This window comes from Halomonas marinisediminis (genome assembly GCF_004347715.1).
Classification (GTDB): Bacteria; Pseudomonadota; Gammaproteobacteria; order Pseudomonadales; family Halomonadaceae; genus Halomonas; species Halomonas icarae.
This window is the reverse complement of record NZ_SLTR01000019.1, coordinates 1-55,133: the sequence shown is the minus strand read 5'-3', so window position 1 is coordinate 55,133 and position 55,133 is coordinate 1. Positions and strand designations below refer to the sequence as shown.

Genomic DNA, 55,133 nt, shown 5'->3' with positions numbered 1-55,133 from the left:
GAAGCGGTAGCCGATGCTGGCGGAGATCAGGTCGATCTCGAAGTCTTCGCCATCTTCGCTGATATCGTAGCGTTCGAACTCGGCGCGCATCAGGATGCGCTCGGCTTCATATTCAGCGCCGATGCCGTAATAGGGATCGGAGCCGTCTTCGCTGGCGGATTCACGATAAACGTCTCCGCCGATGGTGGCATCCAAGTCCACGTCAGCATCCCATGCGACCATGCCGAGCTTGCCGAAGACACTGAAACCATTCTGGATGGGCAGTTTTCCAACCAAAGCAGCAGTAAAGCCTTCCATTCCAAGCTTCAGGCGGGCACTGTCAGTACCATCCGCTCCACTAGCTTTGAAGTCACCAAAGTCTACGTAGCCCGCTTCAACAGCGAAGTTGGGGTTGAACTGATAGCCTACAAACAGTTTATAGCCGGTATCGCTGTCATCGGTGCTCGCGCCAACATCCCCGAGCCAGTCGAGGGTGTCATTATCCAGTTTCGAGTACCCCAGGCCCGCACCAATATACGGTCCCTCATTAGGGTTGTACTGATAGCTCTGTGCGAAGGCGGGGCTGGCAACCAGGGTGGCCAGTGCGGCGGTGGCGATAAGACGCTTCATCATGCTCTCCTTTGCATGGTGATCGGAGCAGGCGGGGCCTGTCCTGGGGTGGGCAAGCGGCGAAAGCCGCCTATCCTGATGTAAGATCCCGTGAGAGGATGTAACCTTAGCGATTCTAAGACCTCATGATGACTAACACCATACTCGATTCGCTACAGGCGAGCGCCGGGTGGTGACGACGCAGCATAGATGGCAGGGAGCACGGGGAGTGCAAGCGATGAGCAAGCGGATCATGATCTTCTTTACACTGGCGCTGGTGGCGCTGGTGGCAACCTCTCCGGCGGTCGCCCAGGAGCAGCGCGTGGGGGTTCAGCCGAGTGGCGGGGCGATGATTGCCGATGCGGTAATCGCACGACCGCTGCTGGCGGCGGCCACGGTGGGCGGTACCGCCGTGTTTCTGGTGACACTGCCCTTTACCGCCCTGGGTGGCGGGGTGGACAGCGCGGCCGAGACGCTGATCAAGACCCCGGCCGAGGCGGCCTTTCGCCGTTGCCTCGGGTGCACGGTCAGCAAGCGGGCCGACGAGCTATAGCCAAAGATGATGGTCCCACACAACGCGAAACGCCCCGCACTTGGCGGGGCGTTTCGTGATGCAGAGTCGTCCTTGCTTGCCAGGCTTGCCAATCATCAGGCCGCGGTGATGCGCTCATATTTGGCCATCAATTCCTCGCGGCTCTCCTCGCGCTCCGGGTCCAGGGGAATACAGTCCACCGGGCACACCTGCTGGCACTGGGGCTCGTCATAGTGACCGACACACTCGGTGCACAGCGCCGGGTCGATGATATAGATCTCTTCGCCTGGCGAGATGGCCCCGTTGGGGCATTCCGGCTCGCAGACGTCGCAGTTGATGCACTCATCGGTGATCATCAGGGCCATGGGGTACCTCACGGAAGTCGCTGGCCGCGGTCATCGGGATCTGCTCGGCACAATCCCGAGCCTTGTGGTCAGGTATTGTAATGGCTCTTCAGCCTCGCGGCGACCTCGGGATGCACATGCTGCGAGACATCGCCGCCCAGCTTGGCAATTTCGCGCACCAGGGTGGAGGAGATATAGGAGTTCTCCACCGCCGGGGTCAGGAAGACGGTCTCCAGCTCCGGCATCTGGGCGCGATTCATGTTGGCCAGCTGCAGCTCGTACTCGAAATCCGAGACCGCGCGCAGCCCCCGCAGCAGCACGCGTGCCTGCTGCTGCTTCATGAACTCGGTCATCAGACCCGAGAATCCGGTCACCTCGACGTTGTCCAGCCCAGAGACCACCTCTCGGGCCAGGGCGATTCGTGTATCGAGATCCAGCGCCGGGCCCTTGCCGGGACTGGTGGCGATGGCCACCACCACCTTGTCGAACAGCCGGGATGCGCGTTCGATCAGATCGAAGTGGCCGTTGGTGATGGGATCGAAGGTGCCGGGGTAGACCGCGATATTCATTGCCGTCACTCCTCGAGTTTACCGAAGGGGTTGTTGACCGCCAGGGAGACCGGACGGGCGTAGCCGGGGATATGGATCTCGGCGTCGCTGATCGAGAGCTCGGGGCCTTCCAGCACGCCCTCGCCGAAACGGTAGCGAGGGGAGAAGAGCCCCCGGTCGGCCTGCTGACGGTAAGCGGCGGCGGCCTCGCGAGTCGCCTCGCGGCGAACCTGCCAGGCGGCCACGGCGGCCTCGCCGTGACGCTGCACCAGCAGGCGTTCGGTAACGTCCGGGGAGAGCAGCACGCCGGTAGCGTTGTTGCCGCCGAACCCCTTGGCATTGATCAGCGCGGCGTCGGCCGCAAATGGCCGCGTCTCCCGGGAGAGTCCCAGGCGCTCGGCATGGACGTCATCGGCCACGGCGTCGAGGTTGGCGATACCCGGTAGCAGGCCGTGGGCGAAGCTGCCCAGAGCACTGGTCAGCTGGTCACCGGCGGCGCTGCCCTGGGAGTGGCCCACATAGGATTTCACCGCGACCACGGGCCAGGCGTCGATGCCATAGGCCTCGGCCACCCGGTCGAGGACGTGGGACTCGGTGACGCGGTTCTTGGGCGTGCTGGTGGCATGGGCGTGGACGAACGAGCGCTGGCGCAGGACCTGCTCACCAAGCATCTCACGCACCAGGGAGGCGGCCTTCCCCAGGGTGATGTAGTTGCCGATGCCGGGGGCGGAGATGGAGCGCTTCCAACCGTCGGCATTGACGAATACCTCCGGCACGCTGCCGAGGAGCTCGGCGCCTACCTCCATGGCCAGAGCGTCGTCCATCAGCATCACGAACTGACTGGATTCGGCGATGGTGAAACCACAGTTGCGGGCGAAGGGGCGGCAGCTTTTCTGGTAATCGGCGTCGGTCAGCAACTCCAGGGCGTCCAGGGCTCGCAGGCTGTCGTCGTCGGCCAGGGCGCCCATGGCACGGAAGCCTTCGATGATCTCGGGGGTGACCGGAGCATCGGCGGTGCCGACCATCACCACCCTGCAGCGCCCTTCACGGATGTCGTTTACGCCCAGGCGCAGGTTATAGAGAAAGCTGGCGCAGGCGCCCATGGCCGCGCCGGTGCTGCCTACGCTACCCAGCACATAGGCGTTCAGGAAATCGGCGGGCATCTGCCCGTAGCCCAGCGGCATCTGTTTGGAGGTGGCTCGCTTGCCGGAGACGAAACTCTTGAGCAGCCCGCCCCAGCCCTCTTCGTCGAGCTGGCCGATGGAGTTGCCGGCGTAGACGGCGATCTCATCGGGATCGAGGCGATCGCGCAGGGTATCCCAGTCGAGCCCGCTGTCTCCCAGGCAGTCGCTGGCGGCGAAGATCGCCATCGAGAGTCCGCGGGGGTGATGCACGCTGCGGTAGAGCTGGCTGGGTTCGAAGCCGCTCGGCAGCTGACCGGCTGAGCGCACCTGGGCGGGGCGGTGCTCGGGCAGCATGACGTCCATTTCGCCGGCGGGCACCGTGACCTCGAGAAGCTTGTGATCGAGTTCGCGTACCTGCCAGGTTGCTGGCAGGTCCTGAGGCAGCTGACGGCGGCGGACGCGGAAGGTGAGGGGGGCTTCCAGCGCCAGACTGGCCTGACGGTTGGCGGGCAGGCCTGGATCATTGAAGCGCGGGTCCTCGATGCGGCGTATCAGGGTATGGTCGAGGACCTGCTGGCGGGTCTGTTCAACGATTGTGGCGGGGTCCAGGGGGCGTCCATCTGCGTCATGCCAGCTGCCGTCTTCCTGGCCGCTGGCCAGGCGCATCATGGCGGCCAGGCCCAGCAGGGTGCGGGTCTGCTCCTCCACGGGCAGGGCGTCGAGCACGGTACGGCGAAACGCCTGGTGGCCCGAGGTTCTGCCGGCAGGGTTCACGCCGCCCATGCCGACGATCACCGGTAAGTGTGACAAGCCGGATTCCTCGTTGTGCTGTTGGTGTCTACGAGTGTGTAATGATGATGGATCATAGCACCCGGCCAGCCGCGGCGTCATGCGGTGGCAGAGAGTGGGACAAGGGTCGACTGGCGAGATCGGTGGTACGCAGGGTGTCGATAAAACGTATGTTTGAAATTGTTTTTTGGCTCGGCTAGCATGTCTCTGCTGTTTGAGTCATACGAGTGCTTACAGGGGCGCCTCTCTGCGGAGGGTGCCCTTTTTTTCGACTTATGATCGACCTGCCCGGCGGTAGGGCGCGACGCCGGCCAGCCCTTGCTCAAGCGTGATCCAAAGTGACACCCTGGGTGGAAGCAGCCCGGCACAAGCGCTAGCTTGTTCTTGATGGATACGGTTGTTTGTCACTTTTTTTCATGTTTCACAGGAGGGAAACATCATGCAGCGCACCATGACACGGAAGCTTTTCCTGGCTCTGCTGGCCGGCCTGCTGGCGCTGGGGCTTGCTGGTTGCGAGGAGGACCAGGGGCCTGCCGAGGAGGCCGGTCAGGAGATTGATCAGGCAGTTGAAGAGGCGGGTGAGGGTGTCGAGGAGATGGGTGACGCCATCGAGGATGCCAGCGAGGGTAATTGACGCCGTGAGCAGCCACGCTTAACAACGACTCTCAACAACTGTGCTCAACCACCATGCTCAACAACTACGATTAACAGCTACGCTTACCATCCATGCGTGAAACAACAGGCCGGGCTGCTGTCAGCCCGGCCTGTTGCGTTTCAGGGGCGGGGAGAGCGTTAGCCGTTCTGCTCGATGCCCTGCACATACCAGGGAGCGCCGTCGCGCAGCTCCCGCACCAGGTGCCAGGTCTCGTTGAACTCGTTGTGCTCGCCATTCTCGTCGAGGATGCCGTGGAAGATCACGCTGGCCTCGGCCTGCTGGCCCACTTCCTGAACCATGCCCAGTTCGGCGAACAGGCGAACGACCTCGGTGCGGTTATTGGCCGGATGCTGCTTGCGCTCCTCGCGCAGCAGGTTGTAGAGCTCCGGGGTGACGTACTCCTGAATGCCACTGAGGTCGTTGTTGTCCCAGGCACGCTGCAGGGTCATGAAGTGTTCCTTGGCACCACCGAGGAAGCGCTCGCGGTCGAACCATTCGGGCTCGCTGGCGAAGGCGCCACCGGCCGGAGCGGCGCTGGCCTGGAAGGACTGGGCGGCGGATTCACGGGGCTCCTGCGAGGCTGGCGAGGGGCCACCTGCCACGGCCGCCCGGCGGCGTGCCAGCAGCCGAAAGAGCAGGAAGGCGATGCCGGCCACCAGCAGGATGTCCATCAGCCGAAGTTCGTCGAAGGCGCCGCCGAAGAACAGCGCGGCGAGCAGGCCACCGGCGAGCAGGCCGCCCAGCATGCCGGGCATTTTCGACCCGGCTCGCCCCTGGGTGGCGCGGGTGCCGGAGGTCTGGTTCTGGGTGGCAGAGGGTTGCTGCTGCACGCTGCGTGATTGAGAGCCGAAGCTCTTGCCGCCGCCGAGGCGACGGGCTTCGGCGTCTTGCATGGCCGGGCCCAGGGTCAGGAGTCCTGCCACCAGCATGATCAGCAGGTGACGTATCAGAGAGGTCTGGCGGAGTGTCGAAGTCATGGCAGTATCGTCATCAGTAGTGGATTAATGGTCGGTGAGTCGTGAATGGTGAGGGGGTGAGTCGAGTTGGTTGATTCTACCGACTATGCTGGTGGGCTCCACTACCATTCCACAATGCCGGGGAGTTGAACACCATGCGCCTGAAACGTGAAGAGAGCCTGTTGCTGGTTGTCGACCTGCAGGCGGGACTGTTGCCGGTGATCGAACATGCCGACCAGGCGGTAAACGAGGCGGTCTGGCTGGGCGGCCTGGCCGCTACCCTCGAGGTGCCGGTATGGGTCACCGAGCAATATCCCGAGGGGTTGGGGGGCAGCGAGCCGCGCCTGCTGGAAGCGCTCCCGGGACATCGGTTATGGCAGAAGCTGACCTTCGATGCCTGTGCTAACCCCGAGTTCATCGCGGCACTCGAGCAGAGCGGCAGGCGTCAGGTGGTGCTGTGCGGCAGCGAGGCGCATATCTGTGTCATGCAGACCGGCCTGGGGCTACTGGCGGCGGGATACGATGTCTACTGGCTCAGCGAGGCCTGCGTCAGTCGGCGCGCCGCGGAGGCACGCCTGGCCCGGGAGCGGCTGGTGCAGGCCGGTGGTGTGGCGGTAAGCGCGGACATGGTGGCCTACGAATGGCTGCAGCGCTGCGACAACGACCGCTTCAAGCAGGCCCACCGCCGCTTCCTCAAGGCGCGCGCCTCGCGGCCGTTGGTGTTTGCATAGGGAGCACAAGAAGGCCTCCCTGCAGAAGTTGCGAGGTCTGGCAACACCACCGGAGCGCCAGGCGGCGCCAGTCGCGAGGCGGAGCCTCCCTCCTACGTTGATCGCCACTCAATGGCGGTTTCGCCACCCTGTAGGAGGCCGGGTCCCCCGGGCGATTGGAGACCGGAGGCCTCCCCGGATGACGTCTCCCATATAGGCTCAGGCGGCGCCTTCGGGGCGCGTAAAGACCAGGGTGTCACCCTCGCTCATGGCGGCGTTGAAGCGGTAGCCGGCCACGTTGAACTCCTTCAGGCCCTCCGGGTCGTCGAGGCCTTCGCGGATCATCCAGGCCGTCATCAGGCCGCGGGCCTTCTTGGCGTAGAAGCTGATGATCTTGAGCTTGCCACTCTTCTCGTCCTTGAACACCGGGGTGATCACCCGGGCCTCGAGCCGCCTGGTATCGATGGCCTTGAAGTACTCGTTGGAGGCGAGATTGATCAGTACCGGACTGCCGCTGGCCGCCACGGCACGGTCGAGCTCGGCGGTGAGGGTCTCCTTCCAGAAGGCATAGAGGTCCTTGCCCGCAGGGTTCTCGAGCCGCGTCCCCATCTCCAGGCGGTAGGGCTGGATCAGGTCCAGCGGGCGCAGAAGCCCGTAGAGCCCCGAGAGAATGCGCAGATGCTGCTGGGCGAAGGCGTTCTCGTCATCCGTGAAGGTGTCGGCCTCGAGCCCCACGTAGACGTCGCCCTGGAAGGCCTGGACCGCTGGCTTGGCGTTCTGCTCAGTAAAGGGCGTGTGCCATTCGGCGTAGCGAGCGGCATTGAGGGCGGCCAGCTTGTCGCTGATGCCCATCAGCTCGGAGAGCCGTTGTGGCGAGTAGTCGCGCAGGATCTCGATCAACTCCTGGCTCTGTTCCAGGAAGTCCGGCTGGGTGTGGTGGGCCGTGGTGGCCGGGGTCTCGAAGTCCAGCTTCTTGGCGGGCGAGATCACGCTCAGCATGGGGCGCTCCAGATCCGATGAAGTGAGCATGGAGTATATCAAGCACGCCCAGACCCGGGGGCTATCGGGTCGATAGCCCCCGGGTGATGGGCCTCAGGGCGCGGGATTGGAGTAGCGGCGATGAACGTCCTCGATCGCCTCCAGCACCTGGCCGTCCAGACGCAGGGATTCGCTGGCCAGGTTGCTCTCCAGCTGAGTCATCGAGGTGGCGCCGATGATATTGCTGGTCAGGAAGTCTCGCGAGTTGACGAAGGCCAGTGCCATGCGAGCGGGGTCCAGGCCGGCATCCCGGGCAATCTGCACGTACTCGGCGGTGGCGGCCTGGGCCTGGGGGTTGGTATAGCGCTGGAAGCGTTCGAACAGGGTCAGCCGGGCCCCCTCGGGGCGGGCGCCATCGAGGTACTTGCCGGAGAGCATGCCGAAGGCCAGCGGCGAGTAGGCCAGCAGCCCCACCCGCTCGCGGTGAGCAATCTCGGCCAGGCCCACCTCGAAGCTGCGATTCAGCAGGTTGTAGGGGTTCTGCACCGCGGCAACCCGCGGCACGCCCTGGGTCTCGGCCAGGTGGAGGGCGCGCATCACGCCCCAGGGGGTGTCGTTGGAGAGTCCGATGGCACGCACCTTGCCGGCGTCTACCAGCTCCTTGAGAGCGGCCAGGGTCTCCTCCAGCGGGGTGGCATCCTCCTCCTCGTCGTGTGCATAACCCAGCTTGCCGAAGAAGTTGGCTCTGCGTTCCGGCCAGTGCAGCTGGTAGAGGTCGATGTAGTCGGTCTGCAGGCGGCTGAGGCTTGCGTCGATGGCCTGGTGGAGGTGGTCGCGGCTCAGCCGTGGGCCGCCGCGGATATGCTCGGGTCCGGGGCCTGTCGCCTTGGTGGCGAGGATGATGTCGTCACGGCTGCCGCGGTGCTTGAGCCAGCTGCCGATATAGGCTTCGGTGCGTCCCTGGGTCTCCGCCCTCGGTGGTACCGGGTACATCTCGGCGGTATCGATGAAGTTGATGCCGAAGGCCACCGCGCGGTCGAGCTGCTCGTGGGCCTCGGCCTCGCTGTTCTGTTCACCGAAGGTCATGGTGCCGAGGCAGAGGCGGCTGACCTCGATGCCGGTATCGCCCAGCGGTCGCGTCTGCATCCTGACGTCCTCGTGGATCGGGAAATGGAATCGGCATGGTAGCCAGGCCCTGCCAGTGCGGCAAATGACCGGGGTTGAGTCGGCGCAAAGGCGGGCGTATGCTGGCCGCCCGTTGCGCCCCGTGGACCGGGGCTGGGCAGACATCAGACGCCGCGCACAGGGCGGTGCGGAGTGTCTTTTTCTTGTGATACAGGATCCGGTAGAAGGCCATGACGCAGGCATCATCACTGTTCACCCGGCTCGAGTACCGCCTGGCGGAGCAGCTCTTCCATACCCGCTGGCTGCCTCGTTCGCCGCGCACCCAGCGCCTGACCATGCACCTCTTCCAGCGCTGTGCCGATGCCGGCCATCCGGCGGCGCTCTCCCTTTATGGGCATATGCTGTTTCACCGCGCCATGTCGCCCCAGGACAAGGCGCGCGGTGCGCGCTACGTGCTGGAAGCGGCCAATGCCGGCGACTCCCGTGCCCAGTATCAGGCGGGGCAAATCTACGAGCATGGCTGCGCGCTCTATCCACGCCGCGACGACCACGCCGTGACCTGGTATGCCCGTGCCGGCGAGGCGGGGCATCCACTGGCCGCCGAACGTCTGGCGCGCGCCTATCGCGGGGGACAGCTGGGGCTGGCGGTGGATGCCGAGCGTGCCGCCCACTGGCAGATGCTGGCCGACCACGCCGCCGGTTTCGGTGAGGGGCTGGACAGCGCGGAAACCGAAACGCGACACTAGCGAGGAGGCGCCAGCGAGCTGGCGCCCCTTCCTGTTTTCCGCCGCAAGGACTCCTGCCCACCGTGACGCTACCGGCCCTGCTCGATATCGAGGCGTCTGGATTCGGACGCGGCAGCTACCCCATCGAGGTGGGGTTGGCCCGACCGGATGGCAGCAGCTGCGCCTTCCTGATTCAGCCCCTTGCCGAATGGACCCATTGGGACCCCAAGGCCGAGCTGCTCCACGGCATCAGCCGTGCCCGGCTGCAGCGCGAGGGGTACCCCCTGCGTCAGGTCGCGCAGTGGCTCAATGACGAGCTCGGTGAGCTCAAGATCTGCTATAGCGACAGCTGGGGTTACGACAACACCTGGCTATCGCTGCTCTTCCACCACGCCGGCATGTTGCCGGCCTTCCGCCTGGAGGCGCTGCGCAAGCTGCTCAGCGAGGAGCAGCTTATGCTGTGGAAGCCCACCAAGGAGGCGCTGATCGAAGAGCTGGGCATCCTGCGACATCGGGCCGGTGAGGATGCCCGGCTGCTGCAGCTCACCTATCAGCGTACACGGGAACTGGCTGGCGAGGCCTGACTCAGCGCGGACGAGCCAGCTGTGCCTCCAGGATATCCAGCAGTTCGAGAGGGTCGGTCGCGTCGAGCACCTCGGCCCGGGTACGGGCATTGAGAAAGCCCTGTTCCACGGTATTGTCGAGGAAGCTCAGCAAGGGGGCGTAGAAGCCTTCGCTGTCGAGGACGCCGATGGGCTTGTCGTGAAGCCCCAGATAGTGCCAGGTCCAGGCCTCGAAGAACTCCTCCAGGGTGCCGATACCCCCGGGCAGCATGATAAAGGCATCGGCATGGGCCGCCATGCTGGCCTTGCGCTCGTGCATGTTGCGCACGCGAATCAGCTCGGTCAGCCCGTGGTGAGCCTGCTCGCGATCCACCAGATGGTCCGGCATGACGCCGATGACCTCGCCGCCGGCCTCCAGGGTCGAGTCGGCCAGGGCCCCCATCATGCCGATGCGAGCCCCGCCGTAGACCAGGGTGTGGCCACGCCTGGCCAGTGCGTCGCCCAGCCGCTGCGCATCGGCCAGGTACTGCGGGTCACGGCCTTCCCGTGAACCCAGAAAAACGCAGAATCTCGCCATGCTCTTCTCCTCGATGATAATGCCCATACTGGCGGGCTCGGTCTTACCCTGCAATATCTTGAAGTCTAACGAAAAAGGGCGCCGTCAGGCGCCCTTGTCAATCGCAGGAGTCTCGCTCAGCGGGCGGCGTCACGCTTCATGGCATCACGCAGCAGCTTGACGCCGGCAACGGAGATGCCGACCAGGCTGGCGACCAGGGCGAGGCTTGCTACGACATGAATATCGAAATACATCATGGGCTCCTTTGTTGAGCGGTCTAGGGTCAGGGGGCTCAGGGCAGGCAGTCGACGACGCCGTATTCGGCATCCATCCAGCGGCCGATGACGTTGTCACCGCACAGATGGTGGGCGTATTGGGTATGCAGGCAGCGCACCTGGTCCCAGTTGGCGATACCGCCGATGCCTCGCTCCGTCAGCACACCATCATAGCCCAGTTGCATTACCTCTGCCTTTTGTGGCGCGCTCATGTGCCGCCAGCGGGCGGTGACATAGTCGCGATGGCTGGCGTGGTAGGCGGCGAGCAGCTCGGGCTCTTCCTGCAGGCGCGCCTCGAGACGCTTGATGGCGCCATCGGCTTCGATGCGCGAGATGACCACCTTGAGACGCTCGCAGCTCAGCCAGTAGAGGGTCGGAAAGGGTTTGCCATCGACGATCGGTGCCATGCGCAACACCAGGGGGGTGCCTTCGCCATCGACGGCTGCCACGGCCTCGATGCCGCGAGGGGCACGGCCCAGCTGCTCGCCGATGATCGCCAGCTGGCGAGGGTCTGGCGGGTTATCGGTGCGTATCACCATCGTCGGGCTCTCGTAGAAACTTGTTGGACTCGCCAACGGCCAGGAAGAAGGCCCGATTGAGCTGCTCCGGGGTGGGCACGTAACGCCACTCCCGCTCGCAGTACTCTGCGGCCCGCGCCATCAGAACATCATGGAGTCGATTGAACGGCGCATCATAATCGTAGGGGTCGGCACCGAACAAGCGGATATGGGGGTAGTCGGCGAAGCGCTCGAGAAAGTAGTGCCGCAGCTGCGCCTCCATGGCGCGGTGGCGCTCGGTATCCTCCGGGTCCAGCCAGAGGGTGTAGCGGATGGTCATGGCGGGCTCCTGTGGGTGCATGGCCCGGGCTTGCCCGGACATGGTGGGGCGGCCAGGTGGTATCTTAGCCGCGGGCGAGCGCTGCCAGGCGTCCGCCGGTCAGCCTGAGCAGATCGGCAGGTGCCAGGCAGATCTCCAGGCCACGGCGACCACCGCTGACATGAATCGACGCCAGGACCTCGACGCTGGCGTCGAGGAAAGTCGGCAGGCGCCGCTTCTGGCCCAGGGGACTGATACCGCCCAGCACGTAGCCGGTGGCCCGCTGGGCCTCCTCGCCCTCGGCCATCCGCGCCTTGCGGGCGCCGGCGGCGCGGGCCAGGGCCTTGAGGTCGAGCTGGCTCGAGACCGGCACGATGGCTACCACCAGGCGGCCATCATCGAGCCTGGCCAGCAGCGTCTTGAAGACCTCATCGACCGAGAGCCCCAGTGCCTGGGCGGCCTCCTCGCCATAGGCGGGACTACGTGGGTCATGAGGATACTCGGCCAGCGTGAAGGCGATGCCGGCCTTCTCCAGCTGCTTGACGGCGGGGGTCATGCCTCGGCGGGCTCCTCGTGTAGATGCGCTTCCAGGGATTCACGTAGCGCGCCCTCGATGGGAATGGATTTCTTGGTAGTGTGGTCGAAATGCACCATTACGGTATGGCCCAGGTTGGTGAGCTGACCCTCCTGTCGCGCCTCCTGACTGACGGTAAAGGAACTGTTGCCGAGCCGTGAAATATAGGTGCGAATCTCGATCTCCCGGCCATACTGCAGCTCGGCGCGATAGTCGACTTCCATGCGGGCCATGATCAGTCGCCACTTGCGCGGGTCCAGGTCCGGGGTGAACAGGCGGAAGAGGTCGTTGCGCGCCAGCTCGAACCAGGCCGGCAGTCGCGTGTTGTTGATGTGACCCAGGGCGTCGGTGTCGTAGAAGGCGGGCTCGATCTTGCGGATAAACATCTGGCGTTTCCTTGTGGTTATTGCTCCAGGCCGAATAGCGTTGCGCCTGGCTGGCGCCTGGTCAAGTCCTCGCGGCTCGTCGCGCTCCCAGCCACCCCTGAAAGCGGGTCCAGGCGATGAGCCAGAGGGTGGCCACGGCGAAGCCGGCCAGGGTGCCCAGCGCCAGGCCCAGAGTGGGGTAGGTGAACGAGACGCACAATGCATAGCTGAGCAGTGAGCCGAGCCCCATCGGGTAATGCTTGATCACCGTGGCCACCGGCCCCGGGCCGTGGTTCAGATGCAGGATCACCAGGAAGGGGTACATGGTGACCGGAAAGGCAGCCATCACGCCTGCCCAGGCCGCCGGCAGTACATGGGCCAGGCCGGTGATGACGAAGATGATCACGGCGGCGAGCAGGGCGCGCACCATCAGGGCGCCCCAGGAGAAGCGCCCGGCGGGTCGCGCCACGCTCTCGGGCACATGGCGATAGAGCCAGGTAAACAGCGCAATGGCGGCCAGGGTGGTCAGGGTGCCGGTGATGCGGTCGAACTCCACACGAGTGAGCACCAGGCTTACCACCAGGAAGGCGGCCAGCCCCACGGCGGTGCCGGCCAGCACGCCGGTAAGCCCGGGGCGGCGACCGGCCAGCAGGTAGCCGCCGCCCAGCGCCAGCGTGGCCGTGAAACCGGCCAGGGTGTGCACGGCACTCTCGGCGGCGAAGCCCGGGGAGAGCTCGAGGCCGATGAAGAACAGCGCGATGGCGGTGCCCAACGGGTAGCCCGCCAGCAAGCCGGCAACGCGCGGGCTGACGCGCACGGCGATGGCGCCGAGCCCCAGCACCATGCCGATCGAGACCACCAGCTTGGCCAGCTGCCAGCTCAGGGGAACGTCCATATCGCTTTCCTTATCCGTGTGAAAGGGCAGTTGCCATTATTGTGTTGCTCAGGCCCGGATGCGTGCCGTGCGGCGCTAGACGAGGCGCAGGCCGCAGCGGTCCTGCCAGGCGGCGGGCAGGGCGTCTGCCAGCGGGTCATGCAGGTGCATCGGGAGTGCCGACTCGGCCGCCTCCAGCGAGGCGAAGTCATGATTGCGCAGCCAGCAGTAGGCCCAGGCACAGGCCTCGTCGGTGTCATGGGGAAGTGGTCGAGCTGGCATCTGCGCTAGCAGGAAGGTAGCAGTTCGTGCCGCCCACAGCGGGACCTCCTCGCCATTTGCGGCCTCGCTCCAGGCCCTCAGGGTGGTGGCATCGGGCGTGGTTTCCGGCAGGCCGATGCGCGTCACTCGGGCGGTCTCGGCGAGCAGCAGGGCCAGCCGCTCCGGTGTGTCCTGCCCCAGCTCGAGCCACTGGGCGATCAGCTGCGGCATGCCGCGGCGCATCTTGGCATAGAAGTCATCCTGGGGCATGGTCGTGGGCATGAGGCCATCCTGGTCTGCGAGTCAGAGGAGTGAGTGTGCATGGGGTTCGATTTTGCCACGCCGGTTGAGCGTCGGCACCCGTCCGGCAACTGGCCGTCACAGAAATGGCATCGTCATGGCGAGGAGGTGCTGCCCCTGTGGGTGGCCGACATGGACTTTGTCTCGCCCCCGGCGGTCATCGAGGCACTGCGTGCGCGGGTCGATCACGGTGTCTATGGCTATGGTCTGGTGCCGGACTCGCTGCGTGAGACGCTGTGCGCCTGGAGCGCGGCCCACTATGGCTGGACCATCGCGCCGGAGTGGCAGCACTGGCTGCCCGGGGTGGTGCCGGCGCTGCATCTTGCCAGCCTGGCATTGACCGAGCCGGGCGACGGGGTGCTGACGGTCACACCGATCTATCCGCCCTTCCTCAAGGTGGCGGAGCATACCGGGCGTCTGCCTCAGCAGGCCGCCATGCGCGAGCCGTCCTCTCCGGATGAGCCCTGGCGCCTCGATCTCGAGGCGCTGGAGGCGGCGATTACCCCCCGAACTCGCTTGCTGCTGTGGTGTCATCCCCATAATCCGACCGGGCGGGTGTGGCGCCATGAAGAGTTGGCCGGCCTGGCCGAACTGGTGGAGCGCCATGATCTTTATGTGGTCTCCGACGAGCTGCACTGTGATCTGCTGCTGGAGGCTGGCGCCTGCCATCAACCGCTGGCCGCGGCCTTTCCGGTACTGGCGGCTCGCACCATCACGCTCTGGGCGCCCTCCAAGACCTTCAATCTGGCCGGACTGACAGCCGCCTGCGCGGTGATTCCCGATACGCGGCTGCGCCAGCGCTTCGCCGCGGCGGCGAAGGGGATGATGCCGGATGGCAATGTGCTGGGGCTGGTGGCCGCCGAGGCCGCCTATGCTCGAGGGGAGCCCTGGCGACAGGCGTTGCTCGAGGTGCTGCGTGGTCACCGACAGATGCTGACGGAGAGGGAGAAACACTGGCCCGGGGTCGGCATGGCGCCGCCGCAGTCCACCTATCTGGCCTGGCTCGATCTGCGCCAGGCTGGGCTGGGAGAGTCACCCCAGCAAGCCTTGTTGGAGCGCACCGGGGTGGCGCTCTCCGATGGTGCCGACTTCGGCTGGCCTGGCTTTGTTCGGCTCAACTTCGGTACCACCGCCACACAGCTGGAAGCGGCGCTCTCTCGGCTGGATGGGGTGCTGAGCGAGTGAGCGCCCTTTGGGCTGGTGAGGGGTGAGCGCCGCTGCGCGTGGTGAGTGCGCTTCGCGCTTGTGAATGGCGAGTCGTTAATCGTTGCCACTCACCACTCACCACTCACCACTCACCACTCACCACTCACCACTCACCAGCTGGATCAGTAGAGCATGGTGAACAGCTTGCGGCGGTAGCTGACCGTCAGCGGATGATCGGCGCCCAGGGCATCGAAGACCCGTAGCAGGGTCTTGCGTGCGGCATCGTCGCCATAGCTGCGGTCGGCTTTCATCAAGGTCAGCAGTCCCTCGAGGCCCGTTTCGTAGTCGCCGTCGGCGACTCGGCGCATGGCGCGCAGATACTGGGCTTCGCTGTCATCGCGCTCACCGAGGGCGGCAAACTCTTCGGCGGAGGGGGCCTCCTCGCCGAACTCGATGCTGGCCCGCACGCCTCTGGCCGGGGCGGCATCGCGCTCTTCCGGCGGCAGATTGTCGAGCACACTGCGGGCCTCATCGGCGCGCCCCTCGGCCACCAGGGTTCGCGCCAGCTCGATCTGGTAGGGGATATGCTCCGGATACTGCTGGACCAGCTCCTGGTAGATGGCGCGGGCACCGGCGGCATCACCGGCGGCCAGTGCCTCGGCGGCCTGGTCTTCGGGGCTCGCCGGGACATTTTCCGGCGCCGGGAAGTAACGCCCCAGCCACTCGCGGATCTCCTTCTCGGGTAGTGCGCCCTGGAAGTGATCGACCAGGCCTCCCTGGCTGACGAGCTTGACGTCGGGCACCGAGCGCACCCCCAGCTGGGCGGCGATCTCCTGGTTCTCGTCGATATTGAGCTTGGCCAGGAGGAAGGCGCCCTGGTATTCGTGGGCCAGCTTCTCCAGCACCGGCATCAGGTTCTTGCAGGGACCACACCAGGGTGCCCAGCAGTCGAGCAGTACCGGCACCTGCATGGAGAGCTCCAGCACCTGCTGGATATTGCTGGCATCGACGTCGATGATGACCTCGGGAGCCTCGCCTGCTTCTGGCTGGGAGGGCTGTGGCTGGGCTTCCTGCGGGGCACTGGTATCGGCGGTGAGCGGCTCACCGGTACGCGGATCGACGATGGACATGGTTGGATTCCCGGAAACGAGTGTGTTTGCTCAGGATATGCGGGTGAGGACGGCCGGATTCAAGGGGAGAGGGAGAGGGAACCGATGACCTTCGGGTCATGGGCACGAAAAACGCCGACTCCTGAGGAATCGGCTTTCTCGATATTGGGTAGCGGGGACCGCTGACTCTGAAACGAGAGAGAACCGATGGCCGCCGGGCTATGAGCACGAAAAAAGCCGACTCCCTAAGGAATCGGCTTTTTCGATATTTGGTAGCGGGGACCGGATTTGAACCGATGACCTTCGGGTTATGAGCCCGACGAGCTACCAGACTGCTCCACCCCGCATCAATGTAGGACATATTCTACACGGGATTCGCCTTTAGTCAAGCCCTCCCCTCAAACGCTCGTCCCTTATGCCCTCGATGGGCCATACTGAATCCGGCTTGTCATCAAGGTGACAGCTTGAGCAAGAACAATGCGATGTCCGGCCGATGCTGTCGGATCGTAGTGTCATCATTTTCAGGGAGATTTACATGGCCAATTCATCACGCGTCGCCTGGGTCACCGGTGGTACCGGCGGCATCGGCAGTGCAATTTGCCGCTCACTGGCCGCCGAAGGCTACAAGGTAGTGGCCGGTTACCATAACCCGGAGAAGGCCAAGGCCTGGCTCGAGGAGCAGAAGGCTGCTGGCTTCGACAACATCGACATCGCCGGAGTCGACCTAGTCGACTACGACGCTTGCGTGAAGGGTGTCAAGGAGATCGAGGAGAAGCACGGCCCCATTGACGTTCTGGTCAACTGTGCCGGCATCACCCGCGACGGCACCATGAAGAAGATGAGCCCCGCGCAGTGGCACGAGGTCATAGATACCAACTTGAACAGTGTCTTCAATACCTGCCGCAGCGTGGTCGAGAGCATGCTCGAGCGGCAGTATGGCCGAATCATCAACATCTCCTCGATCAATGGCCGCAAGGGGCAGTTTGGCCAGGTCAACTACGCCGCCGCCAAGGCGGGGATGCATGGCCTGACCATGTCTCTGGCGCAGGAGACCGCTACCAAGGGCATCACCGTCAACACCGTGTCGCCGGGCTATATCGCGACCGACATGATCATGAATATCCCCGAGAAGGTGCGCGAATCGATTCGTGAGACGATCCCGGTGAAGCGCTATGGCAAGCCCGAGGAGATCGGTCGTCTGGTGGCTTACCTGGCCGACGAGGAGTCCGGCTTTATCACCGGTGCCAATATCGATATCAACGGCGGCCAGTTCATGGGTTGACGCCGGTTTCCTTCCGTCTTGTTACGGGCAGGATCACACGGGAGCGCGGGGGATACCTCGCGCTCCTGTGGCGTTCAGGGGGCGGGAAAAGCGCTCAGGGAGGGGGCAGGCTCGACAGTCGCTCCAGCATATGGTCCAGCTCGCTGACATTATGCTCCCAGAGTGCAGGGGGAACCGGCCCGATGGCGAGCAGCTCGACCAGCACGCTGCGTACCTCTTCGGCTCGGGAGGGTTCGCGGCCCAGGTTGTCATTGAGGCGCTCGACCTGAATCGCCAGACGCAGAGGCTCATCACGATGGCTGACGCTGCCCTCAGCCAGTAGCGCAAGGTGCACCCGGGTGCGTGCAAGGCGTTCTTCTACCGTATCAAGGGGGGGGCTGTCCCGGCGCGCGGCATTGCGGCGGAAGTGAGCGCTGCGCATGTCCTCGGCAAGCATCTGGCCTTCCGGCAGGGGGACATCGCCGGGTTCGTTGCCCGCCAGGTGCTCGGCATCCGCCTGCAGATGGGCATCGAGCAGCGGCCTCACCTCCTGCCAGTCGGTTACCTGTTCGATCACCGCCAGCCTCTCCAGCCGTTGGCGCCTAGCACGCACGATGCCCGACCAGCGCCGACGCATGCCCTCGCTACGGCGGCCACCGGGAAGGGGCTCCAGTGTGGCAGCCTCGGCGATGGCCTGGGTCAATATCACCTCGTCACTTGATCGGACAGGCTGCCAGCCATGCAGACGATTGATCAGGCCCTGCATGGCATTCAGTCGCTCTTCGGCACGGCGAACACGATCGTCACGGGCCGCTTCGCGGCTCGCGAAAATGGTGTCGCAGAGGCCGCGGAACTCACGCCACAAGGCCTGCTCTTCGCCCTTTGGGGCTCTGCCCAGCGCTCGCCAGCGGCGCTGGAGCTCCTTGGCTTGTTCGGCCCGCCTGGCTGCCGGTATCTCTTTTTCTTCCGATAGTTGTCGAGCCTTATCGACAAGTTCGTGCTTGGCCTCGGCGATCTCCCGGGCGCGCTGATCGATCAGCGCTTGAAGGCGGTGGCGAATGGCGCCGAAACGTCGGCCGATGGCCTCCGCCTTATCGCGTGGAACCGGTGAGGCTCGGCGCCACTGATCTCGAGCACGATCACGGATCTCACGCAGAGCGTCGGGGTCGGCCTCCTGTGCGGGGTGGTCGAGAAGCGTCTCAAGTTGTTCGCAGAGCGCGATGCGTGTCGCCAGATTATTGGCACGTTCGGACTCCAGGCGCGCTCGCCATGGCGCCAGACGCTGATGAATGCGGTCCGAAGCGGTGCGGAAGCGTGTCGACTGCTCACGATTGGCAGCGGCATCGCCCAGTGACTTCCACTCTTTCACCAGCTGACGGTGGCGTCGGTCCAGGACCGTCTCTACGCTGGTCTCGTCATCGGCTAGCGCCTCAATACTAGCAACCAGCTGTTCACGCTTGGGGCCGGCCACGAACCCGCGCCAGTCGCGCAGTTCGGCCAGCCGTGCGCCAAGTCGCTTAACGCGTGCCTCCAGGGGGCGAAGGGTGGTGGGGTCTACCTTATCGGCAAGCTGGCGAAGGTGTTGATGCAGGCGGCTGGCAGGCTTGAAGGCACCGCGCTCCAGCAGGCATTCGAGCTCATCGAGCTGTGTCTCGAAGTGTTCTAGCGAGACATCGTTGGATGGGGTGCGGTGTTCGAGGCGTTGGCGAGAGGCGCTAAGCAGTGGGGTGGGGGCCAGGCCGTCGGGCCAGTCGATTGCCGTGAGCAGCGCCTTCAGGCGCTCCTTATCACCGTCTTCGAGAGCACGCTCCAGGTCGCCGGCCCGCTGGTCGAGGCGAGCCCAGGCACTACCGATCTTCTCGATGCGCCCCAGGGCGGTGTCGTAACGCCGGCGCAGCGCTGCATCGGTGACATGCTGGTCGGCCAGTTCCTGCCAGCGGTGGGCCAGTAGGCGCTTCTGAGAGCGCAGGCTGGCGATATCCTGGGCGCCCAGTGTTTCGCTGCGCTCGAGTGCCTCGATACTCTCCTCCAGCGCTTCCACCAGGCTTGCGCTGGCCTGTTGAGCATCTTCGCGATGTTGATGGGCCGCGGCACTTGCCCGCTGCTGGGCTTCATGATCCTCGATCACCTTGCGACAGCGCAGGCAGGCGTCATGATAGCGACGCTCCAGGCCTGGGTCTGGCGTATCCTCGAGCTGTTGCCACTCGCGCATCAGGTGGCGCAGGCGGCCGGCATAAAGGGGCTCCCAGGGTGCGCTTGCATGGCGCTCCAGTGCGCTCACTAGTGTTTCGCGGCGCTCCCTGGCGGCGGCCAGCTGTGCGGCATCGGCACGCCGTCGATTGAGCCGCTCGCGGGCCTGGCGCACCACCTGGCGGTCACGCCTTGCTTCACGCACCAGGCGTGATAGACCTGCGTCACTGTCGACCCTTGCCGCTGCCGCATGGCGCACGGCAGCAATGCCGTTGTCGCACGCCTGGCGTACCAGGGCGTCCTCGTCATTAATCCGCTCGATCGCTGCCAGACGCAGTTGCTGATTGTCACCCTCCAGGGCAACGGTCTCGAGCAGCTCTGTCTCACTCAGGCGGGCGACCACGGCGACCCGTGCGGAAAGCTCGAGCCGCCCCTCCTTCCCACAAACCAGTGACGTCAGGCGTCGCTTGAGCTCCGGCGAGCGTGTCGCCTCGCCGAGCAGAGCGATTAGGGCATCGGGGTCCTCGAGCCGGGCCAGTGCCGCGGTCCGCACGCCCGGGTCGGCGTCCGCTGCCAGTCGCTCCAGAGTATGGCGCTGGTCGTGACGGGTGGGGTCGAGGCGCTCGATGGCCTGGCGGCGCACGCCGGGGTTAGGGTGCTGCCAGCGGGGAGCAAAGAAGCGGCGAAGGAGTCCGGACATTGGCTATCCTGGCGAGAGGAGCAGGTGTGTTAAAACGCATCTGCTCATATCATTGTTGGTCAATCGGGCAAGGGCTATCTAAGCATGCGGCGCCGCTGGGGAAAAGTCCGTGCCACGGGCCCCTGTGGTTATATGGCGACACTGACAGATAAGGTGTGTCGCGCGTATGATGGGAGTTGCAGGGGCAGTAGGAGTCGCTTAGCTTTGACTTTACTCCCATCACAGCGACCTGGAGTTCGGCAATGAGCCTCAAACTGGACAGGGAAAGCACGGCCTTCACCTTCAAGGGAGGCATGCTGCCGATGACGGTCATGGAGCTGACCAGTGCGGACCCCGAGCTGATCCGCGATCAGCTCGCCGGCAAGCTCAGCCAGTCGCCGGCCTTCTTTCAGCACACGCCGGTGGTGCTCAGTGTCGAGAAGCTCGACGAGCCTCACCTCGCCCTGGAGCGCATCTGCGCCGTCTGCCGGGCTCACAAGCTGCTGCCCGTGGCGGTGCGCGGGGGATCCGATCCGATCAAGCAGTCGGCCTGGGCACTGGGTCTGGGCTGGTTTCCACCCCAGGAGGCCGGCAGGGCTCGCCCTCTGGAAAGCGTTGCCGCCGATGAAGAGGCGCCGGCCGAGCTGGCGGTGCCAGCGGATAGTATCGGTGGTGGACGCATCTTTCGTGGCACGGTGCGCTCCGGGCAGCAGATCACCTCCCCCAGCGGTGATCTGGTGGTGATCGGGGCGGTCAATGCCGGCGCCGAGGTGCTCGCGGCGGGCAGCGTGCACGTTTACGGCGCTCTGCGTGGACGTGCTCTGGCCGGCATCCATGGTGATGCCCTGGCCGGCATCTTCTGCCGTGAGCTCCACGCCGAGCTGCTCTCGGTGGCCGGGAACTACAAGCGCCTCGAGGACATCGACCGGCGGTTGCTGGGCACCCCGGTACAGGTTCGCCTCGATGGGGATCAGCTGGGCATCACCTCGCTCACCTGAGCGGTATCTCCGTCGATGGCTCGCGCCATTTCAACAACACGACAGGAAGTGACTCTTGGCCAAGATCATCGTTGTGACCTCCGGCAAGGGAGGCGTCGGTAAGACAACCAGCGCGGCAGCCATTGCCACTGGCCTGGCACTGCGCGGTAACAAGACCGTGGTCATCGACTTCGACGTCGGGCTGCGTAACCTGGACCTGATCATGGGCTGCGAGCGGCGTGTGGTCTACGACCTGGTCAACGTCATTCAGGGTGAAGCGGGGCTGAGCCAGGCTCTGATCCGCGACAAGCGTGTGGAAAACCTGCACATCCTTCCCGCCTCCCAGACTCGTGACAAGGAGGCCTTGACGCGTGAAGGGATCGAGAAGGTACTCGAGACCCTGAGCAAGGACTTCGACTACATCCTCTGCGACTCGCCCGCCGGCATCGAAGGGGGAGCCCAGCTGGCCATGTACTTCGCCGATGAGGCGATCGTGGTCACCAACCCCGAGATCTCCTCGGTGCGTGACTCCGATCGCATTCTCGGCCTGCTGGCCTCCAAGACACGACGTGCCGAGCGTGGCGAGGAAGCCATCAAGGAACACCTGCTGATCACTCGCTACAACCCGCAGCGGGTCGATACCGGCGATATGCTCAACCTCGAGGATATCCGCGAGATCCTGGCGATCGACCTGATCGGCTTGATACCGGAGTCGGAGGCGGTGCTGCGTGCTTCCAACCAGGGGGTGCCGGTAACCCACGACGCCTCCAGCGATGCCGGTCAGGCCTATACCGATACCGTATCGCGGCTGATTGGCGAGGATGTGCCGCTGCGCTTTCACGAGTATCAGAAGAAGAGTCTGCTCAGTCGCATGTTTGGAGGAGGTCGTCGGTGAAGCTGCTTGAATTCCTGAAACGGGAGCGCAAGAAGTCCGCGCCAGTCGCCAAGGAGCGGCTACAGATCATCGTCGCTCACCAGCGCAGTCAGCGCGGCCAGCCGGACTACATGCCGATGCTGGAGCGGGAGCTGTTGGAGGTGATTCGCCGCTATGTGCAGGTGGATGATGACGCCATCAATATCAGCCTCGACAGTGAGGACAACTGTTCGGTGCTCGAGCTCAATGTGACCCTGCCCAAGGGGGCGCCGGGCTGAGCCGGTCTGGCTGAACCTGTCTGGCTGAGTGAGTCGTTGGGCTGTGCTAGGCTGTTGGCTCCATGCTGAATCGCCGGAGAAACCTTGATGGCGCCGCCTGACGCCCCGAAGACCTTCCTGTGGCACGACTACGAGACCTTCGGTGCCGACCCTCGTCGTGACCGTCCGTCTCAGTTCGCCGCGATCCGCACCGATGCCGAATTCAACGAGATCGGTGAGCCGGTCACCTGGTACTGCCGGCCGGCAGATGACTTCCTGCCGCATCCCCAGGCCTGTCTGGTCACCGGTATCACGCCCCAGCAGGCGCGTCGCCGCGGGCTGCCCGAGGCGCAGTTTGCCGGGCAGATCGAGGCGCTGATGAGCGTGCCGGGCACCTGCGCGGTAGGCTACAACAGCGTGCGTTTCGACGACGAGGTCAGTCGTCATCTCTTCTACCGCAACCTGCTCGACCCCTATGCCCGGGAGTGGCAGAACGGCAATTCGCGCTGGGACCTGATCGATGTGGTGCGGGCCTTTCACGCCCTGCGTCCGGAGGGGCTCGAGTGGCCGCGTCGCGAGGACGGGGCGCCCAGCTTCCGGCTCGAGGATCTCACCGCCGCCAACGGCATCGAGCATGTCGGGGCCCACGATGCCCTGGCCGACGTGCGGGCGACCATCGCCCTGGCCAGGCGTCTGCGTGAGGCCAATGCCAACCTCTTCGACTTTCTGCTCAAGCTGCGCGGCAAGCGCGCCGTGGGCAAGCTGCTTGATGTGCCTGGACGCAAGCCACTGCTGCATATCTCGCGGCGTTACCCGGCCAGTCGCGGCTGTGCCGCCCTGGTGGTGCCCCTTGCGGAGCATCCCAGCAACCCCAACGGGGTCGTCGTCTATGATCTTTCGGTGGACCCCGCGCCACTCCTCGAGCTCTCCGCCGAGCAGATACGCCAGCGGGTCTTCGTCAGCAATGACGACCTTGCCGAGGGCACCGAGCGGATCCCGCTCAAGGTGATCCATATCAACAAGTGCCCGGTGCTGTTCCCGGCCAGCGCCCTCAAGGACGTGGCGGGTCCGCGGCGCGGAGAGCATGGTGATATCGTCGAGCGCCTGGGGCTGGATATGGCGACCTGCCGCGAGCACTGGAAGCGTCTGGCTGGGCATCCGGAGGTGGCCGCCCGTGCAGCCGAGGTGTTCGCCGAGCCACCCCCGGCGGGGTCGGGTGACCCCGACCTGATGCTCTACTCGGGAGGTTTCTTCTCGCCAGCGGATCGCCGTCAGCTGCAGCAGGTTCGCGAGATGGCGGCCTGGGATCTGGTGGGTGCCAGCTTCGCCTTCCAGGATCCACGCCTGGAGGAGATGCTGTTTCGCTATCGCGCGCGCAGCTTCCCCGAGACGCTTGAAGGCGATGAGCTGGCCCAGTGGGAGGCCTATCGCTGGGCTCGCATGAATGACGCTGAGGTGGCGAGCCTGACCCTCAAGGGCTTCGCCCGAGAGATCGAACGGCTCAACCGGGTCGAGCTGAGCGACCGCGACCGTCAAATCCTCGAGGAGCTGGTGATGCATGTCGAGGCCATCCTGCCTCCCCAGGCATTCGACGCGGACTAACGCGCTGTCTTCTCCTTCGCAGCAGCTTTTGCCTGGCCTGCCATCGTCAGGGCCACATCACTTTTGATGTGGCCCTCTTCCGGCTTGTAGCTTACAGCTTATCGTTCCCGGTGCCGTTGGGGCTCACTCCTCGCCCCTCACTCTTTACCTTCGGGCAACGGCTCGAGGTCAGCCGTGAATGCCAGCACGTCGGTGGGCGCATCGCCCGGGTCATAGGCGACTCGCACCTCGGGGCTGGCAAGCAGGGCCGTCCAGGCCTCGCGCAGCTCGTCGGCGGTAATAGCCAGGACCCGCTCGGCGAGCTTGTCGCGCCGCTCGAACTCGGTATCGCCGTAGGCCAGGGTGCGCCACAGGCGATTGGTCCGGCCGGAAAGGCTGGTATCGCGCCGGGTCAGTTCGGCATGCACCGCCTGGCGGTAAGGGGCGAGTGCCTCCTCGTCCAGCGTTTCCAGGGTGGCGCCGAAGCTCTGCAGAAAACGATCCATATGGTCGGCGATCGACTCGCTATCGGTCTCCGGTGACTGCACCAGCAGGGCGAGACCCGGGGCATCCAGCATCGGCGAGTAGCCGGCGTGAACCACGTAACCGAGCTGCTGCTCGGTGCGCAGACGCTGGTAGAAGGGGGTGTCGATCAGCTGGCCGAGCAGTGCCAGGCGTGCCTGGCTATCGAGGGAGCGGTCCGGGCCCTGCAGGTAGCGCAGCAGTATCGACTCCTCGCGACCTGTCTGTGGGGTCAGGGCGGGAAGATCCGCGGAGGCAGCCAGCGGGACCAGGTCGGGAATCGCTGCCGCCGTGAGGCTCGGCGCCAGGGTATCGGCCATCTGCTGTGCAATCTCATCGGCTTGCTCGGCGCCGATATTGCCCACCGCCATGGCCTCCAGATGCAGTTCGTCGAGGAAGATGTCGCGAAATTCACGCAGGTCCCCCGGCGTCATGCCTTCGCTGGCCTCAAGCAGTGTATTGGTGGGCCACTGGGGGCGCACCAGGGTCTCGGCCAGGGTTCGGTTGGCCTGGCGGTGGAGTGGGTCCTGGGGCGCATTGCGCCACTCCCGCTGCAGGCGGTGGCGTACCCGTTCGAAGGCGTCGGCTTCGATGGCCCCCTGCTGAAGCTGCTCGACCACACGCTCCATCACCACCGTCTGACGATCGCGCCATCCGGAGAAGGCCAAGGTAATGCCGCGGGCGTGGGCGTAGGCCTCGACTCCCTGGCCGGCCAGCCGCGCGGGATAGAGTACCTCATTGAGGCTGTCCTCCAGCCAGCCGGCGAGCAGCCGGGCCAGTACCGCTTCGCGGGGCGCCTCGGCGGCACGCGGGTGTTGCAGGCTGAAGCGCCACTCCACCTTGGGCGTGTCGAAGCTGGCGTCGGCCATGTGCCAGAAGGTGAAGGTGGCTTCATCGATACGCTGTCGAGGGCGCTCGTCCTGGGCGTCGAGCAGCGCGAGATCCTCGGCGATATAGGGGTTGGGTTCGGGCAGCATCAGCCCATCGCGAGGCGTGGCATCGGCGGTGTAGGCGTCGTCGCCCCAGGGGGTGTCGAACCAGGGCGAGGTCCGCTCGCCCTCGACGTCCGGGGCGCTATAGAGTCGAATCAGGTTGTCGGGCCTTAGTGCGGCCAGGTAGTCGCGGGTCCGCCCCCGGTCGAAGCCATCCATGCGATAGTCGGCATATTGCACATCCTCCACCTGGTAGCGTGCCAGGTTCATGGCCAGGCGCATGGCGTCCTGCTGGGGCGAGCCGTGCTGCTGAAACTGGAAACTCTGTTCGGCCAGGCGCGCCTGCTCGGCGTAGCGCCACGCCTCGGGGCCGGCCTCGCGAATCGTCTCGATGGCAGCGAACAGGCTCTCCTCGATGGCATCGCGATGTTCTGCCCCCAGAGGGGTCAGGCTGATGTCGACGGTGAACAGGGCGTGGCGTCCGTCACCCCGCGAGACGCCGGCGGAGAGCCCATCGGCCCAGCCCGCCTCGCGCAGGGCCGCAAGCAGGCTACCCTCGCCCTCATGCCCGAGCAGGTGGGCAATCAGGTCGACAGGCTTGTGGCGGTACTCGGCGATGGGGTCGTTTACCGGAAAGAGAAAGCGCAGCTGGTGGCTGTCACGCAGGGACTGCACGGCGACTCGCCTGGGAAGTGTCTCCGGCAGGACCAGCGGGTCGCTGATCTCCGGTCGCACCAGGCCTCTGTCCGGCACCGTGGCGAAGCGCTCGGCGACCAGCCGCTCCAGTTCGTCGAGGGGCTGAGGGGCGACGATCGCCAGGTGCATGACGTTGGCATCGTAGTGCGACGCATAGAAGTCGATGACCCGCTCACGCAGACTCGACTCGTCGCTGGGACGGTCGGCCAGGGTCGTGCGGCTGCCGACCGAAAAGCCGGTGAAGGGGTGTTCGGGGTTCAGCAGGCGGTCGAGCACGTCGTTGACCCGCCGGCCCTCGTCGCGGATGCGCGCCATATATTCGGAGTGCACCACGTTGCGTTCGCTCTCCAGGCGGTCGGCGTTGAACAGCGGCGCGATAAAGAACTGGCTGAAGCGATCCAGGGCGCCTTCGAGGGCATCGGGCTCGATGGTGAAGAAGTAGTTGGTGTCCTGGGGCGCTGTAAAGGCGTTGTGGCTGCCGCCATGGCGGGTCAGATAGCCCTGATAGGCATCCGCCTCGGGGTAGGGCTCGGTGCCCAGGAACAGCATGTGTTCGAGGAAGTGGGCGAGACCCGACAGGTCTGCCGGGTCCTGGGCGCTGCCGACCGAGACATTGAGGGAGGCCGCGGCCTTGTCGGCATCGGGGTCGCTGACCAGCAGGGCGGTGAAGCCGTTCTCCAGGCTCAACACGCGATAGTCGCGTTCGTCGTGAGGGCTGACCCTGGGCGTGGTGCTTGCCTCGACGGCCTCGGTGGGGGCGGTCGCCGTCTGGGTGGCCAGGGCCTGGGAGGCCAGGCTCTGTGAGGCCAGGCCCAGCAGGACAAGCAGCGGGGGCAGCAGTCGCCCGCAGCGGGCGACGGACAGGATAGGCAACATTCTCACTCCTTGTGCAGGGATGCCGGCTCAGGCCTCGTGGCGCAGCATGGGGCCGACCGGGTGGGCGCAGGCCGCGTCCTGGTTCGCCGGATTGTTCACACGTCTTGATACCGGAAAAGCGCCCAACAGTTCCCTGGGCGCCGGCGCCAGCATGGCCTGGGCCGCCTCGCTTGGTGTCTGCGGATCGAGCCAGCGCCGTGCCTCGGCAGGTGGTATTGCCGCCGGGAGGCGATCGCTGAGCGCTGCCAGCAGGCCGTTGGTCGGCACGGTGATCAGTGCCATGGAGTCGGTGTGTTCGGCCAGGCTGGTATGGAAGCGGCACCAGAGCGCGGCCAGCAGCAGCGGGCCGCGGTCCACTCGTGTGACCAGGAAGGGCTGCTTGAAGCGTGGCTGGGGCTTCCATACATAGACGCCGGTGGCCGGGATCAGACAGCGCCTGGCATGAAAGGCCTCGCGGAACATGCGGCGCGACGCCAGGGATTCGGCGCGGGCGCAATGGGGCGCGTGGTCCAGCACCTCCAGCCAGGGCGGCGTCAGCCCCCAGAACAGTTGTCCCAGGCGCGGCCGGCCCGCGTCCAGGCGAATGCCCGAGAGCATGCGTCGGGGGGCCAGGTTGGCACCGGTCAAGAGGGGCGTCTCCATCACCAGGTCGGGCACGAGCTGGCTGATGTCGATCGGGGCGATATGCAGTCGGCCGGCCATGGAATCTCCGAGTCTGGGGAGTGTCAGGGTAACATGGCTATCGAAAACAGTGTTCGATGTGCGCTATCCTTGGGGACCTTCACGCAACTGCCTGCTTCGGCACGCGAGGAACTCGATGGCTCGTCCCAGACAACATGCCCCCGAGGCGCTTCATGCCCAGGTAATGGCGGCCTGTGATGCCTGGTTGCAGGGCAACTCGGTACACGGCCTGTCACTGCGTGCGCTGGCTCGCGAGGTGGGGTGCGCGCCCAGTACCCTGCTCAAGCTCTATGGCAGCTTTCACAACCTCCTGCAGCACGTCAACATCGAAACCCTTGGGCATCTGCGCGAGGTGGTCGAGCCGCTGGCCGGCCAGGCAGCACCGGAGGAGCGGTTGCGCGCCCTGGCGCGTGCCTACTGGCAGTTTGCCCAGCGCGAAGCGTATCGCTGGCAGCTGCTGTTCGACTTCCCGCTGGCCCAGGAGGGAGAGCTGGACCAGCGCCAGAACGAGATGATCGAGGCGCTCTTCCTGCGTGTCGAAGCCACTCTCAAGGAGTACCAGCCGGCCCTGGATGATCTCGAGGCGCGCCGGCTGGGGCGCACCCTCTGGGGCAGCGTGCATGGCCTGGTACAGCTGGGCCTTAACGAGCGGCTGGGCTACTGGCAGGGCCAGCAGTTGGAAGTGGGGGAGCTGCTCGACCAGCTGCTCGACACCATCCTCGCCGGCCTGAGGGCCAGATAGGTGTCGTCGTGACAGCGTTTAGCTGGTTCCTGATCGCCTGTGTGGCGCTGTGTCTCGTCTGGCGGATCATTCGGGCGCCGCGCCCGGCGGTACGCCTGCTGGTCTATCTGCTGGTTCGCCTGCTCTATCGGCTGCGCCTGACGGGGCTCGAGCACCTTCCCGAGCGTGGGGCGGCCCTGGTGGTGTGCAACCACGTCAGTTTCATGGATGCCCTGGTGCTGGGTGGCGCGAGCCCGCGACCACTGCGCTTTCTGATGGACAAGCCGATCTATGATTCACCCTGGCTCAACTGGCTGTTCCGGCTGGTGGGGGCGATTCCCGTTGAGTCGGAGCGCAGCGATCCAGGCACTCTGCGCCGGGCGATGGAGGAGGTGAGTCGGGCGCTGCGCGATGGCGAGGTGGTGATGCTGTTTCCGGAGGGGCGTCTGACAATGGATGGCGAGGTGCAGGGGTTTCGCCGTGGCCTGGAGCTGATCCTCGCCCGTGATCCGGTGCCGGTGATTCCCGCGAGCCTCTCCGGGCTCTGGGGCTCATGGACCTCTCACTGCCACGGTCGTGCGCTGAGTCAGCGACCGCGACGTTTCCGCGCCCGAGTGGTGCTGCAGCTCGGCGAGCCGCTCTCTCCCGGGGCGGCGACTCGTTGCCAGCTGGAGGCCAGAGTTCGGGAGCTCAAGTGCGTTGGGGATGCCTCGATCCAGCCGGCGGTCGAACACCAGACCCAGAGTCGCTAGAGGCATGTGCCTGGCGTCGCGCTCACCGCGGGGCCAGCCAGCAGCGTGCCGCGGTGATCAGGTTGTCACGCACCGCCTGGATCTCCATGCGCACGTCGCCCACCTGTAGCGAGGTCGGGCCCTCCGGAAACCCCTCAAGGTGTTCGAGGATCAAGCCATTGAGCGTCTTGGGGCCGTCGGTAGGCAGTTGCCAGCCCAGCGACTTGTTGATGTCGCGGATATTGGCGGTGCCCTCTATCACCACGCTGCCGTCCTCCTGGTGCCGGATATCCTCCTGCATGCCTGCTACCCCGGTGGTGAACTCGCCGACGATCTCCTCGAGGATATCCTCCAGGGTCACCAGGCCCTCCACATCGCCATACTCGTCCACCACGATGCCGATACGCCGCTTCTGCTGCTGAAAGTGGAGCAGCTGGGTGTGCAGCGGATTGGACTCGGGGATGAAGTAGGGCTCACGAGCCTCCTGGACGATGGCGGCCTTGGTCACTTCGCCGCGGGATAGGAAGCGTGCCGCATTGCGCAGGTGCAGCAGGCCGATGATGTTGTTGATGTCGCCCTTGTAGACCGGCAGCCGGGTGTGCTGGCTGGTGCGGATCTGGGTGAGGATCTCGTCGAGATCATCGTCCAGGTTGATGCCGATCACCTCGTGGCGCGGCACCATGATGTCGTTCACGGTGACGTTCTCGAGATCGAGGATGGAGAGCAGCATCGCCTGGTGGCGGTGAGGGATAAGGGTGCCCGCCTCGTGAACCACGGTGCGCAGTTCATCGCGGGTCAGATTGTCGCCATCCCCATCGATGCTGCGCACGCCGATCAGCCGCAGCAGACCATTGGAGATCACATTGACCAGCCACACCAGCGGGTAGAGCAGCTTGAGCAGTGGCTCGAGCACCAGCGAAGCAGGGAAGGCGATGCGCTCCGGCTTCACCGCTGCATAAGTCTTGGGGGTGACCTCGGCGAAAATCAGGATGGTGATGGTCAATGCGGCGGTGGCGACGGCCGGGCCGGTAACGTCGCCAAGAAAATGAATGGCGATGATGGTGGCGATGGAGGCCGCCAGGTTGTTGACGAAGTTGTTGCCGATCAGGATCACGCCGATCAGCCGGTCGGGGCGAGCCAGTAGTCTGGCGACACGTTGGGCCCGTGCCTCCCCACTGCTGACCCGGTGGCTGAGGCGGTAGCGGTTGATCGACATCATGCCGGTCTCGGAGCTCGAGAAGAAGGCAGACAGGCAGACAAGCAGGAACAGCAGGCCGAACAGCAATCCCAATGGGAAGTCGTCGCTCAAGTCGAAGAGTCCTCGGTCGCGGGTCAGGCTCGATTTGACGGGAGGTGGGCGCGCGGTGTCAAGGTATCAGAAGGGCCGCTCAGCCGCGGTTGAGCAGCACTTCCAGAACGAAGAGGCTACCAAAGTAAGCCGCTACCAGAACGGCGCAGCCGCCAAGGGTCCAACGCACGGCACGCATGCCGCGCCAGCCCAGGCGGTGGTGGCTGAACAGCAGGATGGCGAAGATCACCCAGGCAGCCAACGAGAGGATCGTCTTGTGAGCCAGGTGCTGGGCAAACATGTTGTCGAGGAACACGAAGCCGCTGAGGATCGCCAGGGTCAGCAGTGCCATGCCTGCCCAGATCAACTCAAACAACAACCGCTCCATGGAGGTGAGCGGGGGCAGGGCCTGGACAATTCCGCGGATGTGGTGGTGGCGCAGGGCGCGGTTCTGCAGACCGAGCAGGATGGCCTGCACGGCGGCGATGGCCAGCACCGCGAATCCCAACAGGGAGCTGATGGCATGGAGGGCGACACCGGGAGAGAGTGCCTCGGCCGGGGGTGGTGCCGGTACCGTGGCAGCCAGCAACAGCGCAAGGCCTGCCATCGGCAGTACGCCGACGGCGGCACCCAGTACCGGCTTGAACAGGCTGACACCCAGCAGTACCGCCACCGCCATGGCACTGATCAGGATCATGCTGGTGTAGAGCCCCGGCAGTACCTGAGCATCATGACCGAACAGGCTGACGACCAGTGGCAGGTGGCAGAGCAGGCCAAGCAGCGACAGGCCGCGTACCAGCATCGGCTGTGGCGCTACCCGGCGAACCAGAGTCAGTCCCTGCCAGGAGGCGGCGGCGAGATAGAAGAGAGAGGCCATTACGGCCAGGGCGAGCGCCTGCATGGGTTGCGATCCGTGCGCTTGTGAAAGTGGTCAGCATAAGGGTGGCATCAGTGCGGTTACTATACCCAATCACCCGGCTGGCGCACAGGCCTTGGAGTCTGGGTCAGGACGTGGTGCATGGAGACTCGCGGCCACAGCGCGTATAATCGCCCCCAACCTTCAGGCCATCGCACACGTGGAGAGGCCAATGTTTCAGAATCTCAGCGAGCGCCTGTCGCAGACGCTCAAGTCGATCAAGGGTCAGGCTCGCCTGACCGAGGACAATGTAAAGGACACCCTGCGCGAGGTGCGCCGTGCGCTACTCGAGGCGGATGTCGCCCTGCCGGTGGTCAAGGACTTTATCGACCGCGTGCGCGAACGCGCCGTGGGTCAGGAAGTTTCCAAGAGCCTCTCGCCCGGTCAGCAGTTCGTCAAGATCGTCCAGCAGGAGCTGGAAGCGACCATGGGCGAGGCCAACGAGGGGCTGACCCTCAAGGGCTCGCCGGCGGTGGTGCTGATGGCCGGCCTGCAGGGCGCGGGCAAGACCACCTCGGTGGCCAAGCTGGCGCGCTATCTGCGCGAGCGCGAGAAGAAGAAGGTGCTGGTGGTCTCTGCCGACGTTTACCGCCCGGCGGCCATCGACCAGCTCGAGACCCTGGCGAAGGAGGTCGAGGTCGACTTCTTCCCGTCGCGCTCCGACCAGCAGCCTGTCGCTATCGCCGAGGCGGCGATCAAGCATGCCAAGATCCAGTTCCACGATGTGGTGCTGGTGGATACCGCCGGTCGCCTTGCCATCGATGAGGCGATGATGGCCGAGATCCAGGCGTTGCATAAGGCGGTCTCACCTCAGGAGACGCTGTTCGTCGTCGACGCCATGACCGGCCAGGATGCCGCCAATACCGCCAAGGCCTTCCATGAGGCGCTGCCGCTGACCGGGGTGATCCTGACCAAGGCCGACGGCGATGCGCGTGGTGGTGCGGCGCTCTCGGTGCGTCATATCACCGGCAAGCCGATCAAGTTCATGGGCGTTGGCGAGAAGGTCGACGCCCTCGAGCCCTTCCATCCGGATCGCGTGGCGTCGCGCATCCTCGGTATGGGCGACGTATTGTCGCTGATCGAGGAGGCCGAGCGCAGCGTCGACAAGGGCAAGGCCGAGAAACTGGCCAAGAAGGTCAAGAAGGGCCAGGGCTTCGATCTCGAGGACTTCCGCGACCAGCTCCAGCAGCTCAAGAAGATGGGCGGTATGGGCGGTCTGCTGGGCAAGTTGCCCGGCATGGGGCAGATGGCCGAGATGGCTCAGGGGCCCGGCCCCGAGAAGGAGATGGGCAAGCTCGAGGCGCTGATCAACTCCATGACGCCCCAGGAGCGTCGCAAGCCCGAGATCATCAACGGCTCGCGCAAGCGGCGCATCGCCGCCGGTGCCGGCCTGCAGGTGCCCGATCTGAATCGTCTGCTCAAGCAGCACAAGCAGATGCAGAAGATGATGAAGAAGGCGGGCAAGAAGGGTGGTATGCAGAACATGATGCGTGGCATGTCCGGCATGATGGGCGGCGCTGGCCCCGGCGGCATGGGTGGCATGGGGGGAATGGGCGGCCCCGGTGGCAAGCCCTGGCGATAAGCCCGAAAAAGGTTCCCAAGCGGGACTGTTTTCCGTAGAATGCTGCGTCTTGACTGACAGGACCGCGAGTGTCGCGGTCATCGTCGTGAACGAATCCCAATCAACCGAAGGACTTAATAGGCCATGGTTACCATTCGTCTGGCTCGTGGTGGCGCCAAGAAGCGTCCCTTCTACCACCTGACCGTTACCGATTCCCGCAACGCCCGTGATGGCCGTTTCATCGAGCGTCTCGGCTTCTTCAACCCGGTTGCCCGTGGTCAGGAAGAGCGTCTGCGTGTTGATCTCGACCGTGTCACCCACTGGCAGAGCCAGGGTGCCCAGCTCTCCGGCCGTGTTGCCGAGCTGGTCAAGGAAGCTCGCAAGCAGGCCTGAGGTCTGATGCGATGATTGTCTCGGTTCCGAGGTCGTCGATGAGCGAATCTGCAAAGGCTCAGCCCGCCGACGATCATGTGGTGCTGGGAAAGTTGACCAGCCCCTATGGCGTTAAGGGCTGGCTCAAGGTGTATTCGTACACCAGCCCCATGGAGGGCATCCTCGACTACCCCGAGTGGGTGGTGCGTCAGGGCGAGGCGCTGAAGCGTTGTCGACTGGTGCAGGGGCGTCGCCACGGCAAGGGTCTGGTGGCCCAGCTCGAAGGCTGCGACTCCCGCGAGGCCGCCGAAGCGCTGGCCGGCGCAGAGATCGTGCTGTCCAAGGCAGAGCTGCCCGAGCTCAGCGGCGACGATTTCTACTGGCACGAGTTGGAAGGCCTGCGGGTCGTGACCCGTGATGGCAGCGTGCTGGGCCGTATCGACCATCTCTTCGAGACCGGCGCCAATGATGTCATGGTCGTGAAGGGAAGTCTCGAGGCGGACGCCATTGATGCCCGCGAGCGACTGCTGCCGTTCCTGCCCGAAGAGGTGATCCTCGAGGTGGATCTCGAAGATGGCGTGATGCACGTCGACTGGGATCCCGAGTTTTGAAGGAATCCGATTCGATGACGGCTGACTCTCCGGCACCCGAACGGGTGGCCGATATGTGGGTCGGGGTCGTCTCGCTGTTTCCGGAGATGTTCGAGGCGATCACGCGCTACGGCGTTACCGGTCGAGCAGTCGAGAAGGGGCATGTGGCGCTGGAGGTCTGGAATCCTCGCGACTTTGCCATCGACAGGCATCGCACCGTGGACGATCGCCCCTATGGCGGCGGGCCAGGGATGTTGATGAAGGTCGATACCCTGCGCGCGGCGATTCATGCGGCCAAAGCCAGGGCCGAGCAGGCCACCGGGCAGCGTCCCAGGGTGGTCTATCTGTCGCCCCAGGGGCGACGGCTCGATCAGGCCGGGGCTCGGGAGCTGGCGGCCGGGCCGCCACTGGTCGTGGTGGCGGGGCGTTACGAAGGCATCGATGAGCGCGTGGTGGAGAGCGACATCGATGAAGAGTGGTCGATCGGTGATTATGTGTTGAGCGGCGGCGAGCTGCCGGCCATGGTACTGATCGATGCCGCGGCAAGGCTGGTGCCCGGAGTGCTGGGTCATCAGGATTCCGCGGTCGAGGACTCCTTCAACGAAGGACTGCTGGACTGCCCGCACTACACTCGCCCCGAGGTGATCGACGGGCGTCGGGTGCCGGAAGTCCTGCTCAGCGGCAATCACGGTGCCATTCGGCGCTGGCGGCTGAAGCAGTCTCTTGGGCGTACCTGGCAGCGACGCCCCGACCTGCTCGAGGGCAGGGAGTTGAACAAGGAGCAACGCAAGCTGTTGCAGGAGTTCCTCGAGGAGCACGCTTTGCCCGCCAGATAGGGCAGGCGGAGGTGCGGGAGCGCTGAGCGATCGAACTCACGAACTCACTGCCCCGCGTCACCCATTATCTCCCGCGCTCTCGAGAACATTCGAGCGCCGGGATCACGATTCATCGGCAACCCAGGCGATCGATGAGTCAACGTTATCAAGGAGTCATTGTCATGAGCAGCAAGAACAAGGTGATCCAGGCGCTCGAAGCCGAGCAGATGAGCAAGGAGATCCCGACCTTTGCCCCCGGCGACACCATTATCGTCCAGGTCAAGGTCAAGGAAGGCAGCCGTGAGCGTCTCCAGGCCTTCGAAGGCGTGGTGATCGGCAAGCGTAACCGCGGCCTGAACTCCGCCTTCACCGTGCGCAAGATCTCTCACGGTGTGGGTGTCGAGCGTACCTTCCAGACCTACAGCCCGCTGGTCGACTCCATCAGCGTCAAGCGTCGCGGTGACGTGCGCAAGGCCAAGCTCTACTACCTCCGTGAGCGCAGCGGCAAGTCTGCACGCATCAAGGAAAAGCTGGCCTGAGGCCAAGGCCTCCGAGTCTTCGGGTCGGGGCATTGCCCCGGCTCGATCGACAAACCCCGTCACCGCTCTCGCGGGGCGGGGTTTCCTTTTATATGGCATGCCAGCCGGAGAATCTCATGAGTGGGGCCGACGAGACAGCCGTGATCGATACCTTTCTCGATGCCCTGTGGCTGGAGCAGGGGGTCAGCGAGCATACGCTGGCTGCCTACCGCCGCGACCTGACTGCCTGGGCGGCGCACCTTGCCGGGCTTGGCGAGGGGTTGCTCTCGCCAGATGCCAGGAGCCTGCCGGCCTGGCTCGATGCGCGGCGTGCGGCCGGCTATCGGCTGCGCAGCAATGCGCGCCTGCTCTCCAGTCTGCGTCGCTTCTATCGTTGGGCGCTGGAGACGGGGCGCATCGAGCGTGACCCGCTGGCCGAGGTCAGGTTGCCCCGGGTGCAACCCAGCCTGCCCGAGACCCTGGAGGAGGCCGAGGTGGAGCGGTTGATTGCGGCACCGGATGTGACGACGGATCTGGGGCTTCGTGACCGCACCATGCTGGAGGTGCTTTATGGCACGGGACTACGCGTCTCTGAGCTGGTGGGACTGACCACCGATGCCGTGAATCTGCGCCAGGGAGTGGTCAGGGTGCGCGGCAAGGGTGACAAGGACCGCCTGGTGCCTCTGGGCGAGGAAGCCGTTCACTGGGTCACGCGCTATCTGCGCACCGCGCGTGGTGCCTTGATGCATGATGTCATGCGGCCTGCGCTCTTTCCGGGGCGTGACGACCGCCCGCTGACCCGACAGGCCTTCTGGTACCGGATCAAGCATCACGCCAGGGTGGCCGGCATCGAGCGCTCGCTGTCGCCCCATACCCTGCGCCATGCATTCGCTACCCACTTGTTGAATCATGGTGCCAATCTGCGTGTCGTACAGTTGCTGCTAGGTCATAGTGACCTTTCCACTACCCAGATCTATACCCATGTGGCCCAGGCGCGCCTGGAGCGCCTGCATGCCGATCACCACCCACGAGGATGAATCATGACGACCCTTTCCCGGCTCCTTCTTCTCGGGCTGTCCGCCGCGCCTATGGCCATGCTGCTCTCGACGCAAGCCTTGGCCCAGCAGGGTGAGGCCGAGCGTCTTGCCGAGCGGCTTTCGGTCAGTGGCCAGGCGATGCCGGTGCGCAGCGTTCGCGAGGCGCCGATGGAGGGGCTCTTCGAGGTGCGCCTGGAGACCGGCGAGCGCTTCTACAGCGACGCGCAAGGCGAGCACTTTCTGGTGGGCGACCTCTACCGCAATGGCGAGCAGGGGCTGGTGAACCTGAGCGAGCAGAGTCGCAACGCCGAGCGTGCCGAGCGTCTGAGCCAGGTACCGGAATCCGAACGGGTGATCTTCCGCGGAGCCCAGAGCCGCGCCAGTGTGATGGTGTTCACCGATACCACCTGCCCCTACTGCCAGCAGCTTCACGAAGAGGTGCCGCGGCTCAACGAGCTGGGGATCGATGTGCACTACCTGGCCTTCCCGCGTAGCGGCATGAGCGGCCAGGGCGCGCGTACCATGCAGCAGGTGTGGTGTGCCGACAACCCCGCCGAGGCGATGAGTGCCGCCAAGCGGGGGGATTCGCTTTCGACCGCCGCGGACTGCGACAATCCGGTCGAGTCACAGTATCATCTGGGACTCGAGCTTGGCGTTCAGGGGACGCCGGCCATTGTGCTGCCTGACGGCCGCCTGGTACCGGGCTATGTGCCCGCCGAGCGTCTGGCCGCTATGCTGGGGCTCGACGAGTAGGGCATCCCGCTCTGTCCGCACGCCTGCAGGCCAGGCGATGGTGGCCGAGCGCCCTGGCCCGCCCCGGTGGCGGGCCGCCGAGCCATCTGGACACGACACGCTATATAACGAACTCGGACACACGAGCAGGAGTAATACATTGAAACCGGTGAGAGTAGGAATCTGTGGGCTGGGGACCGTCGGTGGCGGAACCTTCAACGTGCTGACTCGCAACGCCGACGATATTACCCGGCGGGCCGGGCGACCGATTGCCATCGAGCAGGTCGCCTATCGCACCCCCAACCCCGAGTGTGACCTCACCGGCATCGACACGACCGCCGATATCTTCGAAGTGGCCAGCAACCCCAACGTCGACGTGGTGGTGGAGCTGATCGGTGGCTATGACGTGGCGCGTGAGCTGGTGCTTGCCGCCATCGAGAATGGCAAGCACGTGGTCACCGCCAACAAGGCGCTGATCGCGGTGCATGGCAACGAGATCTTCGCGGCCGCTCACGAGAAGGGCGTGATCGTGGCCTTCGAGGCCGCGGTGGCCGGCGGCATCCCGGTGATCAAGTCGCTGCGTGAGGGGCTTGGCGCCAATCGCATCGAGTGGGTGGCGGGGATCATCAACGGTACCGGCAACTATATCCTGACCCATATGCGCGACGATGGGCGGGCCTTCGAGGATGTTCTCGCCGAGGCCCAGGCGCTCGGCTATGCGGAAGCCGATCCGACCTTCGATGTCGAGGGCATCGACGCCGCGCACAAGCTGACCATCCTCGCCTCCATCGCCTATGGGGTACCGCTGCAGTTCGAGAAGGCCTATACCGAGGGCATCTCCCGGGTCACCGCCGAGGATGTGGAGCAGGCCGACAACCTGGGCTACGTGATCAAGCACCTGGGGATCTCCAAGCGGACCGAGCAGGGCCTGGAGCTGCGTGTGCACCCCACGCTGATCCCCAAGGAGCGCCTGCTGGCCAACGTGCATGGCGTCAAGAATGCCATCGCCGTGATGGGCGATGCCGTGGGGCCGACCCTCTACTACGGCGCCGGCGCCGGGGCCGAGCCCACCGCCTCCGCGGTGGTGGCCGACCTGCTCGATGTGGCCCGTGATATCGCCACCGATCACCACTACCGGGTGCCCTACCTGGCCTTCAGCGGCATCAGCGAGGACGTCAGTCAGCTGCCGATCATGCCCATGGAGGAGATCACCACCGCCTACTACCTGCGGCTGCTGGCGGTGGATCGCCCCGGCGTACTGGCGCGGGTGGCGACCATTCTCTCCGAGCAGGGCATCTCCATCGAGGCGCTGATCCAGAAGGAGGCCACCGAGGGTGAACTGGTGCCGATCATTCTGCTGACTCACCGCACCCCCGAGAAGAGCATGAACGAGGCGATTCGCCAGATCGAGTCCATGTCCGATGTCGCCGGACCGGTGACCCGGATTCGCGTCGAATCCCTGGACGAGCAGGAATAACCCATGCGCTATATCAGTACCCGCGGGCAGGCGCCCGCACTCTCCTTCGAGGAGGTCGTGCTTACCGGCATGGCCAGTGATGGTGGCCTCTACGTGCCCGAGCATGTGCCCGAGCTTTCGCAGGATGAGCTGGCGGCCATGGCCGGTCTCTCCTATGCCGAGATCGCCTTCCGGGTGATGAAGCCCTTCGTCAACGGCGAGATCGATGACGAGACCTTCCGCGGGATCGTGAAGGAGGCGTATGCCACCTTCAGTCACGATGCCGTGGTGCCGCTCAATCAGCTCGACGCCAACCACTTTCTGCTCGAGCTGTTCCACGGCCCGACCCTGGCCTTCAAGGATGTCGCCCTGCAGCTGCTGGGTCGCATCCTCGACCACTTCCTCAAGAAGCGTGGCGAGCGGGCGGTGATCATGGGGGCGACCTCTGGCGATACCGGCTCGGCGGCCATCGAGGGCTGCCGCCACTGCGACAACCTCGATATCTTTATCCTCCATCCGCACAATCGGGTCTCGGAGGTGCAGCGTCGCCAGATGACCACGGTGCTGGCGGACAACGTCTTCAACGTCGCCATCGAGGGCAACTTCGACGACGCCCAGGCGATGGTCAAGGCGAGCTTCGCCGACCAGGACTTCCTGAACGGTACCCGGCTGGTGGCGGTGAACTCCATCAACTGGGCGCGCATCATGGCCCAGATCGTCTACTACGTGGCCTCCGCCGTGGCCCTGGGAGCGCCCCAGCGCAAGGTGAGCTTCTGTGTGCCATCGGCCAACTTCGGCAATGTCTTCGCCGGCTACATGGCCTATCGCATGGGCCTGCCGGTCGAGCGCTTCGTGATCGCGACCAACGCCAACGACATCCTGCACCGCACCCTGGCCGCCAACGACTTCTCGAAGAAGGAGCTGGTGGCCACGCTCGCGCCCTCCATGGATATCGTGGTCTCCTCGAACTTCGAGCGCCTGCTGTTCGAGGCGTATGATCGCGACGGCAAGGCCGTGGATGCCCTGCTTGAGCGCTTCCAGGCCGAGCCCACGGCCCTGGCCGAGGCACCGCTATCGCGCCTGCGTAAGCGCTTCGCCAGCCACAGCGTCGATGACAGCACCATTCTGGAGGTGATCCGCGAGGCGCACCATCGCACCCAGGAGATCCTCGACCCGCACACCGCCACCGGCTACCGCGCCGCCGAGCGCGAACGGGGTGACGAGAGCGTACCGATGATCACCCTGGCCACCGCGCACCCGGCCAAGTTCGCCGAGGCGGTGGTCAAGGCCGGTTTCCCGGGGGTACCGCTGCCGCCGCATATGGACGACCTGCTGGAGCGTGAGGAGCGCTACACGGTGTTGCCGGCGGAGCTTTCTGCGGTGCAACGGTTCGTCGCCGAGAATCGCCGCTGAGGTCGGAAGCCGGAAGTCGGAAGCGTAAGTAGCGAGGGGCGCCGGGGACAGGTCTGGAGGGGGTCTTTTTCCAGGGAAGGAAAAAGTAGCGTACAGGGAGGTATTCACAGCGCCCCCGAACAGGCCTGTCGCCGGATCAGCCCCGAGCGAGCTGTTACCTCTACTCAACCGTCCGCGATAACCCGCAGGAGCCTGGCTTGAACGCCATACGCGACCCCAACGATCTGAACGAGCGCCTGAGGCCGCGCATCCTGCCGCGGCCCCGGGATGCCGCGCTCTATGCTCGCGCCCAGCGAGAAGGGCTCAGCGAGCTTCAGGCTCGGGTGCTGGCCGGGCGTCTGCCGGGCTATCGGGGGGAGCTTGATCCGCTGGTCTCGCCCAGCCTGCGACATTTGGCCCACCCCGAGAAGCTGGCCGATGGCCGGCGTGCCGCCGAGCGCATCGCTCAGGCGGTGGTCGACGGCGAGCATATCGGCATCCTGACCGACTACGATGTCGACGGCATCACCTCCCATGTGGTGATTCGGCGCACCCTGCACGAGCTGTTCGGCGTGCCGGAGGCGAAGCTGCACAGCCTGATTGGTCATCGTATCCATGACGGCTACGGCATCAGTCTGCCGCTGGTGGAGCGAGCCCTGGCCCTCAAGCCGCGGCCCAGCCTGGTGATTACCGCCGACTGTGGCAGCAGCGACGAGCCGCGTATCGCACGCCTGGCGGCCCAGGGCATCGACGTGGTGGTCAGCGACCACCACGCGCTGCCGGTGGAGGGGCCACCGCCCTCGGCGCATGCCGTGGTCAACCCGACTCGCGACGACTGCGACTACCCCGACCCGACCATCGCCGGCTGCATGGTGGCCTGGCTGGTCATGTCGCTGACCCGCAGCGTGTTGATCGAGTGGGGGGTGCTGGCCCAGGCGACGCCCAAGCTCTCGCCCTGGCTCTCCTATGTGGCGCTGGGCACCGTGGCGGACTGTGTCTCCCTGGGGGGCAGCCCCGCCAACCGCGCGGTGGTAACCCACGGTCTGGCGTTGATCAACCGCATGGAGGCGGCCTGCTGGCGAGCCATGGCGCAGCGGCTGGGCGCCGATAGCGTGCCCTTCGACGCCGAGACCCTGGGGTTCCAGATGGGGCCGCGGATCAACGCTCGTTCGCGCCTCGATGACCCTTATGCCGCGTTGCACTTCATGCTGGCGGCGGATGATGTCTCGGCGGCGCGGCACCTGGACACGCTGGATCAGGATAACCAGTCTCGCAAGGCGATCGAGGCCGACATGACCGAGGAGGCGCGAGCGCTGGCGATGCCGGCGCTGAGCGCCAACGAGCCGGCCGTCGTGGTCTTTCTGGAGGATGGGCATGCGGGGGTGCAGGGCATCGTCGCCTCCAGGCTGGTGCAGGCCTACGGCCGCCCGGCGCTGGTGCTTACGCTGGCGGCCGCCCCCGGCATGCTGACCGGTTCGGGGCGCTCCATCGAGGGGCTGCATCTGCGCGATGCCCTGCAGCGCACCTTCGAGCTTGCCCCCGAGGCGTTGCCGCGTTTCGGAGGTCATCGTGGGGCTGCCGGCGTCGGCGTGCCCGCCGAGCGGCTCGATGCCTTCAAGGCCGCATTTCTAACGGCGGTTGCCGAACAGCTGGGCGAGGCCGAGCTCTATCCCAGGATCCTGACCGATGGTGACCTGGCCCCCGAGCAGCTGAGCCTCGCGACCCTCGAGGAGCTGCAGGCGGTAGGGCCCTTCGGTCGTGAGTTCGATCCGCCGCTGTTTCAGGGCGAGTTTGTCGTCGAGCGCCTGCGCCCGGTGGGTGCCGACGGCACTCACCTGATGCTGGAGCTATCACTGGGGGCGGTAACCCATCGGGCGATCTGGTTCCGGGCACTGACGCCTGGCGAGGTGCCGGCCTTCGGCGTGGGTGATCGGCTGCGCTGTGCCTACAAGCTCAACCGCAATCGCTGGCGGGGTCGCGAGAACCTGCAGCTGATGATCGAACACGCCGAGCAGGGCTGAGACATCGAATCCAGGCAGGCGCCGGGGGCGGCGCTTCGATACACTGCGTCGCGTCCCCTTTCCTGACCCAGAGAGTCGCGATGGAGCCCCAGGTATCCCCCTCATCCCCGCATCGTCCCTATGAGGACGCCCTGGCACTGCTGCTCGGTACGTTGTTCGTGGCCCTCGGGGTGGCCTTCTACACCCAGGCCACGCTGCTCACCGGCAGCACCGCTGGCATGGCCTTCCTGCTGCAGTACGCTACCGGCTGGTCCTTCGGCGTCTGGTTCTTCCTGATCAATCTGCCGTTCTACTGGCTGGCCATCAAGCGCATGGGCTGGTCGTTCACATTGCGTACCTTCGCCGCCATCGGGCTGGTGTCGCTGTTTTCCGAGCTTACCGGCCGCTGGATCAGCATCGATTCGCTGGCACCCTTCTATGGAGCGCTGATGGGCGGCTGCCTGATCGGCATCGGCATGCTGATCTTGTTTCGCCACCGCGCCAGCCTCGGCGGGGTCAATATCCTGGTGCTCTATCTCCAGGATCGCTATGGGCTGCGTGCCGGCTATGTGCAGCTGGCGATCGACGGGGTCATCATGCTGGTCGGCCTGGCGCTGCTGCCGGCCGACCGGGTGGGGCTGTCGGTACTCGGGGCGGTGGCGCTCAACCTGATCATCGCGCTGAACCACAAGCCGGGGCGCTATATGGGGGTCAGCTGAGACGGCAGCGGCTCAGCCGCTGCCCCAGAACCACCAGGCGATCAGGCCGATCAGGGCGAGTCCTGCCAGGTTGACGATCCAGCTCATGACGTAGTCTCCTTGTGCTGGCTGCTGTTCTCTTCGCCGCCCCCGGACTCGCCGGAGGGGCTGAACAGCCGCAGCCGGTTGGCGTTGCTGACCACGGTGATCGAGGAGAGCGACATCGCCGCCCCGGCGATCATCGGCGACAGCAGGGTGCCGGTGATGGGGTAGAGCACCCCGGCGGCGATGGGGATGCCCAGGGTGTTGTAGCCGAAGGCGCCCACCAGGTTCTGCTTGATATTGGCAAGCGTCGCGCGGCTGATCTCGATGGCGGCGGCCACGCCATGCAGCGAGCCGCGTACCAGGGTGATGCCGGCGCTCTCGATGGCCACATCGGTGCCCTGGCCGATGGCGAAGCCGACATCGGCCTGGGCCAGGGCCGGGGCGTCGTTGATGCCGTCGCCGACCATGCCGACCACCTCGCCTTTACCCTGCAGGCGCTCGATCTCGGCGTGCTTGTCCTCGGGCAGCAGGCCGGCGCGGAAGTCATCGATCCCGACCTCCGCCGCAATGGCGGCGGCGGTGTGCCTGTTGTCGCCGGTCAGCATCACCACCTTTAGGCCGTCGTCCTGCAGGCGCTTGACCGCCTCGACGGTGTCGTGGCGTAGCGGGTCGCTGATGCCGAATAGCGCCGTGAGGCTGCCGTCCACCGCCAGGTAGACCACGGTGCGTGCTTTCCTCTCCAGCTCCTCGGCGCTGTGACGTGCCTTGCCGAGGTCGATACCGGCCTCCTCCAGCAGTCGAGCATTGCCCAGCAGCAGTGCCCTGCCGTCTAGGGTGTCGGCCTTGACCCCGCCCCCGGTGACACTTTCGAAGTTCTTGATCTCGGCGGGTTCGGCAACGGCCTCCTCGGCCCGTTCCTCAGAATAGGCCAGCAGAGCCGCGGCCAGGGGGTGCTCCGAACCACGCTCCAGGGCCGCTACCAGGCCGAGTTGCTTCGCGTCGTCGCCAGCGAGGCCCGCGTCTGAGAAAAAATGGGTCTCGGTGACCCGCGGCTTGCCCTCGGTGAGGGTGCCGGTCTTGTCCACCACCAGGGTGGTGAGGCGGCTGGCCGTCTGCAGGGCGTCACCGCTTCTGACCAGTACGCCGTGCTCGGCGGCCTTGCCCACACCGATCATGGTGGAGATCGGCGTGGCCAGGCCCAGGGCGCAGGGGCAGGCGATGATCAGCACCGTGGTGGCGGTCACCAGCATATGCAATATCCGCGGCTCGGCGCCGACGTTGTACCAGACCAGGGCGGTAAGCACGGCGATGATCATCACCGAAGGCACGAAGATGCTCGATATTCTGTCGGCCAGCTGGCCGATGGGGGGGCGCGAGTTCTGGGCGCTGGCCACCTGCTCGGTGATGCGTCCCAGGCGAGTGTCGGCGCCGACGCGGGTGGCGCGATAGACCAGCGAACCCTTGCCGTTGACGGTACCGGCGCTTACCTCATCGTCCTGCGCCTTGCTGACCGGAAGGGGCTCGCCGGTGAGCATCGACTCGTCGATATGGCTCTGGCCCTCGATCACCTCGCCATCCACCGGCAGGCGCTCGCCGGGGCGCACGCGGATATGGTCACCTTCGCGCACCTCATCGATCTCGACCTCACGCTCCTCGCCGTCACGGATCACGCGTGCGGTGCGGCTCTGCAGGTCGAGCAGGCGCTTCAGTGCGTCGCTGGTACGTCCTCGGGCGCGCAGCTCCAGGGCGTTACCCAGCAGCACCAGGCCGATGATCATCGAGGAGGCCTCGAAATAGATGCCGCGGGCCATCTCTGGCAGCCAGGGAGCGAAGGCCACCACCGCCATGGAGTAGGCCCAGGCGGTACCGGTTCCCATGGCGATCAGGGTGTCCATATTGGCCTGGTGGTGTCGAAAGTTCTTCCAGGCGTTGACGAAGAAGTGGCGGCCGGGGAGGGCCATGACCGCCAGCGTCAGCCCGCCGATCAGCATCCAGAAGAGTCGGCCTGCGCCCTCCGGCTGAGGGTGGAAGACGAACATGCTGATCATCAGCGGGATGGCCAGTGCCAGTGACCAGACGCTGCCTCGCAGCAGGCGACGATACTCACGCTGGTTGCGCTGGGCTCTGGCCTCCTCGGCCTGGCGAAGGTCGTGGATGGGGGCGGCGCTATAGCCCACTGACTCCACGGCCTGGACCATCGCCTCCTCGGTAGCGCTGCCCTGTACCTGGGCGGTATGGGTGCCGAAGTTGACGGTGGCCGAGACCACGCCCGGGGTGCGCTCCAGCACCTGCTGTACGCTCTTCACGCAGCTGGCGCAGGTCATGCCGCCGATGGCGAGCCGTCGAGTGGTTGCGCGCTCGCCGCTGCCAGCGTCCGGTTCGGCCGGTGCCTCGCCGCCAGGAGCATCGGCTTGCCTGGTAGGGGCCTCTTCTTCGCCGGATGTCGCTGCCCCCTCCGCCGGATAGCCGGCTTCGCTCAACACACGGTCCAGTGTCTGGCCATCCAGTCGGGTGGTCGCGGTGAGGCGTTTCTCCGCCGGCACACCGACCACCTCGGCGTCCGGGTCCTTGGCCTGAATCGCCTCGCGCATGCGCTTGACGCAGCCCTGGCAGCTCATGCCGGGGATCTGGCGTTCGAGGGTGGCGTTCATGGCTCCTCCTTTGGGGCGTGCTCGTCGGCGCGACGCTTTGCATCGCCCCGCAGCGGTTCGGGAAAGCTCTCGATCAGCCGGCACAGGCTGTGGCCGTCCGGGGTGCCATCGGGCATGTCGGCCCAGGTCTCCAGTGCCTGCTCCATGCGTTCGGCCAGCGCCTGAAGCTCGGCGATGCGCGCATGGATCTGTGGCAGGCGACTGGCCAGCAGGTCGCGCACCATGGGGCAGGGAGAGTCGCCGTGATCGGCGTGGTCGAGGATCTCGCGTATCTCGGCCACACCGAAGCCCAGGGTGCGGGCGCGCTGAATAAAGCGCAGTCGCTCCAGGTCGGCCTGGGTGAATAGCTGGTAACCGTTGTCGGGGTGGCGCTCGGGATGCAGAAGCCCTTCACGTACATAGTGGCGCACGGTCTCGGCGGTAACCCCGGCCCCCTTCGCCAGTTCACTGACCTTCATGACGGTGTCTCTCGAGAGTGGCATGCCTGCAGTGTAAAACCTTTGGGTTACCCAAGGGTCAAGCCGTCCCGAGTCAGGGCGCGCGTCGTTGCGGCATATCCCGTGAGGTGTTGTGTAACCCACTGAAAGTTCACAACATCAAACAGCTGTGCGACCAAAGTATTAGTGTATTCGACATTAAAACGGTCGTTTGGGGTTGAAACGAGCGTTGGCATACGCGAAAAGGGGAGGGCACGCGCCCGCCTCCGGGGAGAGGCAATACCGGCGCCAACGTAACAATCGTAACGCAACAACCGCACCGCAAGGGATGGATCTCATGAAGAACAAGTTCAATCGCCTGACCCTCGCCGCTGCCGTGGCGGCCGCCGCCTTCGCCAGCCAGGCCCAGGCCGGTGGCTTCCAGCTTAACGAGCAGAGCGTCAGCGGCCAGGGCTATGGCCATGCCGGGCGCAGCTCCAACGTCAATGACGCCACCATCGTCTTCGGCAACCCAGCGGGGATGTCATTTCTGGATCGCGCCCAGCTCTCTGCCGGTGCCACCTATCTGGTCGTCAATAACGATATCAGCAATGTCACCGCCACACGTAACGTCGATTCTGGCGTTGCCATGGGTGGCATGCCGAATGGCACTCAGGTGCCGGCAGGATCCATACCGGGCGGTAATGAGGGCGATATGGTCGGCAACAAGGCGGTGCCCTTCGCCTTCTATGCCCATCCGGTCAATGACAGGCTGGCCTTTGGTTTCGGGGTCTACGCGCCCTTCGGCTCCAAGACCGACTACGAGGATGACTTCCAGGGGCGCTACTTCGGCAACTACACCGAGGTCACGGTAGTCAGCGCGCAGCCGACGGTCTCCTATCGTTTCAATGAGCAGTGGTCGATCGGCGCCGGCATCACCTACAACCAGGTGGAAGGCGAGCTGCGCCGTCAGATCCCCAGTGTTCAAAGCTATGATCCTGCGGGCGATGTCGATGCACGTGTCGACGGTGACGACGAGGCCTGGGGATATAACCTGGGTGTCATCTATCGGCCGGTGCCGGAGACCACCCTGGGACTGACCTATCGCTCCGAAGTCGAGTATGAGCTTGAGGGCGACTTCAAGGCGATCGACCCGATGGGCAATATCGTCAGGTCTGACAACGCCTCTCTCGATCTCACCACTCCCGAAACCGTCAACTTCTCCGTCACTCAGCAGATGACCGACCGTCTTAAGTTGATGTTCGGCGCCTCCTGGTCGCGCTGGAGCAAGTTCCAGGAGATTCGTGTCACCGGTGATACCATCCCGACAATTACCGATGAGACACAGAACTACAGCAATGCCTGGGCCTTCGCGGTGGGTGGCGAGTATCAGCTGAATCCGCAGTGGGTGCTGCGTGCCGGCCTGACGCTGGATGATACCCCGAGCAACGACCGGCATCGCAGCGTGCGTATTCCCTCCGATGATCGTCGCATCTTCTCGCTGGGAGCCGGCTGGACGCCGACCGACGCCTTGACCATCGACTTCGCCTACTCCTACTTGACCGAGCACACCACTCGTATTGAGCAGACCCGTGCTGACCACCTGGCAAGTCCAGCAACCGGTGGTGTGCCGGTTGGGGGTGCCACGTACGCCGCCGACTACAAGAACGAAGCCCATGGCTTTGGCGCTCAGCTGACCTACCGCTTCTAAGCGAGAGTCTGCCAGGCGCAGGACAGAGACCCCGGCCCTGGCCGGGGTCTTCGCGTCTGGGTCGTGCGAGCGGGGCGGATGGGTGCGACGCGCCGCGGCTTTCGCTACAATGGCCGTCTTTTCCGTGCCGCCGCGGGCCGCACTCCTGCCCGCCCGCGACGGCCGTACGTCCACCCGAATTCAGGCGAGACGCCCCATGCTGGAAACCAATCCGATTCACAACCTCATCAAGGACCTGTCTGAGCGGACAGACGTCCTGAGGGGGTATCTTTGACTATGCCGAAAAGAAGGATCGGCTAGAGGAAGTTACCCGCGAGCTGGAAGACCCCAATGTCTGGAACGATCCGGACTATGCCCAGAAGCTGGGCAAGGAGCGCGCTTCCCTCGAGACCATCGTGGCCACCATCGACGAGCTGGACCAGGGGCTGGGCGATAGTCGCGACCTGCTGGAGCTGGCCGAGATGGAGGATGACGAGGCCACCGTCGCCGAGGTGGAGAAGGAGCTCCAGGACTTCCATGCCAGCCTCGAGAAGCTCGAGTTTCGGCGGATGTTCTCCGGCGAGATGGACGAGAACAACGCCTATCTCGATATCCAGGCCGGTTCCGGCGGGACCGAGGCCCAGGACTGGGCGAACATCCTGCTGCGCATGTACCTGCGCTGGGCCGAACATCATGGCTTCAAGGCCGATATTACCGAGCTCTCCGCCGGCGATGTGGCGGGCATCAAGTCGGCCACCCTGCATATTCAGGGTGATCATGCCTTCGGCTGGCTGCGCACCGAGACCGGCGTGCACCGCCTGGTCCGCAAGAGCCCCTTCGACTCCGGCGGTCGCCGCCATACGTCGTTCGCGTCGGTGTTCCTCTCCCCGGAGATCGATGACAGCTTCGAGGTCGATATCAATCCCTCGGACCTGCGCGTCGACACCTACCGCTCCAGCGGCGCCGGCGGTCAGCACGTCAACACCACCGACTCGGCGGTGCGTATCACCCATGAGCCCACCGGTATCGTGGTGGCCTGTCAGAGCCAGCGTAGCCAGCATGCCAACCGCGACTTCGCCATGAAACAACTCAAGGCGAGGCTGTGGGAGCATGAGATGGAGAAGCGCAACGCTGCCAAGCAGGAAGCCGAGGACTCCAAGTCCGATATCGGCTGGGGCAGCCAGATCCGCTCCTATGTGCTGGATGATCAGCGCATCAAGGACCTGCGTACCGGTGTACAGACCAGCAACTGCGACAAGGTGCTGGACGGCGATCTGGATCAGTTTATCGTCGCCAGCCTCAAACAGGGTCTATAGCCTGCTGCGCTCGCCGACGCGCCCCCGCCCCTCTGCTCGAGATGTCCATCGGCCCGAGTCGATGCCGCTCTCCGCAGAGGGGCGGCTTGTATCGGCGTCGCTTGCACGGCTCTAGATGCGTCTCAGCTTTCGTATTCGAGATTTCCAACAGGTAGCGATATGGCCAACGAGAGTCCCTCAGCGGAAAGCCCGCAGAACGAAGAGAACCGCTTGATCGCCGAGCGCCGCGCCAAGCTGGCGGCACGCCGCGAGCGGGCCGCCGCCCAGGGCGAGAGCGCCTTCCCCAACCATTTCCGTCGTGACAGCCAGGCCGCCGAACTCGAGGCGGCACTGGGTGACAAGGACAAGGCCGAGCTCGAGGCGCTGGGCCACCAGGCCAGTGTGGCCGGCCGTATCATGCGCAAGCGTGGTCCCTTTATCGTTATTCAGGATGTCAGCGGCCAGATTCAGCTCTACGTCGACAAGAAGGGACTGCCGGCCGAGCTGCTCGAGGAGATCAAGGGCTGGGACATCGGCGATATCGTCGCCGGGCGTGGCCCGGTGCACAAGTCGGGCAAGGGTGACCTCTATGTGATGATGGAAGAGGCGGTGCTGCTCACCAAGAGCCTGCGGCCGCTGCCCGACAAGTTCCACGGCCTCACCGATATGGAGGCGCGTTATCGTCAGCGCTATGTGGACCTGATCATGAACCCCGACTCGCGTCAGGTGTTCGAGACCCGTGCCGGGGTCATCAGTGCCATGCGTCGCTTCTTCGAGGCGCGCGGCTTCATGGAGGTGGAGACCCCCATGCTGCAGGCGATCCCTGGTGGTGCCACGGCACGCCCCTTCGTGACCCACCACAATGCGCTGGACCAGGACATGTACCTGCGCATTGCGCCGGAGCTCTACCTCAAGCGCCTGGTGGTGGGGGGCTTCGAGAAGGTCTTCGAGATCAACCGCAACTTCCGTAACGAGGGGCTCTCCACGCGCCACAACCCCGAGTTCACCATGATCGAGTTCTATCAGGCCTATGCGGATTACCATGACCTGATGGATCTGACCGAGGAGATGTTGCGTACCCTGACCCAGGAGGTGCTGGGCAGCACCACCGTGGTCAACACCGTGCGCAATCGTGATGGCGAGGTGCTGGAAACCTTCGAGTACGATTTCGGCCAGCCGCTGCGTCGCCTGAGCGTGTTCGACGCAATTCTCGAGTACAACCCCGATATCCACGCCGATTCGCTGGCCGACGAGGCCGCGGCGCGTCAGATCGCCGAACGCCTGGATATCGACGTCAAGGATGGCTGGGGGCTGGGCAAGATCCAGATCGAGATCTTCGAGAAGACCGTGGAGCATCGTCTGCAGCAGCCCACCTTTATCACCGAGTATCCCACCGAGGTGAGTCCTCTGGCGCGGCGCAAGGATGCCAACCCCTTCGTCACCGAACGTTTCGAGTTCTTCGTCGGGGGGCGCGAGATCGCCAACGGCTTCTCCGAGCTCAACGACGCCGAGGATCAGGCCGAGCGTTTCCGCGAGCAGGTGGCCGAGAAGGAGGCCGGCGACGACGAGGCGATGTACTTCGACGCCGATTATGTGCGGGCTCTCGAATATGGTCTGCCGCCCACCGCCGGCGAGGGCATCGGCATCGACCGTCTGGTGATGCTGCTGACCGATAGCGCCTCGATCCGCGATGTGCTGCTGTTCCCTGCCATGAGGCCAGAAGTCGAGTAGAGGAGCGGTTCGGGAAGCATTGGTAAACGCCGTGGGTAGCGCCCATAATGGTCAGCGTTTCGACGTCGAGGAGACCGCCATGAAACTGCTCAACCGCTCTGCCCTGAGCGTCCGCCCGACCCAGCACTTCGTGGATTGGATCAATGGGCTCGAGCCCACCCTCGGCAACGAGGATCTGACGCTGGCCGACGTCGAACACGAGAGCACCATCTACCTGATCCCGGAGATGGATACCCCGGAGGCCCTGCAGGGCTTCGTGCGTGAGCGCTACCTCGAGATCCTCGAGACCGAGCTTCGCGCCTGGGAAGAGGATCAGCGGCAGTGGCCCGAGGTCCTCGACTGGCCGCTGTTTCAGCGCTTCCTGCAGCTCGAGCACAGCTACCTCGCCATCGACCTGGATGATGAGGCGGCGCTCGAGATCTCCGAGATCGACGATAGCCTGCTGTTGGAGACCGACCAGGACTGACGCCTGATCGGAGATTCGCGAGAGAAACCGGCTTCGGCCGGTTTCTTCGTTAACGGACCCTGAGGCGGAACATGGAATGAGCCGACTGTTCGAGACGCGCCCCGATGATGATGGCCTGCCGGGGCCCGAGCGACGCCTGGCGGTGCTGGCGCTGATCCTCGGTACCCTGATGGCGGTGGTGGATACCACCATGGTCAATATCGCGCTGCCCTCCATCGCCACCGGCCTCGAGGTGTCGGCGTCGCGGGTGGTATGGGTCACCAACCTCTTCCAGGTCAGCTCGGCCGCCTTCCTGCTGGTTTTCGCCGCCCTGAGCGAGCTGCTGAGCCGACGCCGGCTCTATGTGGCGGGGGTGGCGGTATTCACCCTGGCGGCGCTGGGCAGCGCCCTCTCGACCACCCTCGAAAGCCTGCTGATCTTTCGTGCCCTGCAGGGACTTGGCGCAGCGGCGACACTCTCCATCGGCCCTTCGATCTATCGCCAGGTCTTTCCGACGCGGCTGCTGGGGAGCGCCCTGGGACTCTCGGCCATGGTCGTGGCGGGGGGCTATGCTGCCGGCCCGGCGATCGGTGGAGCCCTGCTCTCGGTGGCCGACTGGCCATGGCTGTTTGCGCTGCACCTGCCGCTTGGTGCGGTAGCGGTGGTGCTGGCCTGGAGGGCACTGCCGCGTGAAGCGGCGCGCCCCGGTGGCTTCGACTGGCAGGGGGCGCTGCTCTCGATCACCATGCTCGGCGGCCTCTTCGTCGCCATGGATGGCCTCGGCCATGGCATGGCGGCCTGGGCCCTGGCGGCCTGGCTGGGCACCAGTCTGGTGGCGGCTCTGCTGTTCGTGCGTCGCCAGCGACGCGCCACTCACCCGTTGCTGCCGCTGGTGATCTTTGCCGAGCGGCGCTTCAGCCTGGCGCTGGCCGCTCAGGGGAGTGCCTTCATCGGGCAGGGGCTCGCCTTCGTGGCGCTCTCCTTCCTGTTCCAGCAGCAGATGGGGTTCTCTCCCCTCGAGACCGCCTGGCTCTTCACCCCCTGGCCGCTGGCGATCATGCTGGTGGGGCCGCTGGCGGGCCGGCTGGCCGACCGGGTGAACCCCTCCCTGTTGGCGTCGCTGGGCCTGCTGCTGCTGATGGGGGGGCTGTCTGCCCTGGCCTGGCTCGATGCCGAGGCCGGGGTGATCGAGGTGCTGTGGCCCATGGCGCTGTGCGGTATGGGCTTCGGGCTCTTTCAGCCGCCCAACAACCGCGAGCTGATCGGTAGCGTACCGCTGTCGCGCAGCGCCAATGCGTCCGGGGCCATGAGCACGTCGCGTACCGTGGGGCAGTCGCTGGGGGTGGCCCTGGTCGGCGCCTTCCTGGCCGCCGGCGTGGCGGTGCAGGCCACGCTATGGCTCGGTGCCCTGACGACCCTGGCCGCCCTGTTGTTCAGCCTGCTGCGAATTCCGCTTGCCGCAGCCGCCCGGCGTGGATAGCGTCGCCGGGTCGCGGTGCATCGTTCGCCTTGCCTATAGCGAGTACAATGGGTGTTTCACTTCACCATTTTGGGAAGCCGCCATGAGCATCCAGTCAAACATCGAAGAGAAGCTCCAGGCCCTCGAGCCCGCCTTTCTGCAGGTGGAGAACGAGAGCCATCGGCACGCCGTGCCGCCCAACTCCGAAACCCACTTCAAGGTGACGCTGGTCAGCGAGCGCTTCGAGGGTCTGATGCCGGTCAAGCGCCATCAGCAGCTCTACGCGCTGTTGGCCGATGAGCTGGCCGGGCCGGTGCATGCCCTGGCACTGCACCTCTATACGCCCCAGGAGTGGCAGGCCAGCGGCCAGGCGCGTCCCGACTCGCCGGACTGCCGGGGCGGCGGCCGGTGACCAGCGAGCCGCAGCGCCTCCAGTATCTGGAGGCGATGGGTCTGACCGCCTGGGTGGCGCGCTATGCGCTGCCCAATGCGCATCCCACGCCGGCCTGTGAGTGGGAGCTGCCCGAGCGGCCTCCCGAGGTCGGGCATGGTCAGCGCCTGCAGGCGCTGCTGGATGAGGCGCGGGAGCAACCGGCGGCCCCGCCGGCCGAGAGCCCAGCTCAGGAGCGCACCGAGCGCGTACCGCGTCCTGGCAAGGCGCGAGCGGCCTTGCTGGGCGATATGGCGCCTCCTGAGGAGGTAAGTGCCGAGGCCGAACCGTCGCGCGCGATGGCCGACGAGGCGCCCCGGGAAGCCCTGCGCTTCGCCTTTCAGGTGGCCTGCCTGGAGGGGCGCTGGCTGCTGGTGCTGCCGGGCGACCAGGCACCGGGGCGTCCTCAGCTGATGTTGCTCGCCAATATCCTGCGCGCCGCAGGTATCGAGTCGCCGCCCCCGGTGTTTCAGGACTTTCGCTGGCCACTTCAGGAGGGGCTTCCGGTGCAGGAGCCACTGGTGGAGGCCCGGGAGGGGCTGAAGGCCTTTGTCGCCGGGGCCAGCAGGCGCGGCTGGGAACCTGAGCGGTTGCTGGTGTTCGGCCGGGACGAGGTGCTGGAGCGAGTGCTGTCGCTCGAGGGAGAGCACTGTCCGCTGTTCGGGCTGCCTGCCTGGCAGGGGCCTTCGCTGGCCGAGCTCGCCAATGGCGCCGAGGCCAAGCGCGCACTGCTGCCCCGGCTGCTGGCCCTGGGCGAGGCATGGCGCGAGACGCAGGGTGGGGCTTCGAGTGAGCAGTGAGGTGTCTGGCGACCGGTCGGTGCTGACGCTCCTGGACGAGGCCGCGCTGGAATCGCTGACGGCCCTGGAAGCCGCCCATGGGTGGGCAACCGCCGGCTCGACGAGCCAGCTGGCGGCAACCCTGCGCTCGTCGACGATGTGGGTGGTGGGCCAGGTGGTCGATGATGTCGTGGTGGGGTATGCCGCGCTGGAGCGGCAGCCCTTCGAGGCCGAGCTGCAGGCGATTCTGGTAGATGCGCGCTGGCGTGGGCGAGGAGTGGCTCGTCGGCTCCTGTCGGAGGTGGTCGAGCAGGCCCGAGTCTGGGGCAGCGAGCGCCTGTTGCTGGAGGTGCGGGCTGGCAATGTCTCGGCCATCGCGCTCTATCGCGCGGCAGGCTTCGCCGAGGATGGCGTTCGCCGCGGATACTATCCGCCCCGGCAGGCCGGGGCGGTCAGGGAAAATGCGTTGCTGATGTCACTGGCGCTGGCGTGAGACCGGCGCGGTGGTGGCTCAGCTCTGGCTGCTGGTATCCAGCTCGTCCAGCTTGCCGAGCACGGCGGTCAGACGGCTCTCCCACTCCTCGCGCTCCTGCTTCAGGCGGCTGTTTTCCTCGCGCAGCTCTTCGGCTTCCATCTTCAGCAGTTCCAGGGCCTCCACGGCGCTGGTGACCTTCTGTTCGAGCCGGTTGAAGAGTTCAATGCTCATCCTGTTCTCCTGAGGTGTCGTTCCGGGTGGTCCTTGTGGCCGAGCCGGTGCCCGCAGCGGGCGTTCCAGTCCCGCAGCGTAACGCCGAGCCCCTGGCTCAGCAAGCGTCGTCGGCCGGCGACAGGGCGGTCGCGTCGCGTCGATAGAGTCGACCATGGCTGTCGCCGGCGTGAACCTCTCGGTGTAGCCGCCAACTGGGAGGCACCTGCGGGTCGAGCCCCGCTTCGGTTTCCAGATAGATGAAGGCCTCGTCGGTCAGCCAGCCCGATTCCAGCGCGGCGCAGCACGGCTCGGCCAGTCCCTGGCGGAAGGGGGGGTCGAGAAAGACCAGAGTGGCCGGGGAGGGCGCATCGCTCAGGAAGCGGGAGACATCGGCGTTGATGACGCGCCCCCGTGATGCGGCCCCCAGGGTGTCGAGGTTCCTGCCCAGCTGGTCGGCCACCCGGGCGTCGCGCTCCACGAAGATGGTCTCGCGGGCGCCGCGCGAGAGCGCTTCCAGGCCGAGGGAGCCGGTGCCCGCGAAGAGGTCAAGCACCCGGGCGCCGGGCAGGGTGGCGGCAAGCCAGTTGAACAGCGTCTCGCGCACTCGGTCTGGCGTGGGGCGCAGGCCGGGGCTGTCGAGTACCGGCAGCAGCCGGCGGCGGAAGTCGCCGCCGATGATGCGCAGGCGGCCCGCATGGCGTCGGTCGGAGCTTCGGCGGCCGGCGGTCTTGGGTTTGCCTGAGCGGCGTGGGCGTGGGGAGCGTCGAGTCATGACGGGATTGTAACCGGCGACTTGTCCACAGTCATGGTGGGCAGTGGTAGGATGTGACGATTCGTTCATCCGCGAGGCTGATGCTGTCCATGTTCGGTTTTTTCAAGCGCAAGAAGAAGCAGGAGCAAGAAGCGATCCGGGAGGAGCAGGAGCTCCAGGACGAGGTCGCTTCGCCCTCCGAAGAGGAGGAGGGCTCCGGCCAGGGGGAGAGCTCCGACCAGGGTGAGCGCCCCATCGACGAAGAGCACGCCATCGAAGAAGGGCGCGTCGCCGAGACGCAGGCTCGGCCCGAGTCACACACCGTCGAATCGTCGCCTGCCGAGGTGACAGAGACGTCGGGCGAGGACACGGCCACCGCCTCGGGGAGCATTGCCCCTGACCCCGTCAGGCAGCAGCCTGTACCCGAGCCCGAGCCCGAGCCCGAGCCCGAGCCCGAGCCCGAGCCCGAGCCCGAGCCCGAGCCCGA

Annotated in this window: 56 protein-coding genes, 1 tRNA gene and 1 pseudogene (1 of these 58 running past the window's edge); 33 read left to right on the top strand and 25 right to left on the bottom strand. The window is 65.4% G+C overall.

Annotated features, from left to right (window positions below; all coding sequences use genetic code 11):
* A protein-coding gene (locus tag E0702_RS13210) for an outer membrane beta-barrel protein (protein ID WP_132044583.1) crosses the window boundary here: on the bottom strand, positions 1 to 612 show its 5' portion. 3 nt of this gene lie to the left of the window's left edge; only the first 612 of its 615 coding nucleotides appear in the window; its start codon is at positions 610 to 612; the stop codon falls past the left edge of the window.
* 214 nt (positions 613 to 826) lie between these two features.
* Here E0702_RS13210 and E0702_RS13205 point away from each other — a divergent pair, with 214 nt between their 5' ends.
* Complete coding sequence (locus E0702_RS13205) at positions 827 to 1,141, top strand: hypothetical protein (protein ID WP_132044581.1); 315 nt, start codon at positions 827 to 829, stop codon at positions 1,139 to 1,141.
* Between the two features lie 95 nt (positions 1,142 to 1,236).
* On the opposite strand, the gene E0702_RS13200 is transcribed toward E0702_RS13205, so the two are convergent.
* From E0702_RS13200 to E0702_RS13190, 3 genes are all read right to left on the bottom strand, one after another.
* Entirely contained in the window at positions 1,237 to 1,485 is a 249-nt protein-coding gene (locus tag E0702_RS13200) for a YfhL family 4Fe-4S dicluster ferredoxin (protein WP_132044579.1), read from the bottom strand.
* Positions 1,486 to 1,553: 68 nt separating this feature from the next.
* Entirely contained in the window at positions 1,554 to 2,033 is a 480-nt protein-coding gene (gene coaD / locus E0702_RS13195; protein WP_132044577.1) for a pantetheine-phosphate adenylyltransferase, read from the bottom strand.
* Between the two features lie 5 nt (positions 2,034 to 2,038).
* Positions 2,039 to 3,919 (bottom strand): beta-ketoacyl synthase, encoded by a 1,881-nt coding sequence (locus E0702_RS13190; protein WP_132044629.1) that lies wholly within the window; start codon positions 3,917 to 3,919, stop codon positions 2,039 to 2,041.
* A gap of 445 nt (positions 3,920 to 4,364) precedes the next feature.
* Here E0702_RS13190 and E0702_RS13185 point away from each other — a divergent pair, with 445 nt between their 5' ends.
* Entirely contained in the window at positions 4,365 to 4,559 is a 195-nt protein-coding gene (locus E0702_RS13185) for a hypothetical protein (protein WP_132044575.1), read from the top strand.
* A 158-nt stretch (positions 4,560 to 4,717) separates the two neighbouring features.
* Here E0702_RS13185 and E0702_RS13180 read toward each other — a convergent pair whose 3' ends face one another.
* Positions 4,718 to 5,557 carry a Tim44 domain-containing protein gene (locus tag E0702_RS13180; RefSeq protein ID WP_240721747.1) on the bottom strand — a complete coding sequence of 280 codons (840 nt, stop codon included), beginning with the start codon at positions 5,555 to 5,557 and terminating at the stop codon, positions 4,718 to 4,720.
* A gap of 134 nt (positions 5,558 to 5,691) precedes the next feature.
* Between E0702_RS13180 and E0702_RS13175 the strand changes: the two genes are divergently transcribed.
* The gene (locus E0702_RS13175) at positions 5,692 to 6,267 is read left to right on the top strand and encodes an isochorismatase family protein (RefSeq protein ID WP_132044573.1); all 576 of its coding nucleotides are present in this window, start codon (positions 5,692 to 5,694) and stop codon (positions 6,265 to 6,267) included.
* Positions 6,268 to 6,465: 198 nt separating this feature from the next.
* On the opposite strand, the gene yaaA is transcribed toward E0702_RS13175, so the two are convergent.
* Together yaaA and E0702_RS13165 are read right to left on the bottom strand one after the other, a co-directional pair.
* On the bottom strand, positions 6,466 to 7,245 hold the full coding sequence (gene yaaA / locus E0702_RS13170; RefSeq protein WP_132044625.1) for a peroxide stress protein YaaA: 780 nt from the start codon (positions 7,243 to 7,245) through the stop codon (positions 6,466 to 6,468).
* 93 nt (positions 7,246 to 7,338) lie between these two features.
* The gene (locus E0702_RS13165) at positions 7,339 to 8,370 is read right to left on the bottom strand and encodes an NADP(H)-dependent aldo-keto reductase (protein WP_132044571.1); all 1,032 of its coding nucleotides are present in this window, start codon (positions 8,368 to 8,370) and stop codon (positions 7,339 to 7,341) included.
* Positions 8,371 to 8,579: 209 nt separating this feature from the next.
* Here E0702_RS13165 and E0702_RS13160 point away from each other — a divergent pair, with 209 nt between their 5' ends.
* Positions 8,580 to 9,095, top strand: a complete 516-nt coding sequence (locus E0702_RS13160; protein ID WP_132044569.1) for a tetratricopeptide repeat protein — start codon at positions 8,580 to 8,582, stop codon at positions 9,093 to 9,095.
* Positions 9,096 to 9,157: 62 nt separating this feature from the next.
* Entirely contained in the window at positions 9,158 to 9,658 is a 501-nt protein-coding gene (locus E0702_RS13155) for a 3'-5' exonuclease (protein WP_132044567.1), read from the top strand.
* Between the two features lies 1 nt (position 9,659).
* On the opposite strand, the gene E0702_RS13150 is transcribed toward E0702_RS13155, so the two are convergent.
* The 7 genes from E0702_RS13150 to E0702_RS13120 form a co-directional block, all read right to left on the bottom strand.
* On the bottom strand, positions 9,660 to 10,214 hold the full coding sequence (locus E0702_RS13150) for a TIGR00730 family Rossman fold protein (protein WP_132044565.1): 555 nt from the start codon (positions 10,212 to 10,214) through the stop codon (positions 9,660 to 9,662).
* A gap of 271 nt (positions 10,215 to 10,485) precedes the next feature.
* Positions 10,486 to 11,007 carry a DUF501 domain-containing protein gene (locus tag E0702_RS13145; protein ID WP_132044563.1) on the bottom strand — a complete coding sequence of 174 codons (522 nt, stop codon included), beginning with the start codon at positions 11,005 to 11,007 and terminating at the stop codon, positions 10,486 to 10,488.
* Positions 10,988 to 11,305 carry a hypothetical protein gene (locus E0702_RS13140; RefSeq protein WP_132044561.1) on the bottom strand — a complete coding sequence of 106 codons (318 nt, stop codon included), beginning with the start codon at positions 11,303 to 11,305 and terminating at the stop codon, positions 10,988 to 10,990. Before E0702_RS13140 ends, E0702_RS13145 begins: the two co-directional genes overlap by 20 nt.
* A gap of 64 nt (positions 11,306 to 11,369) precedes the next feature.
* Positions 11,370 to 11,840: a Cys-tRNA(Pro) deacylase gene (gene ybaK / locus E0702_RS13135; protein ID WP_132044559.1), complete on the bottom strand. Its 471-nt coding sequence runs from the start codon at positions 11,838 to 11,840 to the stop codon at positions 11,370 to 11,372.
* A complete protein-coding gene (locus tag E0702_RS13130; protein ID WP_132044557.1) occupies positions 11,837 to 12,244 on the bottom strand; it encodes an acyl-CoA thioesterase in 408 nt (135 codons plus the stop codon). Before E0702_RS13130 ends, ybaK begins: the two co-directional genes overlap by 4 nt.
* 61 nt (positions 12,245 to 12,305) lie before the next feature.
* The gene (locus E0702_RS13125; RefSeq protein ID WP_132044555.1) at positions 12,306 to 13,118 is read right to left on the bottom strand and encodes a hypothetical protein; all 813 of its coding nucleotides are present in this window, start codon (positions 13,116 to 13,118) and stop codon (positions 12,306 to 12,308) included.
* 75 nt (positions 13,119 to 13,193) lie between these two features.
* Positions 13,194 to 13,628 carry a hypothetical protein gene (locus E0702_RS13120; protein ID WP_132044623.1) on the bottom strand — a complete coding sequence of 145 codons (435 nt, stop codon included), beginning with the start codon at positions 13,626 to 13,628 and terminating at the stop codon, positions 13,194 to 13,196.
* A gap of 51 nt (positions 13,629 to 13,679) precedes the next feature.
* Here E0702_RS13120 and E0702_RS13115 point away from each other — a divergent pair, with 51 nt between their 5' ends.
* Positions 13,680 to 14,843 carry a MalY/PatB family protein gene (locus tag E0702_RS13115; protein WP_132044553.1) on the top strand — a complete coding sequence of 388 codons (1,164 nt, stop codon included), beginning with the start codon at positions 13,680 to 13,682 and terminating at the stop codon, positions 14,841 to 14,843.
* A gap of 143 nt (positions 14,844 to 14,986) precedes the next feature.
* Here E0702_RS13115 and E0702_RS13110 read toward each other — a convergent pair whose 3' ends face one another.
* Both E0702_RS13110 and E0702_RS13105 read right to left on the bottom strand, forming a co-directional pair.
* Positions 14,987 to 15,934: a tetratricopeptide repeat protein gene (locus E0702_RS13110; protein ID WP_132044551.1), complete on the bottom strand. Its 948-nt coding sequence runs from the start codon at positions 15,932 to 15,934 to the stop codon at positions 14,987 to 14,989.
* Between the two features lie 249 nt (positions 15,935 to 16,183).
* A tRNA-Met gene (locus tag E0702_RS13105) sits at positions 16,184 to 16,260 on the bottom strand.
* Between the two features lie 188 nt (positions 16,261 to 16,448).
* Here E0702_RS13105 and phbB point away from each other — a divergent pair.
* On the top strand, positions 16,449 to 17,195 hold the full coding sequence (gene phbB / locus E0702_RS13100; RefSeq protein WP_132044550.1) for an acetoacetyl-CoA reductase: 747 nt from the start codon (positions 16,449 to 16,451) through the stop codon (positions 17,193 to 17,195).
* Between the two features lie 94 nt (positions 17,196 to 17,289).
* Here the strand turns inward: phbB and E0702_RS13095 are convergent, their stop codons facing one another.
* Entirely contained in the window at positions 17,290 to 20,064 is a 2,775-nt protein-coding gene (locus E0702_RS13095) for a DUF349 domain-containing protein (RefSeq protein WP_132044549.1), read from the bottom strand.
* 242 nt (positions 20,065 to 20,306) lie between these two features.
* Here E0702_RS13095 and minC point away from each other — a divergent pair, with 242 nt between their 5' ends.
* From minC to sbcB, 4 genes are all read left to right on the top strand, one after another.
* Entirely contained in the window at positions 20,307 to 21,041 is a 735-nt protein-coding gene (gene minC, locus E0702_RS13090) for a septum site-determining protein MinC (protein ID WP_132044548.1), read from the top strand.
* A gap of 55 nt (positions 21,042 to 21,096) precedes the next feature.
* On the top strand, positions 21,097 to 21,915 hold the full coding sequence (gene minD, locus E0702_RS13085) for a septum site-determining protein MinD (protein ID WP_132044547.1): 819 nt from the start codon (positions 21,097 to 21,099) through the stop codon (positions 21,913 to 21,915).
* Positions 21,912 to 22,172, top strand: a complete 261-nt coding sequence (minE, locus tag E0702_RS13080; RefSeq protein ID WP_132044546.1) for a cell division topological specificity factor MinE — start codon at positions 21,912 to 21,914, stop codon at positions 22,170 to 22,172. Before minD ends, minE begins: the two co-directional genes overlap by 4 nt.
* A gap of 87 nt (positions 22,173 to 22,259) precedes the next feature.
* Complete coding sequence (gene sbcB, locus E0702_RS13075; RefSeq protein WP_132044545.1) at positions 22,260 to 23,753, top strand: exodeoxyribonuclease I; 1,494 nt, start codon at positions 22,260 to 22,262, stop codon at positions 23,751 to 23,753.
* A 137-nt stretch (positions 23,754 to 23,890) separates the two neighbouring features.
* Here sbcB and E0702_RS13070 read toward each other — a convergent pair whose 3' ends face one another.
* Positions 23,891 to 26,758: an insulinase family protein gene (locus E0702_RS13070; RefSeq protein WP_132044544.1), complete on the bottom strand. Its 2,868-nt coding sequence runs from the start codon at positions 26,756 to 26,758 to the stop codon at positions 23,891 to 23,893.
* A gap of 27 nt (positions 26,759 to 26,785) precedes the next feature.
* Entirely contained in the window at positions 26,786 to 27,460 is a 675-nt protein-coding gene (locus E0702_RS13065) for an SOS response-associated peptidase (RefSeq protein ID WP_132044543.1), read from the bottom strand.
* 115 nt (positions 27,461 to 27,575) lie between these two features.
* Here E0702_RS13065 and E0702_RS13060 point away from each other — a divergent pair, with 115 nt between their 5' ends.
* Together E0702_RS13060 and E0702_RS13055 are read left to right on the top strand one after the other, a co-directional pair.
* Positions 27,576 to 28,181, top strand: a complete 606-nt coding sequence (locus E0702_RS13060) for a TetR/AcrR family transcriptional regulator (protein ID WP_132044542.1) — start codon at positions 27,576 to 27,578, stop codon at positions 28,179 to 28,181.
* Positions 28,182 to 28,189: 8 nt separating this feature from the next.
* Positions 28,190 to 28,912, top strand: coding sequence for a 1-acyl-sn-glycerol-3-phosphate acyltransferase (locus tag E0702_RS13055; protein ID WP_240721746.1), 723 nt, complete (start codon positions 28,190 to 28,192; stop codon positions 28,910 to 28,912).
* Between the two features lie 22 nt (positions 28,913 to 28,934).
* On the opposite strand, the gene E0702_RS13050 is transcribed toward E0702_RS13055, so the two are convergent.
* The gene (locus E0702_RS13050) at positions 28,935 to 30,200 is read right to left on the bottom strand and encodes an HlyC/CorC family transporter (RefSeq protein WP_132044541.1); all 1,266 of its coding nucleotides are present in this window, start codon (positions 30,198 to 30,200) and stop codon (positions 28,935 to 28,937) included.
* A 79-nt stretch (positions 30,201 to 30,279) separates the two neighbouring features.
* Positions 30,280 to 31,080 carry a cytochrome C assembly family protein gene (locus E0702_RS13045; RefSeq protein WP_132044540.1) on the bottom strand — a complete coding sequence of 267 codons (801 nt, stop codon included), beginning with the start codon at positions 31,078 to 31,080 and terminating at the stop codon, positions 30,280 to 30,282.
* A 187-nt stretch (positions 31,081 to 31,267) separates the two neighbouring features.
* Between E0702_RS13045 and ffh the strand changes: the two genes are divergently transcribed.
* The 11 genes from ffh to E0702_RS12990 all read left to right on the top strand — a co-directional run bounded on the left by ffh (position 31,268) and on the right by E0702_RS12990 (position 42,287).
* Positions 31,268 to 32,677 (top strand): signal recognition particle protein, encoded by a 1,410-nt coding sequence (gene ffh, locus E0702_RS13040; RefSeq protein WP_132044538.1) that lies wholly within the window; start codon positions 31,268 to 31,270, stop codon positions 32,675 to 32,677.
* A gap of 123 nt (positions 32,678 to 32,800) precedes the next feature.
* Entirely contained in the window at positions 32,801 to 33,049 is a 249-nt protein-coding gene (rpsP, locus tag E0702_RS13035) for a 30S ribosomal protein S16 (RefSeq protein WP_132044536.1), read from the top strand.
* Between the two features lie 38 nt (positions 33,050 to 33,087).
* A complete protein-coding gene (gene rimM / locus E0702_RS13030; RefSeq protein WP_132044534.1) occupies positions 33,088 to 33,639 on the top strand; it encodes a ribosome maturation factor RimM in 552 nt (183 codons plus the stop codon).
* A gap of 53 nt (positions 33,640 to 33,692) precedes the next feature.
* A complete protein-coding gene (trmD, locus tag E0702_RS13025; protein WP_132044619.1) occupies positions 33,693 to 34,454 on the top strand; it encodes a tRNA (guanosine(37)-N1)-methyltransferase TrmD in 762 nt (253 codons plus the stop codon).
* A gap of 161 nt (positions 34,455 to 34,615) precedes the next feature.
* On the top strand, positions 34,616 to 34,972 hold the full coding sequence (rplS, locus tag E0702_RS13020; RefSeq protein WP_132044532.1) for a 50S ribosomal protein L19: 357 nt from the start codon (positions 34,616 to 34,618) through the stop codon (positions 34,970 to 34,972).
* 116 nt (positions 34,973 to 35,088) lie between these two features.
* Complete coding sequence (xerD, locus tag E0702_RS13015) at positions 35,089 to 35,988, top strand: site-specific tyrosine recombinase XerD (RefSeq protein ID WP_132044530.1); 900 nt, start codon at positions 35,089 to 35,091, stop codon at positions 35,986 to 35,988.
* Positions 35,989 to 35,991: 3 nt separating this feature from the next.
* Positions 35,992 to 36,741, top strand: a complete 750-nt coding sequence (locus E0702_RS13010) for a DsbC family protein (RefSeq protein WP_240721745.1) — start codon at positions 35,992 to 35,994, stop codon at positions 36,739 to 36,741.
* Between the two features lie 139 nt (positions 36,742 to 36,880).
* Positions 36,881 to 38,197 (top strand): homoserine dehydrogenase, encoded by a 1,317-nt coding sequence (locus tag E0702_RS13005; RefSeq protein ID WP_132044528.1) that lies wholly within the window; start codon positions 36,881 to 36,883, stop codon positions 38,195 to 38,197.
* Positions 38,198 to 38,200: 3 nt separating this feature from the next.
* Entirely contained in the window at positions 38,201 to 39,589 is a 1,389-nt protein-coding gene (gene thrC / locus E0702_RS13000) for a threonine synthase (protein ID WP_132044526.1), read from the top strand.
* Between the two features lie 206 nt (positions 39,590 to 39,795).
* Complete coding sequence (locus E0702_RS12995; protein ID WP_439952334.1) at positions 39,796 to 41,589, top strand: single-stranded-DNA-specific exonuclease RecJ; 1,794 nt, start codon at positions 39,796 to 39,798, stop codon at positions 41,587 to 41,589.
* Positions 41,590 to 41,669: 80 nt separating this feature from the next.
* Entirely contained in the window at positions 41,670 to 42,287 is a 618-nt protein-coding gene (locus E0702_RS12990; RefSeq protein ID WP_132044522.1) for a YitT family protein, read from the top strand.
* A gap of 83 nt (positions 42,288 to 42,370) precedes the next feature.
* On the opposite strand, the gene E0702_RS12985 is transcribed toward E0702_RS12990, so the two are convergent.
* Together E0702_RS12985 and E0702_RS12980 are read right to left on the bottom strand one after the other, a co-directional pair.
* Entirely contained in the window at positions 42,371 to 44,962 is a 2,592-nt protein-coding gene (locus E0702_RS12985) for a heavy metal translocating P-type ATPase (protein WP_132044520.1), read from the bottom strand.
* The gene (locus E0702_RS12980) at positions 44,959 to 45,420 is read right to left on the bottom strand and encodes a MerR family transcriptional regulator (RefSeq protein WP_132044518.1); all 462 of its coding nucleotides are present in this window, start codon (positions 45,418 to 45,420) and stop codon (positions 44,959 to 44,961) included. The genes E0702_RS12985 and E0702_RS12980 overlap by 4 nt, the downstream gene beginning before the upstream one ends.
* 316 nt (positions 45,421 to 45,736) lie before the next feature.
* On the opposite strand from E0702_RS12980, the gene E0702_RS12975 reads away from it, so the two are divergent.
* From E0702_RS12975 to E0702_RS12940, 8 genes are all read left to right on the top strand, one after another.
* Positions 45,737 to 47,089 (top strand): OmpP1/FadL family transporter, encoded by a 1,353-nt coding sequence (locus E0702_RS12975; RefSeq protein WP_132044516.1) that lies wholly within the window; start codon positions 45,737 to 45,739, stop codon positions 47,087 to 47,089.
* Between the two features lie 196 nt (positions 47,090 to 47,285).
* A protein-coding gene (prfB, locus tag E0702_RS12970; protein ID WP_132044514.1) for a peptide chain release factor 2 occupies positions 47,286 to 48,384 on the top strand; the annotation gives its coding sequence in 2 pieces (ribosomal slippage) (positions 47,286 to 47,360 and positions 47,362 to 48,384; 1,098 coding nt in all).
* A gap of 159 nt (positions 48,385 to 48,543) precedes the next feature.
* Positions 48,544 to 50,094 carry a lysine--tRNA ligase gene (gene lysS, locus E0702_RS12965; protein ID WP_132044512.1) on the top strand — a complete coding sequence of 517 codons (1,551 nt, stop codon included), beginning with the start codon at positions 48,544 to 48,546 and terminating at the stop codon, positions 50,092 to 50,094.
* Positions 50,095 to 50,173: 79 nt separating this feature from the next.
* On the top strand, positions 50,174 to 50,560 hold the full coding sequence (locus E0702_RS12960; protein WP_132044510.1) for a hypothetical protein: 387 nt from the start codon (positions 50,174 to 50,176) through the stop codon (positions 50,558 to 50,560).
* Positions 50,561 to 50,636: 76 nt separating this feature from the next.
* Positions 50,637 to 52,019 carry an MFS transporter gene (locus tag E0702_RS12955; RefSeq protein ID WP_132044508.1) on the top strand — a complete coding sequence of 461 codons (1,383 nt, stop codon included), beginning with the start codon at positions 50,637 to 50,639 and terminating at the stop codon, positions 52,017 to 52,019.
* Positions 52,020 to 52,101: 82 nt separating this feature from the next.
* Positions 52,102 to 52,410: a BolA family protein gene (locus E0702_RS12950; RefSeq protein WP_132044506.1), complete on the top strand. Its 309-nt coding sequence runs from the start codon at positions 52,102 to 52,104 to the stop codon at positions 52,408 to 52,410.
* Positions 52,407 to 53,228 carry a hypothetical protein gene (locus E0702_RS12945; protein WP_132044504.1) on the top strand — a complete coding sequence of 274 codons (822 nt, stop codon included), beginning with the start codon at positions 52,407 to 52,409 and terminating at the stop codon, positions 53,226 to 53,228. Before E0702_RS12950 ends, E0702_RS12945 begins: the two co-directional genes overlap by 4 nt.
* Before the next feature lie 19 nt (positions 53,229 to 53,247).
* Positions 53,248 to 53,700, top strand: coding sequence for a GNAT family N-acetyltransferase (locus E0702_RS12940; RefSeq protein ID WP_240721744.1), 453 nt, complete (start codon positions 53,248 to 53,250; stop codon positions 53,698 to 53,700).
* An 18-nt stretch (positions 53,701 to 53,718) separates the two neighbouring features.
* On the opposite strand, the gene E0702_RS12935 is transcribed toward E0702_RS12940, so the two are convergent.
* On the bottom strand, positions 53,719 to 53,913 hold the full coding sequence (locus tag E0702_RS12935) for a cell division protein ZapB (RefSeq protein ID WP_132044500.1): 195 nt from the start codon (positions 53,911 to 53,913) through the stop codon (positions 53,719 to 53,721).
* Positions 53,914 to 54,010: 97 nt separating this feature from the next.
* Positions 54,011 to 54,667: a 16S rRNA (guanine(966)-N(2))-methyltransferase RsmD gene (rsmD, locus tag E0702_RS12930; protein ID WP_132044497.1), complete on the bottom strand. Its 657-nt coding sequence runs from the start codon at positions 54,665 to 54,667 to the stop codon at positions 54,011 to 54,013.
* Positions 54,668 to 54,747: 80 nt separating this feature from the next.
* Here rsmD and E0702_RS12925 point away from each other — a divergent pair.
* A pseudogene (locus E0702_RS12925) lies at positions 54,748 to 55,133 on the top strand (signal recognition particle-docking protein FtsY); the annotation flags it as partial.

Bases quoted from the DNA above. Each gene is read 5' to 3' on its own strand.
- E0702_RS13115 (WP_132044553.1), top strand. From the start codon at position 13,680: ATGGGGTTCGATTTTGCCACGCCGGTTGAGCGTCGGCACCCGTCCGGC.
- E0702_RS13175 (WP_132044573.1), top strand. From the start codon at position 5,692: ATGCGCCTGAAACGTGAAGAGAGCCTGTTGCTGGTTGTCGACCTGCAG.
- E0702_RS13190 (WP_132044629.1), bottom strand. From the start codon at position 3,919: ATGGGCGGCGTGAACCCTGCCGGCAGAACCTCGGGCCACCAGGCGTTT.
- E0702_RS12975 (WP_132044516.1), top strand. From the start codon at position 45,737: ATGAAGAACAAGTTCAATCGCCTGACCCTCGCCGCTGCCGTGGCGGCC.
- E0702_RS13150 (WP_132044565.1), bottom strand. From the start codon at position 10,214: ATGGCGAGATTCTGCGTTTTTCTGGGTTCACGGGAAGGCCGTGACCCG.
- thrC (WP_132044526.1), top strand. From the start codon at position 38,201: ATGCGCTATATCAGTACCCGCGGGCAGGCGCCCGCACTCTCCTTCGAG.
- yaaA (WP_132044625.1), bottom strand. From the start codon at position 7,245: ATGCTGAGCGTGATCTCGCCCGCCAAGAAGCTGGACTTCGAGACCCCG.
- phbB (WP_132044550.1), top strand. From the start codon at position 16,449: ATGGCCAATTCATCACGCGTCGCCTGGGTCACCGGTGGTACCGGCGGC.
- E0702_RS13120 (WP_132044623.1), bottom strand. From the start codon at position 13,628: ATGCCCCAGGATGACTTCTATGCCAAGATGCGCCGCGGCATGCCGCAG.
- rplS (WP_132044532.1), top strand. From the start codon at position 34,616: ATGAGCAGCAAGAACAAGGTGATCCAGGCGCTCGAAGCCGAGCAGATG.
- E0702_RS12990 (WP_132044522.1), top strand. From the start codon at position 41,670: ATGGAGCCCCAGGTATCCCCCTCATCCCCGCATCGTCCCTATGAGGAC.
- E0702_RS12955 (WP_132044508.1), top strand. From the start codon at position 50,637: ATGAGCCGACTGTTCGAGACGCGCCCCGATGATGATGGCCTGCCGGGG.
- E0702_RS13065 (WP_132044543.1), bottom strand. From the start codon at position 27,460: ATGGCCGGCCGACTGCATATCGCCCCGATCGACATCAGCCAGCTCGTG.
- E0702_RS13070 (WP_132044544.1), bottom strand. From the start codon at position 26,758: ATGTTGCCTATCCTGTCCGTCGCCCGCTGCGGGCGACTGCTGCCCCCG.
- E0702_RS12935 (WP_132044500.1), bottom strand. From the start codon at position 53,913: ATGAGCATTGAACTCTTCAACCGGCTCGAACAGAAGGTCACCAGCGCC.
- E0702_RS13145 (WP_132044563.1), bottom strand. From the start codon at position 11,007: ATGGTGATACGCACCGATAACCCGCCAGACCCTCGCCAGCTGGCGATC.
- coaD (WP_132044577.1), bottom strand. From the start codon at position 2,033: ATGAATATCGCGGTCTACCCCGGCACCTTCGATCCCATCACCAACGGC.
- rsmD (WP_132044497.1), bottom strand. From the start codon at position 54,667: ATGACTCGACGCTCCCCACGCCCACGCCGCTCAGGCAAACCCAAGACC.
- xerD (WP_132044530.1), top strand. From the start codon at position 35,089: ATGAGTGGGGCCGACGAGACAGCCGTGATCGATACCTTTCTCGATGCC.
- E0702_RS13010 (WP_240721745.1), top strand. From the start codon at position 35,992: ATGACGACCCTTTCCCGGCTCCTTCTTCTCGGGCTGTCCGCCGCGCCT.
- E0702_RS13140 (WP_132044561.1), bottom strand. From the start codon at position 11,305: ATGACCATCCGCTACACCCTCTGGCTGGACCCGGAGGATACCGAGCGC.
- E0702_RS13185 (WP_132044575.1), top strand. From the start codon at position 4,365: ATGCAGCGCACCATGACACGGAAGCTTTTCCTGGCTCTGCTGGCCGGC.
- E0702_RS13165 (WP_132044571.1), bottom strand. From the start codon at position 8,370: ATGCAGACGCGACCGCTGGGCGATACCGGCATCGAGGTCAGCCGCCTC.
- E0702_RS13130 (WP_132044557.1), bottom strand. From the start codon at position 12,244: ATGTTTATCCGCAAGATCGAGCCCGCCTTCTACGACACCGACGCCCTG.
- rpsP (WP_132044536.1), top strand. From the start codon at position 32,801: ATGGTTACCATTCGTCTGGCTCGTGGTGGCGCCAAGAAGCGTCCCTTC.
- E0702_RS12980 (WP_132044518.1), bottom strand. From the start codon at position 45,420: ATGAAGGTCAGTGAACTGGCGAAGGGGGCCGGGGTTACCGCCGAGACC.
- E0702_RS13180 (WP_240721747.1), bottom strand. From the start codon at position 5,557: ATGACTTCGACACTCCGCCAGACCTCTCTGATACGTCACCTGCTGATC.
- E0702_RS12960 (WP_132044510.1), top strand. From the start codon at position 50,174: ATGAAACTGCTCAACCGCTCTGCCCTGAGCGTCCGCCCGACCCAGCAC.
- E0702_RS13160 (WP_132044569.1), top strand. From the start codon at position 8,580: ATGACGCAGGCATCATCACTGTTCACCCGGCTCGAGTACCGCCTGGCG.
- E0702_RS13200 (WP_132044579.1), bottom strand. From the start codon at position 1,485: ATGGCCCTGATGATCACCGATGAGTGCATCAACTGCGACGTCTGCGAG.
- E0702_RS13205 (WP_132044581.1), top strand. From the start codon at position 827: ATGAGCAAGCGGATCATGATCTTCTTTACACTGGCGCTGGTGGCGCTG.
- E0702_RS13125 (WP_132044555.1), bottom strand. From the start codon at position 13,118: ATGGACGTTCCCCTGAGCTGGCAGCTGGCCAAGCTGGTGGTCTCGATC.
- sbcB (WP_132044545.1), top strand. From the start codon at position 22,260: ATGGCGCCGCCTGACGCCCCGAAGACCTTCCTGTGGCACGACTACGAG.
- E0702_RS13045 (WP_132044540.1), bottom strand. From the start codon at position 31,080: ATGCAGGCGCTCGCCCTGGCCGTAATGGCCTCTCTCTTCTATCTCGCC.
- trmD (WP_132044619.1), top strand. From the start codon at position 33,693: ATGTGGGTCGGGGTCGTCTCGCTGTTTCCGGAGATGTTCGAGGCGATC.
- minC (WP_132044548.1), top strand. From the start codon at position 20,307: ATGAGCCTCAAACTGGACAGGGAAAGCACGGCCTTCACCTTCAAGGGA.
- E0702_RS13110 (WP_132044551.1), bottom strand. From the start codon at position 15,934: ATGTCCATCGTCGATCCGCGTACCGGTGAGCCGCTCACCGCCGATACC.
- E0702_RS12985 (WP_132044520.1), bottom strand. From the start codon at position 44,962: ATGAACGCCACCCTCGAACGCCAGATCCCCGGCATGAGCTGCCAGGGC.
- rimM (WP_132044534.1), top strand. From the start codon at position 33,088: ATGAGCGAATCTGCAAAGGCTCAGCCCGCCGACGATCATGTGGTGCTG.
- E0702_RS13060 (WP_132044542.1), top strand. From the start codon at position 27,576: ATGGCTCGTCCCAGACAACATGCCCCCGAGGCGCTTCATGCCCAGGTA.
- ybaK (WP_132044559.1), bottom strand. From the start codon at position 11,840: ATGACCCCCGCCGTCAAGCAGCTGGAGAAGGCCGGCATCGCCTTCACG.
- ffh (WP_132044538.1), top strand. From the start codon at position 31,268: ATGTTTCAGAATCTCAGCGAGCGCCTGTCGCAGACGCTCAAGTCGATC.
- E0702_RS12950 (WP_132044506.1), top strand. From the start codon at position 52,102: ATGAGCATCCAGTCAAACATCGAAGAGAAGCTCCAGGCCCTCGAGCCC.
- E0702_RS13095 (WP_132044549.1), bottom strand. From the start codon at position 20,064: ATGTCCGGACTCCTTCGCCGCTTCTTTGCTCCCCGCTGGCAGCACCCT.
- lysS (WP_132044512.1), top strand. From the start codon at position 48,544: ATGGCCAACGAGAGTCCCTCAGCGGAAAGCCCGCAGAACGAAGAGAAC.